Origin of the sequence: Simiduia aestuariiviva (assembly GCF_014192475.1) — a bacterium.
GTDB lineage: Bacteria > Pseudomonadota > Gammaproteobacteria > Pseudomonadales > Cellvibrionaceae > Simiduia > Simiduia aestuariiviva.
The window spans coordinates 403701-461371 of sequence record NZ_JACHXZ010000003.1 but is presented as its reverse complement, the minus strand read 5'-3'; the positions used below and the strand labels follow the sequence as shown (position 1 = coordinate 461371).

The window sequence follows — 57671 nt, the reverse complement described above, 5'->3', positions numbered from 1 at the left end:
GGCTTTAGGCGATACGGTTGCTCTTTCCATCACGCCTTCCTATCTCGTCAGTCTTGGCCTGTTAAAAGAAGAACCTCCGGTGTCTGAGGATTTGGGCTACTTGATGCAAATGGCGCTCGATAAAATCGCCTTTCTTCCCTTTGGTCTGATGGTGGACAAGTGGCGCTGGCAGGTCTTTAACGGCGAAATTAAACCCGCTGATTACAACAAGGGCTGGTGGCAGTTGCGCGAGCAGTACCAAGGCATCAGCGCGCCCGTTGCGCGCACAGAAGATCACTTCGATCCCGGCGCTAAATACCACATTCCCGGTAACACGCCTTACACCCGTTACTTCTTGGCATTTATTCAGCAGTTCCAGTTCCATCGCGCACTGTGTGAAACCGCCAACTATCAAGGCCCTTTACACCGCTGCTCTATTTACAACAACAAAGCCGCCGGTGAAAAGCTGCAAGCCATGATGGCCATGGGCAGCAGCCAGCCTTGGCAAAACGCCATGGAAGCACTCACAGGTCAGCCCAACCTCGATGCATCGGCAATCGCCGATTACTTCGCCCCGCTTAAAGTTTGGCTTGATGAGCAAAACGAAGGTCGCCAGTGTGGGTGGTGAGCATGTCTTAGTTCAAGAAGCACATAAGGGTAGCGCCGCTGCCCTTCGGAAACTTATTCAAGCAGCATTGAAGGTGCAGGCGTTTAATGACCTTGATAAGTGGTTGAATGTTGCTCTTGACTATGAGCTTTCGGAATTTTATGACCTTAGAATCAGGCTTTGGCTAGCGGATATGTGGGGCCCTTGGCCTTGGGAAAAGATAGACGCATTGCTAGATACCCTAGGTGAAAGCCACACCGATTATTTTTGGCTTAAATCTAAAGTTGCTTTGTTTTTGGGGGGCGACTGTAGAGACCCTCTTATTCGTGGTGAGATGGCGGATGATTTACGGTGCGCAATCGTTATGGCCCTGTTTGGTTTTTTAGATGGTAACCATGAGCAGGGCCGGCAGCGTATGTTTGAACTTAGCAAGCAAGGACAAAATTTCGCTAGGTTGGCAGTGTCGAGTGGCCTTGTGGACTATGAGGCAACCTCTGAGGATTATCTTATTGATCAATCCATTGGCCTTAAAGGTTTAGATCACTTTGTTCATCCGCTAGTGTGTAAATGGGTTGTTGCGCAGTATGGGGGCTATTGCAAGCGCTCTATGATCGTTGATCCTGTTTCTGGGGAAAGAAAAATAGACCCCTACCGTGTTAGTAGCTCTTGCACAATTCTGCCGCCGATAGAAGATCCAATTGTATTTGAACTAAAAAAACGTATGGCATCTCAACAGGGTATCAGTCTTGAGTGTGTTGAGCCGTTTTCCATGATTCATTACCGAGAGGGAGACGAATATAAGTTGCATTTTGATGCGCTGCCACAAGAAGCGTTAAAAAATGGTGAGGCGCAGCGAACCCGCACTTCAATCTTGTATTTGAATGATGAGTTTCGTGGCGGTGAGACCAGATTCCCTAGGATTGCTAAAACCGTTACGCCGAAAACCGGTCGTTTAATAACGTTTAACAATACCGTTACGCACGATCAAACCCCAATGCCTAATAGCCTGCATGCAGGCTCTCCAATAGCACAGGGGAATAAATTTATTTTGACCCTGTGGGGGAGAGGGGCTCCACCAGAGTAGTGGCCGCTTGAATTGGTATTAGTTTGATGCTCTGTGTTTTCCGGAAAAATAAAAAAGCCCAGCATATGCTGGGCTTTTTTATTGATGGGATAGAAGGCTCAGTGAATTCCCCTCATGCCTTTCTTTAGGATCGGTGAAATCACAATCATGAACACGCCGATACCTATGCCAGTCCACATCAGGAACTCGTAGAGCTCTGTATAGGTAGTGAGTAGCTGTATGGCATCCGCTGATTCAGCGCCACCGGTGTCGATAGCGGCCATTTTACCGATGCGGGTAGCAACGGTTTCAGACAGTGCAGTGGCCAAGAACCAGGTGCCCATAGACACGCCCACAACCTTGCCAATTGAAAGCTTGGTTACCGCAGAAAGCCCAACGGGCGACAAACACAGCTCGCCAGTGGTGTGCAGCAAATAGGCCAGCACCAACCAGATCATAGCCACTTTGCCTGCGTCGTCAGCAAACTCGGCACCCAATACCAGTGCGCCGAAGCCTAGGCCCGCCTGCATAATACCAAGGCCGAATTTCACGGGTGTGGAAGGCTCCCAACCACGCTTCGCCAGCCATACCCACAGGGCTGCAAATGGAATTGCCAGCAACATAATGAAGCCCGCATTCAAAGAGCCGAACATAGAGGCGCGGATTTCGGTGTCGCCCAGGTTGCGGTCCAGCACTCGGTCGGCATAGAGAGTCATGCTACCGGCGGATTGCTCAAAAAGCGCCCAGAAAACGATGGTAGAAACAATCAACACCATCAGTACCACGGTGCGGCTGTACTCAGCGCTGTTGTGGGATTTAAAGCCGTAACCAATAAATACCACAAGGCCCAAGAGCATCATGCCAAGCCAGGTGTCGTCACCGGTAAAGGCCCAAGCCAGGCCTACTACCATGGTTACCGCGGCCATGGCGATGGCTACCCAGTCTTGCCCTTTGTCGGGCTGGTAGAGCATGGAGTACAGAATAATGCCCACCACCGCAATGATCAGCATGCTGTTCTGGGCAAGGTGCACTACCGGCTCATTCTGGATGAGCAGCCAAACCACAGAAAGCGACAACAAACCACCCAGGTAAATTGCCCATTCTTTGTTGATAGGGCCCAAAAAGGTCTCTTTCAGGCGGGCAGGCTCTGCAGGTTCGGCGTGGCCTTCTAAGGTGTCTTGGAACTTCAGGAAGGTGATGAGGCCAAGTAGCATGCCAATACCCGCGGCGCCGAAGCCATAGCTCCAGCCGTAGGTTTCACCCAGCCAGCCACACAAAATAGTGGCGGTGAATGAGCCGATATTGATACCCATATAAAAGATGGTGAAACCGGAGTCGCGGCGTGGGTCATCTTTACCGTAGAGTTTGCCCACAATGGTGGAGATATTGGGCTTCAGGAAGCCTACCCCCACGGTGATCAAGGCAAGGGCAAAGAAGAATACCTTCAATGCCACCACGTCTTGGATGATCACATCCTCGGTGAGCAGGGTACCGGCGGCGATGACTGTGCCATCATTGAGGGTAATTGCCTCAACCAGCGTGGTGCCCGCCGCAAATTTCATGGCCTGAAAGCCTTCGTATGCCATAGTGGCATGACCGGCGGTAAGTAGCAGTGCCCCAAATATCACGGCCTTGCGCATGCCGAGGTAACGGTCGGCCAGCAGGCCACCAATTAGGGGTAGGGCATATACCAAACCGGCATAAGCGCCAAGTACGTCATATCCGGCTGAATCTGTAAATAGGTGATATTTTGTGACATAAAGAAGCAGTAGATACTTCATGCCGTAAAAAGAGAAGCGTTCCCACAGTTCAGTGGCGAAGCATACGTATAGCCCTTTGGGGTGCCCTAGGAACTCCCCAGGAGCAGAAACAGTGGCAGTGGTCATGCCTTATCCTCGTTATGGTTATTACACATCCAATGTAGGACGAAGTGTCAGGTACCAACCTCAATTCGGTTAATGAGGGGCAAGGTGTATTTACTTTGCCGCGCATCATAAACTCTCAATCTCCGGGGGCTTCACATGCAAACGAACATTTTTAGCCAGCAATTAAAGGTTTGCTTAATCTTATTTGTGGCTTCAATAGTGTTGCCGGCGTGTCAGGGGGTGAATCTTGACTCCAGCAATAGATTAAGTGATCGCGTGCTTTTGGCTGGAGATGTTTTTGGTGGCTCTGGCGCGGAGCTGCTACTTCCTGAGGATGATTTTCTAGAGCTTTCTCCGGAGATGAAGCGCTTTGTGGATTTTTATGTGCCTAGCCGTGGCAGTAACGAACTACGCCTTTCGCGGTTGTTGATGGCCATCAGTTCTGTGGGCACCTTGGGGGTAACCTACACGCCAGATAAAACCTTTACAGCTCGAAAGGCCTTTGAAATGAGGGAGGCTAACTGTTTGAGCTACACCGCAATGTTTGTGGCTATGGCAAGATACGCGGGTATTCCTGCCTATTTTAATGAGGTAGACGTACCGCCTGTATGGGGACTGCAGGGCAAAGCGACATTTGTTTTTTATCGCCATGTAAACGCACTGGTTCCTGTAGCCGCAAGTGTAAATAAAATAGTAGATATAAACATAGAAAACTATCGCAATGACTATGACCAAAAAAAGCTTTCTGATCAGTCAGCAAGGGCGCTCTACTACAATAATGTAGGCGTGGAGCTCCTAGAGCAGAAGCTCTATATGCAAGCCTTCACCTACTTTAAGAAAAGCATAAGTATTGATAGTAGGCAGGCGTTCGTTTGGAGTAATTTGGGTGTGCTTTACCGCCGCATTGGTGCTGTGAGCTATGCGGAAGGTGCTTTTATCAAGGCCGCTACATTGGATGATGCCGATTTGGTAGCCTTAAGCAACTTGGCTCGAGTAAAGCGCGCGAAGGGTGAGGTGGCAGAGGCTGAAGCACTGGAGCGGCGCGTTAGATATTTTCGCGATCACAATCCATTCTACCAATACGGCCTGGCTCAAATGGCAATGGCTGACAATGAATTAGAGCTTGCTTTGGATTATGTGAACAAAGCGCTGCAAAAAAGAGGCCGAGACCCAAGATTTCATCACTTGCAGGGAGTCCTATCCTACAAGTTGGGTGATTTTGAGTCAGCAAAGCGTAGCTTATCGTATTCTGTGAAATTCTCCAGTAACCCGGGTGAGCAAAAAATGTATAGCAATAAACTGACTGCAATGCAATAAGTCGTTGATTTTTATCGATATTTTAGTTTTTGAGTGGCTGGCGGCCTTAGAAATCTTGTAGTTTGAAAAAAATGACCTTGTTGATTTAGATCTAAAAATAATTGAGGGGGCTGTATTAGAGCTCGTCTTTAGGTGAGTACGCGAATTCACGTACCAACATCAGTATAAAAAGATCCAAACAATGAGGATAAATTGATGAAGAAGAGCGCATTATCAGCCGCCATTAAAGGCGCGCTAGGCGTTACATCGCTAGCTATGATGCTGCCAGCCGTTTCTATGGCGCAGCAAGGTCTAGATTCAATCGAGGAAGTAGTGGTAACTGGTTCACGTATTAAGCGTGCAGACTTGGAATCAGTTAGTCCTCTGACATCCATCGGCGCCGAAGAGTTCAAAATCTCCGGTAACTTAAACGTCGAACAAAAGCTTGCTGAGCTTCCTTCTACGCTGCCTTCTTTTGGCCCAAGCTCGAACAACCCAGGTGATGGTACTGCCCGTGTTGACCTGCGTGGTCTGGGAACTTCCCGCACTTTGGTGCTGGTAAATGGCCGTCGTTACATTCCAGCTACTCAGGCTGGTGTGGTTGATTTGAACACCATTCCCGGTACTCTTATTAAGAATGTGGATGTTGTGACTGGCGGTGCCTCAGCGGTATATGGCTCTGATGCATTGGCTGGTGTTGTTAACTTCACAATGATCGATGATTTCGAAGGTGTTGAAGTCACCGGTCTTTGGGATCAGACTTCAGAAGCCGATGGCCAGAAGTACAATTTCGACATTACCATGGGCGGCAACTTTGCAGATGGCAAAGGTAACGCTACTGTATATGCCTCATACTCAGGCCGTGATGCGGTATTCCAAGGTGATCGTGAGTTTTCCAAATTCGCATTAACCGAAAGTGGTGGTGAGCTGGTGCCAGGTGGCTCTTCAGGTGTCCCTGGAACACGTGTGTTTGGCGGCCCTACCATCGACCCTGATGGCATCCCCAATAGTGGTGACGAGTTTGGTCTGGGTACCTTTGGTTCGGACGGTTCTGCACAGCCTTGGGTGGAGCCGGATTCGCGCTTCAACTACGCCCCGGATAACTACCTGCAGCTGCCTCAAGAGCGCTATCTTGTAAACAGCTTTGCGCACTATGAAATCGCTGAAGGTCACGAAGTTTATTCAGAGTTTGCGTTTGCTCACAACAAAGTACCGCAGCAATTGGCTCCAACTCCGGCATTTACTACTGTAGAAATTAATCCAAACAGCGCATTTTTGGATCAGGCAACTCGCGATGCACTTGCAGGCGAAACCTTGAATGCTAATGGGAACTACGAGGCCTTTATTGGTCGTCGTATGGTAGAGAATGGCCCTCGTCAAGCTGTTGATACTCGTGATGCATTTCGCCTCTTGGTAGGTCTGCGTGGTGATATCAGTGACGCTTGGTCATACGATGTTTACTATAGCCGTGCAAACCTTGATCAGTCTAACTTGCTGAATAACGATGTTGCGGCTTCTCGCTTTAAGCAAGCTGTTGCCACCAATGATGCGGGTACCGCGTGTCAGGATACTTCTGGCGGTTGTGTGCCAATGAATATCTTTGGTGCAGGCAATATCTCTTCTGAGGCTGTTGACTTCGTGAACGTTGGCGCGGCTAATGTGACCAGCATCACGCAGGAGGTTTTCCAGGCTAGTGCTAATGGTACGCTTGTTACTTTGCCCGCTGCATCTAACCCAGTTGGTTTAGTGGTAGGTGTTGAAAGCCGTGCTGATGAATCCACCTATCGTCCTGATTCATTCCTCTCTGCTGGTGACGTGCTTGGTTTTAATGCCGGTGAAGCGACAGTAGGTTCTTACAGCTCGCGTGAGTTATTCGGTGAGATCGACATTCCTTTAGTAGAGGGTGCACCTTTCGCTGACAGCTTGAGCCTTTGGGGCGCATACCGTTATTCAGACTACTCGAATATTGGCGGTGTAAGCTCTTACGCAACTACCTTGAGCTGGGCGCCAGTTGAGATGGTTAAACTGCGCACTGGTTACCAGCGTGCTGTTCGTGCACCAAACGTATCTGAACTGTTCTTAGGTTCTTCTAATGGCTTCCCGGGCGCAGTTGATCCGTGTTCAGCTGGTGGTTACTCTGCAGCAGTTGATGATGCAACTTGTATCGCTACTGGTGTGGCTCCAGGCCAAGTTGGCGTTTTTGCTCAAGCTAACACCCAAATTGAAAGTACTTTCGGCGGTAACGCTGAGCTGGAAGAAGAAACTTCCAACACCTTCACTTTCGGTGCTGTTATCCAGCCAATGGATAACTTGGACATCGCTATCGACTACTACAGCATTGAAATTGACGATGCTATTTCAGTATTCGGTGGCAACGCAAACAATGTGTTGAATATCTGCTACACAATGGAAAAGGATGTAAATTCTCCATATTGTAGCGCTATTACTCGTCGTGCAGATAACAACGTTGATAACATCAGCTTGTTGAATGCGAACATTGGTAAGATCGAAACTGCAGGTGTGGATTTCAACGTTAATTACAGTCAAGATCTGGATTTCGGTATTGACGGTGGTTCATACCTGACTGTTCAATTCTTGAGCACATACTTGCAGAAGTTCGATGTGACGCCCGTACAGGATCTGCCGAACGAAGTGAATGAGTGCGCTGGTACTTTCGGTAATACTTGTGGTTCACCCTTGGCCGAATGGCAGTGGAATACACGTGTTACTTGGGCATCTGGTCCTCTGACTCTGTCTAGTTTGGTTCGTTACATCGGTGAAACAGACGACGACACTATCGCTAACGAAGGTGTAGATCCATCAACTCTGGTTGTACCAAAGCAGGATGCCAAAGTGTATTTGGATCTGAGTGCTGGCTACGCAATCTCTGATAACTTCAATGTTAACTTTGGTATCAAGAACATTCTTGACACCGAGCCAACATACACTGGTGATCAGCAGGAGCAGGCGAATACTTTCCCATCAACTTATGATGTGTTAGGTCCTCGTTACTTCGTAAGTGCTAGCTACAAGTTTCAGTAATTGAGACTTGTTGTATAAAATGGCGGGCCTAGTGCCCGCCTTTTTTTTGTGAAGAGAAATGCCTAAAGAATTAACAGCGCTGCTTCAGCAAGCAGTAGCCAAACTACATAGTCTTGGTCCTCAGCATGCCCTAGGTGTATTGACTCCGTTTGAGCAGAGTTTTTCCAACAATGCCGATTACCTTCACCTTTGGGCGGTATGTGAATCCGAGCTTCGGAATTTTGAAGGTGCTGAAAGCCGCTATTTAGCGTCACTTGCATTAAATTCTAAGCAGCCTGAGGTATTAAAGAATTTAGCAAACTGCTTTTATAGTCAAGGAAAGCATCAGCTCGCACTGGAGCGATATATCGCAGCGCTAGATTTGGTGCCTAGTTTTATCGAGGCCATGAAAGGAGCTGCATTGTGCTGTGTAGCTTTGGGTCGTGCGAGCCTCGCACTTAAGTATGCCAAGATGCTTGTTAACTCGTCACCAGGTAATCATGTTTTTCAGTGTTTATTGGCTGATGCCCATCGTGTAAATGGTAACTATCAGGATTCCGTGGCGCACTACCGATCTATATTAGCAGGGCATCCTGGCTACACTAGAGCCATTTATGGATTGGCAATATCATCTCGTAAGCTTGGACGGCTAGATGAAGCGAGGGATTTGTTAGCAGGATTAGTCTTGCAGAAAAAAATAGGTCCTGAGGTGTACCAAACTCTTGCAGCAGTAAACCTCGAGCTGGGAGATCTAGCGTCAGCGAAATCCATTCTTGTGCAGCTGATTGAGCTCAAGCCAAGCTATGTTCCCGCTCACCAGAGTCTCAATGAGCTTTTGTGGCAGCTAGGTGATCTCACTGAGTTTTGCCAAAGTTTCAAGTGGGCGGTGGCTAACCGCCATGCGACATCAGATTTACTGGCTAGCTACATTGATATTGCCCGATTGTCCGGTGATCAAAATCTAATTTCGGATGCCATGAACTCTGTACCAAAAAACCACACTTCGCCTTTGATATATGGTGCTGAATCGAGAGTGGTTGAGAATAGTAATCGTCTGGACGCGATTTATCGCTTGGAGAAGGCATTATCCATTGAGTTTCACCTTCAGTTAGCTCAAGAGCTTATCCAGCTATATTTAAAAGAGTACCGTATTAAAGAAGCGAGTAATCTGGTTGCTCGCTGTCTGAAGGAGTCGCCCCTAAACCAGCTGAGTTGGGCTTTACAGGGATTGGTTTGGAGGCTAAATGGTGATGAGCGATATCAGTGGCTGAATAATTACAGTAATTTCATAAAGAAATTTAAATTTGTGTCTGCGGATGAAGAGGAGGTTCTTTTGAAGCTACGCAATGATATTAATGCAATGCATGGTCTGGAAAGGCGCCCTCTTGGGCAAACCCTAAAAGGGGGGACTCAGGTTTCTGGTGGTGTGCTCAATAGTAGCTATGAATCAGTGCAGTTATTGCGCACAAGGCTCGATGAAATATTGATGGAATATTGTGCATCCCTGCCTTCAGACGATAGCCATCCATTTTTGAAAAGGAATACCGGAAGTTGCTTTTATAGCGGGTCTTGGTCAGTGCGGCTCAAGCCCAATGGGTTTCATGTGAATCACGTCCATCCAGAAGGGTGGCTAAGTTCAAGTGTTTATATCGGGATGCCTGTATTAACACCGGAGCAAATTGAAAGGCACGAAGGTGCAATTAAATTCGGCGAGTCGTCACTGGGCTTGAAAGAGGATGTAGTTGAAAAGATGGTTCAGCCAAAATCCGGTGATGTAGTGTTGTTTCCTTCATTTATCTGGCATGGGACCGTCCCGTATGGTGGTGAAGATGTTCGTATAACGTGCCCCTTTGACGCTTTACCTAGAGACGGTTCTCATGAGTAGGATTGCTTGGGATTCATTCTGGGAGCTGGGCGGCACACAGGCTTTTGGTGTCGAAGGGCGTGCTGCTATAGAGCTAAATGAATATTGGCAGAAATTCTCACAAACGTTGAATGCCGAAAGCGTGTTGGATCTTTGTGCTGGCAGAGGTGCAGTAGGTACACAGATGCTCTTGGCGAACTCCCGTTTATCAATGTATGGGGTGGATTACGCCAAAGTAACCCCCGAATCTATTGATGGTAATGCTGCTTGGGAAGAGTTTTTTAGTGGATTTGATTTGTCGAAGGATCAATTGGAGCGCCTAGGTAGCTATGATATCTGTGTTAGCCAGTTTGGCATAGAATATTTACATCGAGAAAAAGCCTTTGAGCATTTTTCTTGCTTAATGAAACCCGGTGGTAGATTTAACTTTTTGGTACATCTAAAGGGTGGAGCGATCGATACAATGGCTTCTGAAAAAGTGAAGGAGCTTGAAGTGTTATTGCGAAGCGGGGGCGTACTAGATACTGCTGAAAGCTTCTTTATGGGTCGGGGGTCAGCGGGGGAGGTGGTGCATACTATTCAAGATTTTATTGCGTCTGCTGATAAGAAAACCAAGTCTGTTTCTGGTCAGGTAATTTCTGGTATTGAGAAATTGATATCGATGACCCGTGAAGGTCATTCATCCATTGATTTTTTTAGAGCTTTTAAACAGAGAGTTCAAAACGATTTTCAGCGAACGGAAAGTATGAGGCATTCAGCTATGAGTGAAGACGAAGCGTTATCATACTTTTCCTCAGAGCTTACCACCAGTGTAAGGGTTGAATATGTTTTTCTCAGAGATTGTATGGAGAAGGTTGCGCTTTCTGTACGCGGACAAAAAGTCTAGCTCTGTCTTAGCCAGCCAGTTATAGCGTAGCGCTTTAAATTCGAGTGGTCTTTAATTCTATTAACCTGATGATCTTGTGGCACACTGAAAATATTCAAGCTGTTGAAGGTCGGAGGGAGAGAGGAGATAATCTTCTTGCCAGACAGGGTTTTTTCAATTGATAAGTCCCCGCCGTCGTCAGGCTTCCAGTTTTTGGTGAGATTTATGACGTAGGCCGCTATTCTACCCTTATTTTTAACGTTGTCATCGTGCAAGTTAAGAAAGTTTCCGCTTTGATAAAAGGTCATTTGGCAGTCTGCAAAATCTATTTTGTTTTCGTTGGTTAACTCTCTAGCAAAATTCAAAAAATCTGACGAATTGACGAATTGATAGATCGAATTAAACAATGCAACGTGGCATTGTTTGTTGTGGCAAAGGTCGAAAATAGGTATGTTTTGATAGCAGTACTGAAATTCTCTTTTTGCGCTATCATCAAGATAGCTTTTTAGAGTCTTTTTGTGTGCTTCCGGCCATTGCAGGTATGATTGATAGCTTAGGTCTTGGTGTGCACCAAGTTTTCTGAATGCCATGTTCCATTCTTTTTGCCTGGCAAATTTTTCGTGCAGCTGTTGTGCGTCGGGGGAGGCTAGGATATTTTCTATTTGAATGTAGCCGTTGTTTTTATAGCGTTCCGCTAAGCTTAAGGGGGTTATTTTTTTGTTGAGTTTGAGCATATGAATAAGCGATTTGTTGGTTTGTCTGCGGAATCGAAGTTGGACAAAGCAAGAGCATACTTCCGTCAAGGGGAGTATGCAAATGTATTAACCCTATTTAACGTTACTGCTGGGCCCGATATTCTGATTTCCTTGGTCATACCAAGTGCACTACGTCTCGGTTTAAAGGAATTGGCACTGAGTTGTGGGCTGCGATACCTGGAGAGCTCGAATAACAAAGGCTTGAGGTTCATTGAGTTGCTCGGAGGCTTTGCGGGTGCAGGTAAATTGCGCTGGTTCTTCAAGGGCTTTACGGGTCAGGTTTCTCTAAGGCTTAGTTCCCAAGAGCTGGTGCCTCTTTGTCAGCATTTAGAGAGCTCCATTGGGCTTGTCTACCTGCCCGAAATAACATGTGAAATAGAAAATTTTTCTGTTTTAGATTTTAACGTTGTTGCAGGTTACTGCATGCAGCGCGGATTGTACTATACAGTAATTTCTATCGCAGATAAGAATTTTCAGCGGTGTCCTGAATTATCCAAGTCTCTTGTATTGCTCGAATCTTATTTAGCGCTGAATTCCTACAGTAAGGCGCTATCGCTGTTTTCAAGTATTGCAAAAAATTCCGAAAGTGACACGTTAATAGAGAAGGCTTTGGACCTTTCCTTGCTTGCCAGAAACGTGGCGAGCGCTGAGTACTACTTCAACAGGTTAAATCTCGAGCGGCCCAGTGCGAAGTCGCTCTACATTCGGTACCAGAGAGATGTGAAGGGTGTAGTGGAGGAGTTGTCGGAAATCCCAACTAGTGGAGAATTGTTTTATAAATGCATTGAGAGCGTTTCAGGCTCGGACTTTGACTCATTGAAAGAAAGAGTTTTTCATAAGGTTTCGGATTGCTCGGATTTGTACGAAATTTCGATGTATTACTACGGTTTGGCGAAGCTCGCGAGGACTTTGGGTTACGTTGGTCAGTATGAAGATATGATCTACCAGGCTAATAATGCCCAAGAGCAGTCAAACGCCAAAAATGGCGGGAGATACAGCTGGCCTGCATTGAAAGATTCGTTGGCCAAGCTTTTTTCATTATCAGGACAGGTGTTGGCGGGTACCTCGGTATTAGAGGTGGATGGGTCTGGGCCAATATTTGTAGTGGGTACTCCCAGATCTGGAACAACCATTATGGCATCATTGCTGGAAAAGTATGTAGGCTATAGAAACGTTGGTGAGTCCGAAGCGCTTGAATATACGATGCAAAAATATTTTCATGATCTACAGCGAGGATGGGCATCTTTTCCACCCTCTGCAGATGATGTCGAAGATTTTCGCGCTGAGTATGCGGAATTTTTTGAAGGCGACCTGAAAATTATTGATAAAATGCCGCATAATTTTCAGTATGTAGGTCTGTTGCAGTTGTTTTTCCCTGAGGCTAGGGTGATTTATATGAGGCGTAATCCGATTGATATTATGCTTTCGATTTTTGATAAGCCTTTTCCTTTGGGGCATAGCTACGCTGTCAGTTTGTCATCGCTAGGCGAGTTTGTTGGAGCGGTTGACGAATATATGAGTGCTCTCAATACTATTTTTCCAGGCCGATTTTTGGTTGTGGATTTGGAGCAGGTGATCGAGGACGAAGAAGCGTGGTTGAAAAGTGCAATGAGTTTTTTAAATATTGAGCTTTTAGAGCGCCAAAATAATACACCTGTGTATAAGCCGACTTTTACTTTCAGTTCCCAGCAGGTAAACAAGCCCTTGGGGCGAAAGGATGTAGATTGGACCAAGTTTGTAAGTTTGTATGGCAAAGCACAGGGTGCGTATCAGTGCAGAAAGAGGCTGGGTCTGCCACTATCCTAACGATGCAAGCTTGTCGTTTCGTTTTTTTAGCCACAATTTTCTTTTTTTAAATATAGATTGTAGATCTGCTATCTCTGTATTTTTTAGATCTGGATGCCAAACGCTGAATATTAGAACTACCCTGTCATCTTGGCTTTCATTTTCGGCGTGATGAATAAAGCTGTCGTCAAAGGCAAGAAGATCCCGTTGATTCCAATGTTTTTTTTCCTTGTTTACTGTTATCGAGCACCCGGAATCAGGGATTATTATGGGGCAGTGGATAGTTAGCGCATGGTTGCCAAGACCGTAGTGAGGAGGGATTTTTTGACCTGACTTTAGAATTGACAAAAATACTTCCTCAGGGTTTTCGTCAATGCAAAATAAAGGTGCTTGTTCTAGAGCTTTTTCTGTCTCTTCTAGATTTTTAAAAAAATCGCAACGCTTCCCTTCTAAATAAAGATCGAAGGATTCCCAGTTTTTGTTACTGCTGATTTCTACAAATTCTTTGTTGGGAGGCTGCTTCAGATATGGTCTTCCGAGCATCTGGTTATTGTGCCAGGTGGAGATGATTTCTTTTCGAATGGAGTCAATTTTTTCACAAAAATATTTGTGCCACTCTAAGCCGCTTGTGTCATGCCATCCGTTTGAGGGGAGGTCGGGTATGAAAAACAGGTGGGGCGACTGGTTTTCTTTGAGGTAGCCAGGTTTGGGTTTCTGATTTTTTGCCCAACAACTTTTTTGAATTCTTACCGTCGAATTTTTCGTGTGATCAACATGTTTTGAGGCTAAAAATTGGTTTAGTTTTTCAACGCTTATTTTGGATGCATGGCGTATGGGGTCGGGTACACCATTGCTGCTCCAAAGAAAAAGCGATGCGCCATTTAATTCATCAGCGATTGAAGCTGCGCATGCGGCCTCTTCGAGTTGGTGGTCATTGCAATACGTACTTAAGAATAATAGAGCAAGCGCGTTTTGGGGTGCTCTTTGGTACTCTTTGAATACAGTCGTCAGAGCGCCAGATCTATCGCCCTTAACATATTGTTGCCAAGAGTATTCAATTGCTGGAGTAATTTTGTTGGCGGTCATAGTTGAGAATTCAGTTTATAGCAGCAATCTCACTCGCCCATACCAATACCTGCCTTTGAGGTCGTGGGTTCTGCTGTCCATGCTGTCGTTGAAGGCAGAGGCGGCAAACGGGGCGGGGATATCGAGCAGATTGTCGGCGCCAAGGGTGAGTTTTAAGCCCTTTTGGAAGGGCAGGATGTAACTCAGTTGTAGGTCATGGGTGATCCAGCTTTTTATGTGCCGACTTTGCTGCGTTTTTGGGATTTCCTCTTTGAGGCTGCTAATGAAATTAATGGTGTAATGCAGGTCTAAGTTCTCTAGCTTCCAATTCAGGCCAGTGTTGGCCTTCCACTTTGGCAGGGAGCCATTGCCTTCGGAGGCCTCGTCAGAAAAAGTGCCGGCAATATCTTCGGCGGGGGCATTGGGTGTCAATTGGTCTTCAAAGTGGCGCAGGTGTGCGGCATTCACAGAAAAGGTGGCGACGCCATCTTCCAAAAGGTGCTGATACCTAAGTGTGAGGTCAATACCGCTCAGTTTCCGTCGGCCGATATTGAGGAAGCTAGCGTTGATGCGCTCGATGTCGCCATCTTCATTGCGCAGCACTCGGTCGCTGAATACCCCATTTTGCGCATTCTGATTCAGGATGTACTGGGCCGATGCATCCACAACGTTGGTTTGTTCAATCCAAAAAAAGTCGACGTTGGCGAATAGGCCCGGCAGGCTGCTGGGGGTTAAGACAACGCCTAAGGTTTTATTGGTGCTGCGCTCCGGTTCAAGCGTTTGCGAGCCGCCAAACTCCGTTAAATATTGGGTGCGCGTAGGGTCGCTTTGCTGTGGGCACCCTGGCAGTAAGTCTGCATTAATGGGGTCTGCACAGGGATCGTTCAGGAAGGCTTGGGTGGTATTGCCACCTTTGTGCAGCTCGTTGAGGCTGGGCGCCCGGAATCCTTTGGAGAAGGTGCTTCTTAGTAGCAGGCCCGATACCGGTTGATAGCGCAGTCCAACTTTGGGCGTGCTAGCCGAGCCGAAGTCGCTGTAGTGAGACAGGCGACCCGCCAGCTCCAGATCGAGCGAGTGCGCAAAGGGATGGCTCTTGACCAGCGGGATCTGCGCTTCCGCAAACATCTCGGCGATGCTTCGCGCGCCCTCCGTATTACTGGAATCTCCGCCTCCGATTAAAAAGCTTTCGTCGCTGGAGGGAGTGCGCCGTGTATCTTCTCGGCGCACTTCGAAGCCAGCTGCAGCGAGCAGTTCACCGGCGTCTAATTCCGCCACCGGCGCGTCCATGGTAAAACTGATGCCAGCAAGTTGGCTGTGGCCACTGGTGCGGCTATCAGTGGCGACATAGTTAATCATGTCGGGGGTTATTGAGCCGGTAGGGCCGAAAAGGTTCAGTGGCACGCACTCTGGTGTCGTTGGGCATTCTGCTGACAGTGCCGACTGTACGCGATCACCGTTTAGCAGGCGCGTGTATTCAACGCGGGCATCAGTTCTGCTCCAAAACTGATTGAGTTGCCACCGCAAAATGCTGTTGTCGCCCTCTAGGCCCCAGTTAACTCGGTAGCTTTGTGCTTCGTTGATTTGCTCACGGGCGCCGAGCTCAATAAAACGCTTGCGAATATCGGTTAGCGGTTCGCCGAATGGGTTGTAGTGTTGATTTTCAGTGACTGTAATGGGGTCGCGTTCAAATGCGGTAAACAGTGGCGTGGGCGCCAAGGTAATGGTGGCCTCGGTGGAGGTGAATGAGGCGTCCATGAACGCACTAATGGTGTGTCCGAGCTCTAATCGGCCTGAGCCAAATAGGCTGGCGCGGCTGGACGGCGAAATCGCAGAGGTGTAATCAGAATAATTAAAAAGATCTTCTTCGGTTGCGGCTCTATAGTGGGACGAATCGGTACCGTCCGTATCGGCTATCAGGGTATTGACGCCGTTTGCCAATGTGTAGCGGCCTTCGGGGGTTGCACTAGAGCGCAGGTCGGTGCCACCCAGTCCTCGGTTATCTGCTGAGGTGGAGATGGCTCTATTCCTGCTCTCAATGCCTCGTTGCTGAAAGTAGGAACCGGCAATCATCAGTGATCCGGCATCCGAGGTTTGGCCCCAAATGAGATTTGTTGTGCTTGTTTCAAGGTCGGCTCGGGATGTCTCCCCGTAGAATTGCTCAACCTGAAAGCCTTTAAAGCTCTGCCGCATGATGATGTTAACAACACCGGCAATGGCATCGGAGCCATAGAGTGCGGAAGCGCCATCTTTCAGTATCTCAATGCGCTCTACGGCAGCGGGGGGGATGGAATTCAAGTCGATGGCGTCGCCAGCCAGCCCCGCATAGGCAGTGCGCTGGCCATTGAGCAGTACCAATGTGTTATTTGCGGGCAGGCCTCGCAATGTCACTGTAGCCGTGCCGTCCCCGCCATTGCTCACGGCGGTTGATGTCGAGTTGCCTGCCACAGTGGGGATAAATTTAAGGAACTCCCCCAGTGACTGGGCTCCGCTGGCTGCTAGCTCTGGCTGTGAGATCACATCCACGGGCGATGCGCCGAGGACGTTGCTGTTTTTTATGCGGCTGCCGGTAAATTGCTGGCCAACCACGGCAATTTCTTCGAGATAGTAATTTAACGGTTGTGCTTGCGGTGTCACTGCATCTTTGGGCAGGGCAGTGATAGCGATCACCTGATCGTTAATAATCTTATAGGTGAGCCCCGATCCTTCCAGCAGCAGTGTCAGCGCCTCTATGGTGCCGATCGCCTGAGTTTGAGGTAGCAGTTTGGGCGCCAATTTACCGGTAAGGAGCCTGCTGGGAAACACGATGCTGACGTCGCTTTTGCGGCCAAGTTCGATGAGGTGGTCCGCGAGCAACGGGCTGGTGTCCAGCGCTTGTGCGGCGGGCAGGACTTTGCCGTCCAGTGCAGCATGCGCGGTCTGGAGGGGCAGGCTAATGCCTGCGGCAATCCATGCCAACAGCTTGAGGGTTGTATGGGCTCTCTGCATCTCTCTCGCATTGACGGCGCCGCAGTTCTTAGTGTGCGGTCACATGTCTAAAGTTCAGTGTTTATATAACTGAAGCTTATAAAAAGGCGAAGCCTCACCTGAAGTTATCTTCAAATAGTGAGGGTCGAAAGAATGGTTATATCTTATTCGTCGCGAGCGTACAAGCGGGGGCGGTCACCGCTGTCGTCTTGAGAGAGGTTGAAGGTTGTAACCAGTGCCGCCAAGGTTGACTCGGGAGTCTGAAGGCTGAATGTACCTGACACTTTTAAGCGTGCAAGTGACGGGTGGGTGGCGTCTACGGGTGTATCGAGATAGCGATTGAGTTCGGCCAGTGCGGTGGGCAGCGGCTGATTTTCGAGTACGAGCAGGCTGTCTTTCCAGGCGAGGTATTGCGTCGCGTTAGCTGAGCGAACTTCGGATAATCCTTGTTTATCCAAGGTTAGGCGTTCATCCGCTTTTACCAGACGGGATTCGGGTTTGATTTGCGGTTGCGTCTCTTTTTCTTTGACGCTCACGATACCCTCTAGCACGGTGACTTCGATATTGCCGGCTGTGCGATTGATGCCAAAAGCCGTACCTACCGCGGTCACGGTGCCGTCGCCGACGTTGACGACAAATGGCCGGGCGCGATTCGAAGCTACTTTAAAGAAGGCCTCACCTTTATCGAGAACTAGGAAGCGCTTGGCCTCAGAGTACTCGACGTGAATGGACGAGTCTGTGTTGAGCTTGATTTCGGAACCGTCTTCTAGCTTTATCAGGCGTTGCTCACCGCGGGCGGTGGCGAAGTGTTGGCTAGCGGTTGCGGCTGAGTCGCTCATCTGCTGGAAGTAACCTGCGGTTAATACCGCCACTAGCGCAAATGATGCGATGGCTGCACCTTGCCAATGCCACAACCAGGAAGTAGTGGTTTGGGTGTCTGGTCTGCGAAGGCTGGCCTGAGCAATTGCGCTATATTGCAGCGCCGCAACTGTCTGCCAGTCTGTAAGGGCTGCGTCAAAGGCTTGTTCGTGTTCTGGGCTGCGGTTTAACCAGCGTGAAAAACTGGCTTTGTCTAGACCGTCGGCTCCATCAGAGCGCAGGCGTGCGATCCAGCGGGTCGCTTCCTCGGATAATTTGTGTTGCTCTGATGGTTTCACGTTGTTTCCAAAATACAATTGATTGTTAGCTTAACGGTGTTCGTATTGACATCTAGACCTGTTTAACCCTAGTCGGGTTCCCCAATTGTTGGCCAATATTTCACCGAAGTGAAGTTCAACTGGGCATCTAAAAGATGTAATTCATCGAAAAGGTGCGCCTTTTTGATGACTTGTTGCGACAGTTTGCCGCTTTCTGTTTTTTCGTGCTCCGTTCGCGGCGCGCGATACTAGCACAGACAACAGCTAAAAAGCACAATTGTTGTGCTGGTTATGTCTTTTAGACGAACCGTTGAAAATAAAACGCAATGGGAAAGGTGAAAAAAGTCGATTAGCGCTAAATTTCGCTTGCGCCAACCCTTTCAAGGGCCTTTCTGCACGCTTTTAGTGCCTGAAGGATGTACTTTTCGACACTGGATACGGATATACCCATGTCTTGCGCAATTTCTGCATAGGAGAGCCCCTTGAGCCGGTGCAGTAAAAACGCCTGCCGGCACTTCAACGGTAGCTTGCCGATGGCGCGCTCCATTTCATTGAGCTGCTGCTTGGCCGCGAGCAGGCGCTCGGGAGTGCAATAGTCGGGCATGGCGCCAGGTACTTCATAATCGGCAAGTTGACGGGTCACTTCGCCTTGAAGATAGTTGCTGTGGAGTTTTTCACGGCGAATTTGATCGATGGCAAGGTTAGACGCCGTTTGGTAAAGGTAGGCTTTGGGGTTTTCGAGTTCGCCGGCCTCAGCCAGCTTTTGAATGCGTATAAAGGCATTCTGGGCGATGTCTTCGGCATCTTCGGCGCTCTTCATCTTGCGGGTCAGGTAGCGCACCAGACCTGTCGCATGACTGTCAAAGAGCTTTTCTAGCATTGATTTCTTAGATAATGCCATGTACCGAAGTTGTCTTTAGTTGGAATATGGTGGTTATGTGTGCAGTTTCCCCTGAAGGAGCACGTTTGGGCGGGCAGTGCATTACATCACGGCGGCAGTTTATAGGACAGCAGTTGCCGAGCGCAACCTAGGAATTTGGACCCAACCGACGATGCCGGTAACATGTCGGCCTTCGCAATCAATACAGGTCACTCAATGTGATTCATGCCGCTTTTCATACCTTAGCTTGGGGTCTTATTGTCGTTCTGATTTGGGCCAGTTTTAATGAAGCGCCGCCGGCGCCCCGCGGACCTTTGGCGGCTATCGCAAGCCTCGACGAGTCGACCTATCTGGCAGTTCATAAAAGCGACGGCGTGCCAGTGCTCGGGCTTCTGCGCGCCCACTCTGATGCGGTTCACTATCGTTCGCTATCTTTCAATGATTGGGAGGGGGCCCTGTCAGGAGGGGTTTTGGCGGCTTGCGGTGTGCCGCGCTACCACGGGGAGGTGCTCGCGCTGGTGGCCAATGGGCGCGAGCGGCGCTTGGTCCATGTGCAGCTGCGGAATTGGGGCAAGACACCGAAGTTTGCCGTTCTGGGTGCCACCGAGGTCGCAGAGCCTTGGTTGTCCATGGCCTGTGGCGTGGCGAGTGATCACTCGATGGCAGTCTGGGGCCTGCATGCGGATACCGGTGAATTGCGCAGCGCCCATTGGGCGGTTCCAAGTTACCAGCTGGATATTGACGAGGGTAGTGTGGGTGTCCCGAAAGATTGGCTCGCAGCGCTTAACGCTGGGCGTCAGGCAGCTCTATATGCCTCTGAAGATGCGTTTTGGTTGGCGCTTGTGGATGATGCAGGTTCTGAGATCTTGGGGTGGAAAGCGTCTGAGCCCCAGTGGCGACCGGTTTATAGGATCGATGGCTACTCTGTGACGGGGCTCGCTGCAGGACCAGAAGGCAAGGGGGTGAGTATTGTGACTGGCGATACGGGCATGGGGTCTACCTGGCGCCCTTTGCCGTGGCCGGCTAACTCAGAAGCGCGTCAAATCGGCCCTTGGCGGACTCAAGCTCTACCAGTTTTGCCATGAGTGCATCCTGTGAAATGTGCAATTTCGCTAGCGCCAGTTCGGGCATGTTTTGCGCGACGGCCTCAGGGCTACTGCAGTAGGTGGCTTCTATATAGTTGGCTAAAAATAACAGGTAGGCCAGGGGTTCTTGTATTGCAGCCTGGCCGGGTGCGAGTTGGTGGCGAATGGCGTGGCAAATACTGCCAGGGAAGTGCCAGCGCTCGGCCAATGCGGACCCCAGTTCAGTAAATAGCCAGGGATCTGCCGTTCCGATAGTGTCTAGGTCCTCGGCCTCTTCGGGCGCAATAATGTGAATAATTAATCCACCGATATTGTGCATCATGCCGCACGTAAACGCGGTTTCTCGATTCAGTGCGGTGAACGAGGCAAGCCACTTGCAGACGGCTGCCATGTCAAAGCTGTTGCGCCAAAACTGCTTAATATCAAATCCCTCTGGCGCCGTCAGTGTGCTAGTGAGGCCTGAGGCCAGTACCAAGGTGCGCAAGGCATCAAACCCCAAAAGAACAACGGCGTCGTTGACGGAGGCGATCTTGCGCTGCGCACCATAGTGCACAGAATTAGCCATGCGCAGCACTTTGGCAGTCAACACCTGATCGCTGGCGAGTTTTCGAGTGATGTCATCGGTATTTACGTCTGCCTCGCCGAAGGAGGCAATAAGAGATTGGACTACCTGCGGCATAGGGGGCAGTTGATGAACTTTGTCCAGCAGCCTTTGATCCACCCGCTTGTCCTATTGTTGAGCCCTGCATTAAGCATAGTGCAGGACCCTCGCGGTCGCTATTGCAAATTGCGGCTACACTTTAGGTCGATCACTGAGGGGAACAGCGGCTTGTCGGCACCTTATAACTCTGTATTTAGTCTACGGCGGCAGGCCGGTTACCTGTTGCGAACTCGCGCGATATTATTGGGGGTGGTCGCCTTCCTATTCCTGTTTTCGGCGCAATTGGCCGTTCGGTACTTTATCGATTTGCCGACATTATTCACGATTGTTAATCAGTCGGATCGCAAAGATGTGTTGCGCGTGAACAATGCGCTCTCTCAGCGACTTGCGGTGTATGAAAATCGGGTCGCAGACAATGCCCTCTGGGACGATGCCTATGAATTCGTCCAGTCGCCCCACGAGCAATTTTTGGCCAGCAACTTTGATAGCCGTACTTTGCAGGACAATGAAATAGACGGCGTGATATTTCTTGATGCGGCTGGCGACGTCGTCTGGCAATTTGGATTGGAATTTGGTCAGGGCGATACCAAGCCCATGCTGGAGCAGCCACCAATGGGTGAGGAGATGATGCGCAAGCTTATGCACGTGGCGCCCCATCTGCCTCAGCAGGGGGAGATAGCAAAGCGTGTTGGCTACGTGCGCACGCCAAAAAGCCCGGTTGTTTTTGTGGCCTACCCAATCTTTCCCACGAGTTATGGTGATGGCACGCAACTTAATGCCGGCACATTGATCATGTGGACGTGGTTGGATCGTCGCTATATCAACAGTGTTGCAGAGCAGACCGACCTTGATCTTGCGGGGCAGTTTTTACCGGATGGCACTGCATCGTTGGCGCCCATGTGGCGGTATTTACTTACGGAGGATATTCGCCCGAGGGACAAAGACAACCGCATTTACTGGTTGTTGCGCGACGTCAATGATGAGCCGCTAATGATGCTCTGGATTACGTTAGATAGCCTTGGTTTTGAGACAGAGCTATTCTCCGACGCGATTGTTGCAGGCTTGTTTGCAGCCACCGTGTTGCTTTTGGGGTTGGCGTGGGTGGTGCGCCGTTGGTTGGTGTTGCCATTAAATGGGTTGGAGCAGCAAATGGAGCGCATAACCACCAGCGCTCGCTATGATCTGCGCTTAGAGGTTGATAGCTACGAAGAGCTAAATCGCATGGCGGGTCAATTCAACTTGTTGCTTGAAGAGGTGTGTGAGCGCGAAAAGCAATCTAGGCGCAAGCAAGAGGAGTTGCGCCTTGCCTCAATTTCTGACGCGCTAACAGGGTTGGCAAATCGTCGCTATTTGGATCAATTCATGGATGACTCTTGGTTAAAGTGTTTGGCTAAGGCGTCTACCTATAGCTTGGTGCTTATCGATATTGATCACTTTAAAAAGTTTAACGATTATTACGGCCATGCCGCTGGAGATCGGATATTAAAAGAGGTCGCCAAGTTATTGCGAGACCAGCAGCCCGCGCACGAGGCGCTGACGGCCCGTTACGGAGGAGAGGAATTCTGTATGGTATTGCTCGGCGCGTCACAGAGCGTTTTGGAAAGCTTATGCGAGCGCATTTGCAAGGTCATTGCTGGTCAGGGGATGGAGCATCAGGCGTCGGAACTGGGGATCGTGACCGTCAGTGTCGGCGCTGTCATTGCTGACGCGAGCCAACCCGATGTGCGGCAGTTGGCGCACAAGAATGCATTGCGCACGATTTTTAAAGCTGCTGATCAAGCGCTGTATGACGCCAAGCGAACGGGGCGCAACCAAGTGTGCATGGGGCACTTGTTCTAGCCGGCGCTGGTTAAAATACACTCAGCAAGCTGAGCCGTGTTATACTCCCGCGCCTAAAACAGGTGAGTATTAAACATTGATCGTTAAATTAATTAAAAATTTGGTTGGGGGGGCAGGGTCTAAGTCTGCGCCACAACAAGCCGGTGGCGATGTAAAGCGGGCAAATAAAAGTACCTCAAGCGGTAAAAGAGCCACTGAAAAAAACAAGATCACTGCCGAGCGCAGTCGTTCAGAATCTGCAGAGAGCAAGTCTGGTCGAGGCCGGAATCCCAGAGCCAGTGGCCGCAAGCGCGGCGAGCGCGGCTCTCGGGGGCCAAAAGTTGCAGAGCGGCAGGCGGCAGAAGCCTGGGATGTTTCTCAGTTTAAAGTCCCCAAAATGGCGGGTAAAACGCGGTTTCACGATTTTGATATTCCCGTACCCTTAATGCATGCCATTGCTGACCTTGGGTTTGAATATGCATCACCCATTCAGGCTCAGTCTCTACCTTACGCACTCAACGGAGATGATCTCGTTGGCAAGGCGCAGACGGGCACGGGAAAAACCGCCGCGTTTCTCATTGGTATTATCGATGAGTTGCTCAACAACCCCATTGAGGGGGAGCGCTTTGCCGGTGAGGCCCGCGCGCTAATTATTGCCCCCACTCGCGAGCTGGTTATCCAGATTGCGGATGACGCCAAATTGTTAACCAAGTATACCGATCTGACTGTCCATACATTGGTGGGCGGCATGGATTACGGTAAGCAGCAGCAGCGCCTGCACTCTGAATTTGTGGATATCCTGGTGGCGACACCCGGTCGGTTGATTGACTTTACCGGCAACCGCGATGTGTATCTCGATCACGTGGAAATATTGGTGTTGGACGAAGCTGATCGCATGCTGGATATGGGCTTTATTCCTCAGGTGCGACGCATCATTCGCCAGACGCCGCAAAAATCTCTGCGCCAAACCATGCTCTTTTCCGCCACGTTCACTGAAGATGTACTCAATCTAGCGAGCCAGTGGACCATCGACCCGGTAAGAATTGAGATTGAGCCCGAGTCCGTGGCGACCGACTCAGTAGATCAGCATGTCTATCTGGTCAGCACTGAAGAAAAATACACCTTGCTATATAACCTGCTCAAACACGAAGACGTTGAGAGTCTAATCGTGTTTGCCAATCGCCGCGATCAGTGTCGGCGTTTGCACGAGCAATTGGAGGCGCACGGGTTTAAGGCAGGCTTATTATCTGGTGAAGTGGCCCAAAATAAGCGTGTACGCACCTTGGATGATTTCAAGTCTGGGGCGATTAAGGTGCTCGTCGCGACCGACGTGGCCGGCCGAGGCATTCACATCAGCGGCATCAGCCATGTGGTCAATTTCACCTTGCCTGAAGAGCCTGAAGATTACGTGCACCGCATTGGGCGCACTGGGCGCGCGGGCAGTAAGGGCACATCTATTAGCTTTGCCTGTGAGGATGATGCACTTAGATTGATGCCCATTGGTGAATTGTTGGGTGCCCAACTAAAGTGTGAGCAACCCCCTGAGGAGCTGTTGGCGCCGACACCAGATTTGCTGCCGCCGGCACGCCGTAGCCGCGGGCCACGCCCCACTGGCAATCGCAGCCAACGCTCTAGCGGGCCTCGTGGTAGGCGTTAGAATCAGAATTTATCTCAACCCGGCGTCTGCCGGGTTTTTGTTTTTTGACTAGACTGATTTCTGGATGCCTTGGTTGGAAGCGCCATGAAGCGGATTTTAGTTGTAGAAGACAGTCAGTTGGTCACGAAAATCGTCAAACACGTGGTCAAGCAGCACAGTGATGTTGAGGCGGTATTTGCAACCAACTTTGCCGATGCCAAGGTGGTGCTGGATACCCAAAAAGATCGAATCTTTGCTGCGTTGACCGATTTAAACTTGCCCGATGCGCCCGACGGCGAGATTGTTGATCTGGTCCTTGGCGAGGGGGTCCCCGTTATCGTGCTCACAGGGAGCTATGACGAAGAGCGGCGGGACAAGATCCTAAGCAAGGGCATTGTTGATTATGTGGTTAAGGAAGGGCGCTACTCCTATGAGTACGCGGTGGGGATGGTGCAACGCTTGGAGCGCAACCAGTCGCTCTCGGTGTTAGTGGTAGACGACTCCGCCACGTCGCGCCGCTATATCTCGGAGCTGTTGCTGCGCCAAGGGTTTAACGTGTTTAGCGCCGCCGATGGCAAAGAGGCGATAAAGGTCATTCTCGCGCAAGAGGATATCAGTCTAGTGATCACCGACTATCACATGCCTGAAATGGATGGGGTGGAGCTGGTTAAGAATTTGCGCCATAAATATGGCAAGAGTGATTTGGTGATCATCGGCCTATCGGGGCAAGGCGATAAATCTTTGTCGGCTAAGTTTATTAAAAATGGTGCCAACGACTTCCTGTTAAAGCCCTTCAACTACGAAGAGTTCAATTGCCGCGTTCGCCACAACGTCGAATCGCTCGAGCTGATTCGCCAGATTCGCGACGCAACCTTCAAGGATTATCTCACTGGCATTTGGAGTCGCCGCTATTTCTACGAGCGCGGTGAGCTGCTCTACCAAGATGCGGTTGCCAGCGCTAAACCCATTGCCGCAGCGGTGATAGATCTCGATCACTTTCGCCAACTCAACGACACCTACGGGCACGAAATTGGCGATTGCCTGCTAGTGCAAGTGGCCGAATTGTTGCAGAGCGCATTGCAGCGTTTTTTGGTGGCGAGAGCCGGTGGTGAAGAGTTTTTTGCGCTGCTGCCAGGTCTGGATAACGATCAGGCGCAGTCATTGATTTCTCAGGTGCGGCAAATGGTAGCGACGCGGCCGTTGGCGTTGGATGACGGCACTGAGCTCTATTGCACTTTCAGCGCCGGTGTCACCAATTTAGTGGGCGGGTCATTGGACGAGCAAATTGCCAAAGCCGACGAATATCTGGTGCGCGCTAAAGAGGCTGGGCGCAATTTAGTGGTGGGCGACGACGATGACTATTGAGGGTGTAACTACCGGTTGTGGGTCAGTAGCGCCTCTGGGTTGAGCGCTCGACCGTGAATGTCTCTCAACCAAAAAACGGTGGCACCAGCCACGGCGATGGGCATCACAAAAATATTAAGTACTGGAATCATCGCGCCCAACATGATTAATCCCCCTAAGCTGTAGCTACCCAATGATTGAGTCATTAGCTGGTGCCGCAATTCCTTGAAGGGCGTTTTGTGGTTGTCGGCGGGGTAGTCAGTGTATTGAATGGTCATGCACCATGCGCCCCACAGCGCGGCAATGATGGGCGTCAAGAGTTGCAGTAAAGGAATAAACGATAGCAGCAGCAAGCCCAGCATGACCAACAGTCCGCGCGATAAAAAATACCAAAGTTTAAGCAGTTCGCGCAGTAGCGTGCGCGGGATCATGGTGCTGAGTGGTTCGGGTGGAGGCGCAATCCCGGTAAGCTTCGTTTCGATTTTCTCTGCTAATAGACCGTTAAAGGGGGCCGCGATCAAATTGGCAATAATGCTAAAGCTATAGCCGTATACAAAGATAAGAAAAAAGGCGGCTATCAGCCACAAGATCCCACCAAGAAAGCTGAGCCAGCCCGGTAGAAAGTCCAATAACCAATCCATAAGTAGGCCAAATTCGTGCATCAGCCAGGCGGTTAAAACAAAAAACAAAGCCAAATTGATCAGCAGCGGCACCAAAATAAAGATCCGCAAATCGGGGTGCAAAATCAATCTGAGGCCCAAGCTCAGCGCTGCCGGTGCGGAGGTGGGGGAACCGTTTACTTTGATCATTGTGCAAAATCCCTATTGCCGTTACCCGCGCTTAAATGGCGCCGGCCTGCTTGAGTATATTGGCGTAATCCGCACCCTGACGGTGCTGGGTAGCAATCTCCAGCAGCGTTTGGCCCTGTGCGTTGCGCGCGTTCAGGTCGCGTCCATCGGCCAAGAAAAATTGAACAAAGGTGGCGAAATTTTCCGCCACCATGCCGCGGTAGGCTTTCTCTAGGCAGTGAAAGTCGGCGTTCATACCTTCCGGTGCTTCATAGGTTAAAAATGTGCGTACTTGTTCGTCAGTAAACACCTGACCTAATACTTTTTGTTTGTCTTTCTTCAGTGACATATTTGATCCATTGCCGCCGTCATTGTTTGAGACGAAATATGAGAAGTTGGGCAGTGAGTGGCACCCATAATTCCAGATGCCACTCGCAAGCTTACAGCAGAGCGTTGAGCTTCTTCAGCAAAATATCGTTGATGGCCTGAGGGTTAGCTTGTCCCTTGGAGGCCTTCATGATTTGACCCACGAAATAGCCGAGCATTTTGGGGCGTTTATCGGCATCGGCATTTTTATAATTTTCCACCTGCTTGGGGCTGGCGGCAATAATTTCATCGGCCATGGCCTCGAGTGCGCCGGTGTCCGAAACTTGCTTTAGGCCGCGCTGTTCAATGATGGTGTCGGCATCGCCCTCGCCGGCCCACATGGCGTCAAACACTTCTTTCGCTTGCTTGCTCGATATTGTGCCGTCTTTAATGCGGCCAATCATGCCACCCAGTTGTTGCGCGGACACGGGGCTTGCGTTCAACGTTAGCTCCGCTGCGTTTAAGCGCGCTGCCAGCTCGCCCATGATCCAGTTGGCGGACAATTTGGCATCCTTGGCAGCTGCGACTGTGGCCTCGAAGTACAATGCGGTATGCAAATCTTCGCTCAGCTGGCTGGCATCGTAGTCAGACAGTTGATAGGTGTCTTTAAAACGCGCGTGGCGTGCATCGGGTAGCTCTGGCAAGCTGGCGCGAACAGCTTCGATATAGTCGTCATCGATATCAACTGGCAGCAGATCGGGGCAGGGGAAGTAGCGATAGTCGTTGGCTTCTTCTTTTGAGCGCATTGAGCGCGATTCTTTGCGTTCACCGTTGTAGAGTCGCGTTTCTTGAGTCACGGTGCCGCCGTCTTCGATGAGATCGATTTGACGCTCTACTTCTAACTTAATGGCGTCCTCCATAAAGCGGAAGGAGTTTAAGTTTTTGGTTTCCGTGCGCGTGCCGAGCTTTTCTTCACCCAGTGGGCGCACAGAGATGTTGACGTCAAATCGCATGGATCCCTGCGACATGTCGCCATCGCAAATGCCCAGCGAGGTCACGATGGAGTGCAGCTTCTTGGCGAACGCCACCGCCTCTTCAGCGGTGCGCATGTCGGGTTCTGAAACAATTTCAATGAGCGGCGTGCCGGCGCGATTGAGATCGATACCGCTCATGCCGTGGTAGTCTTCGTGCAGCGATTTACCCGCGTCTTCCTCAAGGTGAGCGTGATGGATGCGCACGCGTTTGGTGCGACCATCGGCCAATGCGATGTCGACGTGGCCAGCACCGACAATGGGCGATTCCAACTGAGTGGTTTGATAGCCTTTCGGTAGGTCGGGATAAAAATAATTTTTGCGTTCGAAAAATGAGCGCTTACCGATTTCGGCGTCGATGGCTAGACCAAACATAGTGGCGTAGCGGTAGGCCTGCTCGTTGACCACGGGCAGCGTGCCGGGCATGGCTAAGTCGATTGCGCAAGCTTGGGTGTTGGGCGCAGCACCAAAGGCAGTGCTGGCACCAGAAAAGATCTTGGATTTAGTGGCCAGTTGAACGTGAACTTCCAGGCCGATTACCGTTTCCCATTGCATGGGGTTACTCCTTAATAAAGTCCGTTGGCCTAAGCGATATCTTGCGGCGCTTGTTGGTGGAAGTCGGTCACTTGTTGAAATTGGTGAGCCGCGTTTAGCATGCGCGCTTCATCAAAGTAATTACCGATAATTTGTAGGCCCACAGGTTTGTTATCCACCAGCCCGCAGGGCAGAGACATGCCCGGCAGCCCCGCTAAATTAGTGGCGATGGTGTAGATGTCCTCGAGGTACATGGCGATGGGATCTGCACCTTTGGCACCGAAGGCAAAGGCGGGTGATGGTGACGTTGGCCCGATGATTAAATCCACTTCGCTAAAAGCGTCTACAAAATCCTGCTTGATTAAGCGGCGAACTTTTTGCGCTTTGCGGTAGTAGGCGTCGTAGTAGCCCGCCGACAAGCAGTAGGTTCCCACTAAGATGCGGCGTTGGACTTCTTCGCCAAAGGCTTCACCGCGCGAACGCTTGTACAGGTCTGCAAGGTCAGCGGGATTTTCACAGCGATAGCCGTAGCGCACGCCATCGAAGCGCGACAGGTTGGCGGAGCATTCCGCCGGTGCAATCACGTAGTATGCGGGCACCGCTAAATGCGAGTGCGGCAGGCTGATGGATTTGATGGTGGCGCCCATGGCCTCGTATTGTTTGATGGCTGCTTCGACGGCCGCTTGCGTGCCGGGATGCAGGCCTTCACCAAAATATTCTTTGGGCACGCCGAGCGTGAGACCCGCCAGCGAATCGTTTAGCTGTGCGGTGTAGTCGGGCACTGCGCGGTCGATGTTGGTGGAGTCCTTCGGGTCGTAAGAGGCCATGGTGTTGAGCATCAGTGCGGCGTCTTCGGCGGTGCGCGTCATCGGGCCGGCCTGATCGAGGCTGGAGGCGAAGGCGATCATGCCCCAGCGCGAGACGCGCCCGTAGGTGGGCTTGAGGCCCGTTAATCCACACAGCGCCGCTGGTTGGCGTATGGAGCCGCCGGTGTCAGTGGCGGTGGCGCCGGGCGCCAAGCGCGCCGCAACGGCCGCCGCTGAACCGCCGGATGAGCCGCCGGGTACACAGCCGATATCCCACGGGTTTTTCACGGGGCCGTAAAAGCTGGTTTCATTGGATGACCCCATGGCGAATTCGTCCATGTTGGTCTTGCCCAACATCACAGCGCCTGCGGCTTGAAAGTTGGCGACCACAGTGGCGTCGTAGGGCGAAATAAAATTGTCCAACATCTTGCTGCCGCAGGTGGTCTTAACGCCTTGCGTGCAAAAAATATCTTTATGGGCGATAGGTACGCCACACAGCGGATTGGTGTCGCCCTGGGCCAAGCGCGCATCGGCGGCTTTGGCCTGTGCCAGTGCCACGTCTTCGGTGAGCGTAATAAAGCTGTTGTAGTTGGGATCTAGGCGCTTGATGCGATCTAGAAAGTGCTGGGTCAATTCTACGCTCGACCAAGTTTTTGCTTGCAGGCCAGCGCTCAATTCGGCCAGTGTTTTGTTGTGCATTGTAAAAATCCTTGTGCGGCCTTAATCGATGACCTTGGGTACCAGATACAGACCATCTTCGGTGGCCGGGGCTATGGCTTGGAAGGTGTCGCGTTGATTGGGTTCGGTCACTTCATCGGCGCGCAGACGCTGCACCGCATCCATGGGGTGTGCCATGGGGCTCACGGCGTCGGTGTCTGCCGCTTGCAACTGATCCACCAGTGCCAAAACATCACCCAATCGACGCGTTACTTCGTCGATGGTTTCTTCGCTAATTTGTAACCGGGCAAGCTCACCCAGTTTGACGATATCGGAGCGATCCACGGCCATTGATTTGTCTCCACTGTGTTGGATCATTCAGTCTGTGTTGTCCCGTAAAAGGCGCTATACCCTAACGCACTGTCAGCGTTAACGTGTCGTTCTACACAGGAATGTGAAAAAGGGCGCTAAAGTTACCATATTTGCGCCTTGCTCAAAATCCCCGCCGTTGTTAGAGTGCGTGGATTATGGACGAAGTGGCCATTAACTTGCGCTAATCCTGTCTGGTTGGTCTCGCTTAGCGATAGAACTGGCCCGTTGTCGGAGTGACAAGCGCGAATACGGCACGATAAAAAGGCCCGAATCCCAATAATTATTCAGACTATTAGCAGTAAGGTGCGTCCCACCCATGTTTAAACGCCTGCGCGGAGTGTTTTCTAACGACCTGTCCATCGATTTGGGCACGGCCAATACCCTAATTTATGTGCGTGAACGCGGCATTGTCCTAGATGAGCCATCCGTGGTGGCGATTCGACAGCACAACGGTTCGAAAATTGTTGAAGCCGTGGGCGTCGAAGCCAAGCGCATGCTGGGCCGAACGCCCGGCAATATCACCGCTATTCGACCGCTGAAGGACGGCGTGATTGCCGACTTTCAGGTGACCGAAAAAATGCTGCAGCACTTCATTCGCAAGGTGCACGAAAACAGCTGGTTTCAGCCATCTCCGCGGGTATTGATCTGCGTGCCCTGCCTGTCTACGGAAGTAGAGAAACGCGCCATTCGTGAATCGGCGCTCGGCGCTGGCGCGCGGGAAGTGCGCTTAATAGAAGAGCCTATGGCAGCGGCGATCGGCGCTGGCCTGCGGGTTGAAGAGGCCACCGGTTCTATGGTGGTGGATATCGGCGGCGGCACCACGGAAATCGCGATTATCTCCCTCAACGGCGTGGTGTATTCAGACTCAGTGCGCATTGGCGGCGACCGCTTTGACGAAGCGATCGTCAATTATGTGCGCCGCAACTACGGATCCGTCATTGGCGATGCCACCGCCGAGCGCATTAAGCAGGAAATTGGCTGTGCTTTCCCCGGCAGCGAAGTGCGCGAAATTGACGTGCGCGGTCGCAACTTGGCCGAGGGTGTACCCCGCAGCTTTACCCTGAACTCCGATGAGATTTTAGAGGCCCTGCAAGAGCCATTGGCGGGAATCGTACAAGCTGTTAAAAGTGCCCTTGAGCAGTCGCCCCCAGAATTGGCGTCTGATATCGCTGAAAGTGGCATTGTGTTGACCGGTGGCGGCGCCTTGTTGCGCGATATCGATCAACTGCTGTCCGAGGAAACGGGGCTGCCCGTCATTGTCGCCGACGACCCGCTGACTTGTGTGGCTCGCGGCGGCGGCAAAGCCATGGACTTGATGGACAAGCGCAACATCGATTTACTCTCCTCTTAATTGCGCTAAGCAGGAGGTTTGGCGATCAAACCGCTTTTTACTAAAGGCCCTTCCCCCGCGTCTCGCGCCGGCGTGCTGCTTGCAGCTATGCTGGCGCTGTTGCTCATCAATCGCTATACCCCTTGGTTAGACCCGCTGCGCGCGCAAGCGGGGCAGCTGGCGGTTCCTTTTTATTGGCTCACCCACGTGCCGAGCCGCATTGGTGAATGGCTAGAGGGCAATGCCCGTTCCCGCGACGAGCTTGAGAATGAAAACGCCGCATTGCAAAGCGAAATGTTGGTGCTCAAGCGCAAAGTGCAACAAATGGCGTCTTTGGCCGCGGAAAATGTGCGCTTGAGGCAACTGCTCAATTCCGCTGATCTCATTGAAGATCGGGTATTAGTGGCCGAATTAATTGGAGTGTCGCCCGACCCACAGTCTCATGTGGTGGTGGTCAATAAGGGCAGTAATGACGGCGTCTATGTTGGGCAACCGCTGTTGGATGCCCACGGCTTGATGGGGCAGGTGATAGATTTGACGCCTATAAGCAGTCGCGTAATGCTGATCACCGATCCCACCCACGCGCTGCCGGTACAGGTGAATCGCAACGGGGTGCGGGCCATCGCCGAAGGCATTGGCGATCTCTACACGCTAAAGTTGCGACACGTATCTAGCACTGTTGATATTCGCGTGGGGGATGTATTGGTGTCCTCGGGATTAGGGCAGCGTTTTCCCGTGGGCTATCCCGTGGCAGAGGTGGTGTCGGTAACCATGTCGCCGGGCAAGCCCTTTGCGGATGTGCTCGCCAAACCGCGTGCTCAGCTCAACCGCAGTCGGCATGTATTGCTGGTATTTGATAACGAGGCCTTAGATGCAGGCGCCGAAAGCCAATAATCTGTGGGTGATTGGTATCCTGCTGCTGGCGGCGTTACTTTTGGCCGTGTGGCCAATGGGCGCGTGGAGCCAATATCGACCTGCTTGGGTGGTATTGATTTGTGTCTATTGGATTTTGGCATTGCCCTATCGCGTGGGCTTGGGCGCGCTCTGCTGCGTTGGCCTCGTGCAGGATCTGGTGGCGGGAAGCTTGCTGGGTTATCACGCGATGTCTTTGGTGCTCATTGGGTACGTGTGTCTATTGTCCTATCAGCGCTTGCGCAATTACGCGCCTTGGCAGCAGGCGGGTTGGCTGTTCATCTTAGTGGGAATGCATCAAGTCATCGGCAATTGGGTGAATTCGCTCTCAGGTCATGAATATCGCGGCTTGGGTTTTTTATGGCCGGCCTTTACGAGCGCTTTGTGCTGGCCGTTGTTTTATAAACTTCAGCAGGCCATTCGCCGCCGCTATCGCGTCACCTAGCGATATTTCCCCATCTGGGCTCGCCACGCTAATATAATCCCAAGTCTTTGATCGCTAAGCATAATTTAAAGGTGTGCCATGGTTACTCCCGCCCTGATTTTGGCTTCCCAATCGCCCCGTCGTCGGGAGTTGTTGCAACAGATTGGCGTGCCCTTTCGCCCCTTATCAGTTGCGGTCGACGAAGTGCCAATGGTGGGTGAGGCGCCCGCGCAATATGTGACCCGCTTAGCGTTCACGAAAGCGCAGGCCGGCCGAGCATCGGTAGGTGAGAAGGATTTACCGGTATTGGGCGCGGATACTGTCGTGGTGTGCGATGATCAAATACTTGAAAAACCGGAAAATGAAGCGGCAGCCTACGCCATGTGGCGCCGGTTGTCGGGCCGCACGCACGAAGTGATGACGGCAGTCTGCCTGCTGAAAGGCGAGCAATGTCGGCAGGAGTTATCTATCACGGAGGTGCAGTTTTGGCCGCTCACTGAGGCGCAAATGGCGGCGTATTGGGCCACGGGCGAGTGTCGAGACAAAGCTGGCGGTTATGCTATTCAGGGCTTGGGTGCCGTGTTTGTTAAGCGCATTTCCGGTAGCTATTCCGGCGTTGTGGGTCTCCCCATCGAAAAACTGGTGCCCATGTTAGACGCCTTGCACCTGCCCTATTGGCAAACTACGGACTGAGCGGACGTTATGAGCGAAGAACTGTTGATCAATGTTGCACCTACCGAAACCCGCGTGGCACTCGTGGAAAATGGTGTATTGCAGGAGGTGTATATCGAGCGGCCCCAGCGGCGCGGGCTGGTCGGTAATATCTATAAGGGCAAAGTGGTGCGCGTGCTACCTGGCATGCAGGCGGCCTTCGTCAACATCGGGCTCGAGCGCGCCGGTTTTATTCATGCGGCGGACATTGCGCCACTGGACGAAAATGGCATGGAGTCCCGTCAGCTGGAAGTGCCGGATATTCGCAATTTGGTGCATGAAGGGCAGACCTTGGTGGTACAGGTCACCAAAGATTCAATCGGCACTAAAGGCGCTCGGCTCACCACGCACTTGTCTATCTCCTCACGCTATTTGGTGTACATGCCAAAGACGGAGCACATCGGTATTTCCACGCGCATTGAAGAGGAAACCGAGCGCGACCGCTTGAAGCAATTAGTGGAGCGTGCCATTGCGGAAAACAACGGCGAAGGTAAGGGCGGTTTTATTGTGCGCACGGTGGCAGAAGTGGCCACCGAAGCAGAAATTTTGGCAGACGTTCCCTTTCTATATCACCTTTGGAACAACCTGAACGCATCCATTGCTCAGGCCGCCGTGCCCTCGGTATTGCATGAAGACTTGCCGTTGTTTCTACGCACCTTGCGCGACCTAGTGAAGCCGAATTTAGAGAAGATACGCGTCGATTCCCGTGAAGTGTTTGGCCGTATGGTCGAATTTGCCACGCAGTATTCACCCGAGATCGCTAATTTATTGGAGCATTACCCCGGAGAGCGGCCGCTGTTTGATTTGTACGGCGTCGAAGATGAATTACAGCGCGCGCTTGAAACCAAAGTGCCACTAAAATCCGGTGGCTATTTAGTGATTGAGCAAACCGAGGCAATGACCACTATTGATGTCAATACCGGCGCCTTTGTGGGGCACCGCAACCTCGAAGAAACCATTTTCAAAACCAATTTGGAAGCAGCCACCATGATTGCGCGGCAACTGCGTTTGCGCAATTTGGGGGGCATTATCATATTGGACTTCATCGACATGAAAGACAGTGAGCATCAGCGTCAGGTGCTGCGCACACTGGAGAAAATGATGGAGCGCGATCACGCGAAAACCAGTATCACTGGCGTCTCTGAGTTGGGACTGGTGGAGATGACCCGAAAGCGTACCCGCGAATCGCTGGGTCAAGTCATGTGCGAGCCCTGTCCCGTGTGCCAAGGGCGCGGAAAACTGAAATCGGTGGAGACTGTTTGCTACGAATTGTTCAGAGAGATTTTGCGCGAGGCGCGCTCCTATGAAAATGAAAGTTTTCTGGTATTGGGTGCGCAATCTGTCATCGATCGATTGTTGGATGAAGAGTCAGCCAATGTGGCCGATCTGGAGGAGTTTATCGGGCGACCGGTGAAGTTCCAGGTGGAGACGCTCTACAGCCAAGAACAATACGACATCATTCTGGTGTAGCCTCATTACTATGCGACCCTTAGCCCACCTCTTTGCCCGTTTGTGGCGCTACTTTTGGCAACTGACAGCGTTGTTGCTAATCCTGTGCGCGCTGCTGGTACAGCTTGGACGCATGGCCATGCCCATGGTGGCAGACTATCGCGAACCCTTGGTGCGCTACCTTTCGGCCCAGTTGGCATTAAAGGTAGAGATCCGCACGTTGGCGGGTCAGTGGGATAGCTTGATGCCGGTACTCGCTTTGGAGGGCCTCTCGGTTGCGACGCCGGCGGGTAAGCCCGTGTTGACAGTGGAAAGTGCGCTGGCTGAGGTAGACCTGCTGTCCACACTTTGGGAGCGCCAATTGCGTTTTTCCGACGTCGAATTTTTGGGGGTGCGCAGCAATTTGGTGCAAGCCAGCGACGGTCGTTTGCGGTTGGAAGGCTTGCGCGTTGCCGATGAAATATCGGCGGCCACCAACTACACCTTAGATGACCTGCGCGGTATTTTTTTGGTGGGGCAAAAGGTTAACTTAATTGACCTGCAAACCCACGTGACACTGCAGAGTGGTCATGAGTGGGCGGTGGTGGTCAATCGCTTGTTGCTTGAACATGGCAATGATCAACATCGACTCAGCGCCAGCTTGCAGTTGGAAGATCGCCCCGAAGCGGTGCAGATCACCATGGAGGGCAGTGGGGATCCATTTGATATTGATGAATTTGGCTCGCGCGCCCACGTACGCATTGTCGATTTTCCCACCGAGCGTTTACTGGCCATGGTGGCGCGTGATTTTTGGACCGGATTGCCCGAGGGAGAGTGGCGACCTGGTGGCAAGGCGACTCTTGAAGCTTGGGTGAATGTGGCGCCGGGAGAGGGCTTGGAGGGCGTCGGAAATATTCGTTTAGCGGGCCTGCCTTTTGAGTTGGCGGATCGGGAAATTGCGTTTCAATCCTTGGCTGGCGAATTGGTTGGGAACTGGCGTTTCGATGGCAGCTGGCAATTGCAATTGCAAAATACTGAGTTGCAATGGGGTAGCGAGCAGCACCCCCCGTTTGCGCTCAATGCCAGTGTTGATACTCAGCAACACATGACGTTCAAAGCCGATCGTCTGGTGTTGCCCATTTGGCATCGCTGGCTCACCGATAGCGAAATACTGAGCGAACCCTTGCAGTCGGTGTTAGACACACTGTCGCCCGAGGGCGAGCTACACCAGGTGAGCGTCCGTTGGCCCTTGGCGCAGTTACAGGACTTTGAGTTGGCGGCCAACCTCAGCGGCGTGTCCGCGCAGGCATGGGAGGGGGCGCCAGCGGTAACGGGTGTCGATGGCTATCTACGCGTGAACAAGCAAGGTGGTTCGGTTGATCTAAATAGCACGGAGGGTTTTAGCATGCACTACACCTCCGTGTACGACGCGCCGATGGTTTACCAGAGCGCGCGCGGACAGGTGGCCTGGTGGTTGGACCGAGAGCGGCAGTCCGTCTATATCAATAGTGGCCCAGTGAAATTTGTTGGGGATGATGGGCAAGCCACGGGGTTTGTCTATATTGATGCACCCATGGGGCGGGCCGATAAAACACTCGAATTATTGCTGCAGATTGGCATTGAGGATTCGGCTGCGCAATACCACAAGAAATACGTCCCGCAAGTGGTGTCTGAAAATTTGCGCAACTGGTTGGATTCCGCTGTCGACGTAGGCCAGGTGGCCCAGGGTGGCTTTTTACTGCACGGATTTTTAAGCCAGGAGCACTCGAAGCCTCCGACTATCCAATTGTGGTTGGATATCAAGCAAGCGCGGCTCGATTACCAGCCACCCTGGCCCGCTGTAAAAGGCGTGGATGCCAAGTTACTTTTAGACAACACAAGGCTTAAGGTCACCGCCGATCGAGGACAAATTTACAATTCGCAGTTGGGGCGTGCTGAGGTGTCGTTAGCGCCGGATGCCCAAGGAGAAGCACGCCTAAACATTGACGCGGACCTGATGGGCGGACTCGTCGATACCCAACAGCTTTTACGCGACTCGCCACTGGCAGACATCACTAACCATGTTTTTGCGCAGTGGGCAATGGCCGGAGACTATGATGCCGCTGTACAGCTGGGCATTCCGATAGGGAGTGGTGGCGAAGGCGTTCAGTTTGATGTGAAAGTTGCGCTAAAACAGGGGCAAGTGCATCTTGCGCCGGTAAATATTTCCGTTGAACAGCTATCCGGTGATCTGCGCATCGCGAGCGATGCGGGGGTTGAAATCAAGCAATTGAGTGGGCAGCTGTGGGGTGAGCCCATTAGCTTTAGTGCCGGACTTAATGGCCAAAAGGTGCAAATAAAGGCGCAGACGCGCGCGGATATTCAATCGCTCATGGGGTGGGCCGGTGCTCCTGCACAGCCGCAATTTACTGGAGTCAGCCCCTATCAGGTCTTGGTGTCGGCGCCTTGGCGGGGCGGTGCGAGTGCAGATGGCTCTGTTAGGGTGCAGGTCACCAGCGCACTGACAGGCCTGTCAATCAAGTTGCCCGCGCCATTTGGCAAAGCCCCAACAGCATCACTACCGCTAGTGATCGATGTACCCATTGCGGGTGATGAGCTGATCGTAGCCGGCAGTGTGGGGGAGTTGGTTGACGCGAAATTGCGTTGGCAGCGCAGCGACAGCGGCACTTTTTTTGAGCGGGGAGACGTGCACCTTCTGGGGCAGGCGCGTTTGCCTAAACAGTCGATGCTGCGGGTGCGCGGTCAATTGCCGAGCATTGACGCTAGCCAATGGCATAAGGCGTTTGAAGGGCAGTGGGCAGACCTGCGTGAATCGGAAACTGTCTCAAGTTTGACGGCAGCCTCTGATGGTAGTGCGCGCACTCCTGCTGCAGTGCCTATTTATGTGACCTTAACAACGCCAGCGCTGTCATTGAAAGCGGGTCGACCGCTAGGTGAATCCAACATTGAGGCCATTAAAACCGAGCGTGCATGGCGCATCAATTTACGTAATGAACGCGTGGCTGGCGATTTGGAGCTGCCCTACAGTGCGGCCAGCCCATTGGATTTGAGTTTGACCTATTTGCGGTTGCCGCTATGGGCACCCGATGCGCCGCCTATCGCTGATGCTTCGCTATCAGCGATAGAGGCCGAACAGCGGCAGCTCGCCATGGAAGCCGACAAAGTCTGGGCGGCCGTGGAACCGCTGCCTGATATGCGCGTTGCCATCGCAAGTTTGTATCAGGATGAAGAAAATATTGGTCAAATTCGCTTTGACGCCGCCGTGCGCGATGCAACGCTCACCCTATCTGATATCAAAGGCAGCCTGTTCGGGTTGCGTTTTGTTGAGGCCGAGCAAGGCGCCCAGGGCGGGTTGCTGGTGTGGAATCACGGCCAGCAGCAAAGTGCCTTCACGGGAAGCTTGTCAGCCGTAGACCTGGGCGAGGTCATGACGGGATTGGCCATGGAAAAATTAATTGAAAGCCGCCGTGCCGATTTTGCTATGGACGTACGCTGGGCCGGTGCACCCACACAGATTCAGCTAGTTGGGCTTGAAGGTGAGGTAGGCTTTACCATCGAACAAGGCCGTTTTCTGCGGGCAAACGCTTCTGCAAGTAATGCGTTGATGCGGCTGATGGGCATCTTTAACTTTGACACCTGGATTCGTCGATTAAAGTTGGACTTCTCTGATGTCTATGCCAGTGGTATGGCCTACGATCGGCTTTGGGGTGAGCTGGTTTTTGAGCGCGGTTTATTGACCATGCCGAGTCCCGTTTCTGTGCGCACACCGTCGAGCAAAATGCAGATGGCCGGGCGTGTAAACCTGATCGAAAACACCCTAGACACGGATTTGACCGTCAATCTCCCGGTATTGGATAACCTCACCTTTATTGCGGCGATCTCGGCGGGGCTGCCGGTGGCAGCCGGGGTATTCGTGGCCAGCCGGCTGTTTGAAAAACAGTTTGAACAGATGACCAGTGTCAACTACCGCGTCACAGGATCACTGGACGATCCCAAAATGCAATTTATGCAAATTTCTGATACCCGAAATCGGCAAAATAGTGCTAAGAAGCCCAGCGACGCATCCCAAAATACGTCGAACCCAACTTCCGGCGATGCCTCTGCGCCTAATTCCTCTTCGATAGAAGCCGAGCAAGAGACGGGTGAGCCTCAAACGCCTCGCTAGGGATGCCGTAACAAAATCCCATTCTCAGCCTCCAATTAACAACTGGAGGAGGTTTGTATGCGAAATAGTGTGTGGCTAATGTGCTTGCTGGGCGTAATCGTGGGGTGCGCATCGGACTCAGTGGGCGACGACGCTGCGATGCCCGTTGAGCAGGCTAAACAATTGCTGGCAGAACGGCGACAGGTGGCGTCAATTCCGAAATCCACTTGGCGAAAAATGCTGTCAGAACAACAGTATGCAGTTCTGTGGGAGGGTGCTACGGAGCGCCCTTTTACAGGCCCGCTGTTGGCTGAAAAGCGCGATGGGATCTACGTCACCGCTGGGTGCAAACTGCCCGTGTTTCACGCACAACACAAATATGAATCCGGCTCGGGGTGGCCCAGTTTTTGGGCGCTCTACGACGCTGAAAATGTGGTGCTGAAAAAGGACTATAGCTGGGGCATGAAGCGCATCGAAGTGTTAAGTAAGTGCGGCGAGCATCTGGGGCATTTATTTGAGGACGGGCCTGAACCGACGGGGTTGCGCTATTGCATTAACTCTGCCGCGCTAGAGTTCGTACCCACTGAAAGCACTGTATCCAAGCCCCGGTTTAGCGATTAAACGACAGGGCGAGGAAGCCAATTTAGTCCCGGTATTTTGGCAGTCGCAGGTCCCAAATTATTGCCGCACCGCGCAGGCTAAACGCCGCAATAGTGCCGAGTCCGATAGCCCAGGGTGTTGGCAGTGGGAAGGCGTGGGCAATTAAGTAAACCAGTGCGCCCAGCAAGCTTGCCGACACATAGATTTCTGGCTCTAGTATCACGGGCATCTGGTCGAGCAGAACGTCGCGCATAATGCCGCCGAACGATGCGGTTATCATCGCCATCGCCATAGCCACCAGCCAAGCATCGTGCCACTGCAAGGTAGTGTGGGTCGCGGTGACACTAAAAAGCGCCATACCGGCGGCATCCATCCACACCAGTGTTTTATATTTTGACGCCAACACTGGCGCCAAAAAGTAGGTGAGTGCGGCGGCGCCTACACAGACGTAAAGATAGAGCGGGTCGGCGAGCCAGAAAATACTGGGTTTGTTGAGCACTAGATCGCGTACCGTGCCGCCACCTAATCCCGTCACTACGCCCAATAAAATAAAACTCATGATATCTTGCTGTCGCTGGGCAGCGGCGAGGCCGCCAGAAATAGCAAATACGGCGCAGCCAATTAGGCCCGCGATAAACAGAACTCCATCAAACACCGGTATCAACTCACTATGCAGTCGCGCAGGGCGCGGAATAGCTTGCGTGCGCTGCTGGGCGGTTTGCCTTTGCTGGCTTCCTGCCCCGCACTGCGTGCCAATTGACGCAGTTGTTGGCGGTCGCCACTGGGATAATCCAATAAAAATGCATTAATGGCCGCATCGCCTTCACTGAGTATCTGGTCGCGCCAGCGCTCCGCTAAATGCTGCTGTTGCACGTGCTGCTCTGATACTTGCGTAAGCTGCGCATAGGCGTCGGCAATCGCCTCGTGATCCGCTTCACGCATCAAGCGCCCAATGAATTGCATGTGGCGACGCTTCGCGTTGTGGGTCTTAATCCGGCCCATTTCAACAATGGCGTTGCGCAGTAAATCGGGCAGAGGAATTTTAGCTAGTCGCTCGTTGTTGAGTTCGCACAATTTACCGCCGAGCTCTTGCAGCGCGAGCATTTCTTTTTTGATCTGTGTGCGACTTTTGGGAGTGTCTTCTTCAGACTCGTCATAGGGGTGGTTGTCGTGCGCCATGGGTATTCCGCATTTGGTGGAGTGCCCGGAAGTTCCGGGATAGTTCAGGCCGCGCATGGTACCGAAGTTGCGCGCAGAGCGACAGCGGCCTATTCGCCTTCGCCGAAGCGATCGTCTATCAGGGCTACCAGTGCCGTCATTGCTTCCTCGGCATCGTCGCCCTCTGTGATTAGCGTCATGTGAGTCCCTTTGCCGGCAGCCAATAGCATCAACGACATGACACTTTTCGCGTCCACTTGCTTGCCCTCGACAACGGCTTGTATTTTACAGCCAAAGCGCGCAGCCAGGGTTGCCATTTTGGCGGCCGCGCGGGCGTGTAGCCCCAATTTGTTGATGATTTCGACTTGCCTCTCCATAGTCACTGCTCAGTGTTGACCGCCAGTTCTCGGTGGCGAAGCTGGGCGTTGGGGTAGTCGCTCAGCAGTTGTTGGTGCAGTCGCTCGGCAATGTAGACAGAGCGGTGTTGGCCGCCGGTACAACCGATGGCTACGGTCATGTAGCTGCGGTTGCTGGCCTCGAACTTTGGAAGCCATTTTTGGATGTGGTTAAAAATATCGGCCAGCATCACGCCGGTGTCTTCCTGCTCTTCCAAAAAATCAGCTACCCCTTTGTCTTTTCCCGTCTGCGCCCGTAGTTGGGGTTTCCAGTAGGGATTTGGCAGGCAGCGCACATCGAACACGAAGTCGGCATCCACGGGTACGCCCCGCTTAAAACCAAAGGACATAAGTTGCAGCGCCATGGTGGTTTCACCTGACAGGCGCACGCGGGTTTTCACCAAATCTCGCAACTGGTGCAGGGTGAGGTTGGTGCTATCGATCACCAAATCAGCGAGATCCACTACCGGTTGAAGCAGCTCCCGCTCTTTGACTAGCGCATCGCGCAACGCAACCCCTTCACCGCTCAGCGGGTGTTTGCGGCGGTTTTCGCTGAAGCGCTGGATCAGCGCCGGCGAGCGGGCATCGAGGAACATCACTTCAATGTGAATCCCGCTGTTGCGAGCGGAGGCAATGATTTGTGGAAAGCGAGTGAGCTCGCGCCAGGCATTGCGCGCGTCAACGCTGATAGCAAAGGTTTGTTGGTCTGTAGGGTCGGTCTCCAGTTGTTTCACCAGTTCTGGCAAAAGTCTCAGCGGGAGATTATCGATGCAGTTGAAACCCAAGTCTTCAAGCACGTGGAGCGCGGTACTCTTGCCTGCGCCCGACCGCCCACTGACGACGATTAACCTAGGATGGGTTGGCTCAGTGGTCATGGACAGTCGTTCCTTAAACGGCGGTTAGGTGTTGCACTACCCTACTATAGAGCAGTTGATCCGAGTCAGCACTGCGCAATTGTGCGCGAAAATCTTCTTGCTGAAACAGCTCAGCCAACTTGGCCAGCATTTGTAAGTGTTCACCGTTGGCCTCTTCGGGCACCATCAGTGAAAAAATAACGTCGACGGGCTCGCCATCAATGGCATCAAAATCAATGGGCTTCGATAAAATAATCAACGCACCAATGGTGGCCTCGCATTTGGCGACGCGGCAATGGGGTATCGCAATGCCGTGACCTAAACCCGTACTGCCCAACCGCTCACGCGCTACTAGGCTGCGAAAAAGGTCATCGGCGGAAAGGGAGGGGATGTCGTTGGAGATTAGGTCGGCCAAAATTTCCAGCGCGCGCTTTTTGCTGACGCCATCCACGCCGTGTTGAACACGGCGTGGGGCTAGAAGGTTTTCAAACTGCATAGATTCAACGGTGGCTTCGAAGCTTTTCTTTGTGCTTGATAAGTTGGCGATCCAGCTTATCGGTGAGTGTGTCGATGGCAGCATACAGGTCTTCTGACTCTGAGTCAGCGAAAAACTCGCCGCCGCTCACGTGGACGGTTGCCTCTGCCTTTTGCTGTAGTTTATCAACGCTGAGAATGGCATTAATACTGGTTATTCGGTCGTGGTGGCGTTCGAGCTTTTCGAGCTTGGTGTTGACATAGCTCTTGATGGCGTCAGTCAGGTCGAGATGGTGTCCACTGATGTTAATTTGCATTTGCTGCTCCTATGTCGCTGCGTTTGCGTGTCATCCGCCCCGTTTTGGTGCAATACCAGCCCGGGGCACCAATACTCGTGTGCTAAATTAGTCGTTTGCGCTCATTAGAGGCGGCAATTCCAAGAGATTCCCGGTATTTGGCGATCGTGCGCCGGGCAACCTGAATGCCTTGCTCTTCAAGTAGCTTGGTAATTTTGCTGTCGCTCAGGGGCTTTTTGGGGTTTTCCGCGGCCACCAATTTTTTGATGATGGCGCGAATTGCCGTTGACGAGCACTCGCCACCTGAGTCTGTGCTCACATGGCTGGAAAAGAAATATTTGAGTTCAAATATACCCTGCGGGGTGTGCATGTACTTTTGCGTAGTCACTCGCGAGATAGTGGATTCGTGCATCCCCACTTCTTCCGCAATATCGTGCAGCACCATGGGCTTCATGGCTTCGGGCCCGTGCTCAAAGAAGCCCACCTGCTTTTCGACGATACAGGTAGCGACTTTCAACAGGGTTTCGTTACGGCTCTGTAAGCTTTTGAGAAACCAGCGCGCCTCTTGCAGATTGTCGCGCAGAAAATTGTTGTCTCGGCTGGTGTCGGCGCGCTTGACTAGTGATGCGTAGCCAGAATTGATACGGATTTTAGGCGCGATGTCGGGGTTGAGTTCCACTAGCCACCGATCCTGTTTTTTGCTGACAAAGACATCCGGGATGACATACTCAGTATCGGCCCGGCTGATGGTCTCGCCTGGGCGCGGGTTAAGGGTTTGGATCAGCCCAATAACCTGGGCGAGTTCGGCTTCCTTGAGTTTGCAGCGGCGCATTAATTGTTTGTAATCGCGACTGCCGAGCAGGGCCAAGTGATCCTTTACAATGAGTTTAGCAGCATCTAGGAGAGGCGTAGTGGCAGGTAGCGCGCGCAGTTGAATTAACAGGCATTCCGAGAGGTCTTGGCCCGCAACACCGGGTGGATCAAACTGCTGAAGACGATGCAGTACTGCTAAAACCTCGTCCATTTCGAGTGGATCGTCCTGCAATTCTGTCTCTTGGTGCAATCCGTCAGCAATTTCTTCAAGTGGGGAGGCGAGCAGCCCGCTGGGTTCAATGGCGTCAATGATGGACATGGCGATCACGCGATCACGGTCGGACATGGGGGTCAAATTGAGTTGCCAAAGCAAGTGTTCTTGAAGTGTTTCACCGCCGCTGTCATCGCGTTCATAGTCGCGGTCGTCGTCGGTGCCACCGCCACTGCCGCTTGCGGGGCCAGAGGTGTAGATGTCGTCCCAATTGGTGTCCACTGGGAGGTCGTCGGGGATATCGTTGCTCCAGTCCGCGTCCATGGCACTCTCGCCATTGGCGTCGGCGCTGGTGGAGGTTTCGATGGTATTGTCTTTGCCGCTTTCAGATTGTGACGATTGCGGGGTATCAAATTCACTTTTATCGCCACTACCCTCTGCATTGGCACCGGGTTCATCGCCTTCCGCCATTTCCAGCATGGGGTTGGACTCTAGGGCCTCTTGAATTTCGGCCTGAAGATCCAGCGTCGACAGTTGCAATAGGCGGATAGCCTGTTGCAATTGGGGGGTCATGGTCAGCGATTGACCGAGCTTGAGCTGTAGAGATGGCTTCATAAGTTGATGACTTACATCCTCTTGGTGGCGGCCTGTTACAACGGTAGGCGCCACCCAAGTGTAGTCATCCGGTTAGGGACAGGCAATATTGACAAGCAAGCTCCATGCCTTTATGGCCTGAGCTCGCTTTAGTCGGAAAGGTCAGTCGATAGTTTAGGTTTTACAGGGTGAATTGATCGCCCAGATAGACTTCGCGCACGCGCTGGTTTGCCAGCACGGTATTCGCATCGCCTTCGGCAATAATGTGCCCTTCGCTGACGATGTAGGCCTTTTCACAAATACTCAGTGTCTCGCGGACATTGTGGTCGGTAATAAGCACGCCGATGCCGCGCGCTTTCAGGTGCTGAATAATTTGTTTGATATCGCCCACTGAAATGGGGTCTACGCCCGCGAAGGGTTCATCCAGCAGGATAAAGCGTGGCTCTGTGGCCAGTGCTCGAGCGATTTCCACGCGCCGCCGTTCGCCACCAGACAATGCCATGCCCAAGCTGTCTCTGATGTGGGTGATATTGAACTCCTCGAGCAGCGCTTCCATGCGGGCGAGTCGCTGTTCACGGCTGAGCTCTTTACGCGTTTCCAATATAGCGAGAATGTTGTTGGCCACGGTCAGTTTGCGAAATACTGAGGCCTCCTGCGGCAAGTACCCAATGCCCGCGCGCGCGCGCCCGTGAATTGGCAGGGGCGTCAAGTCTTGATCGTCGATGCGCACGGTGCCCGCGTCACTCTCAACCAGACCTGCGATCATATAAAAACAAGTGGTTTTACCAGCGCCATTGGGACCTAGTAGACCGACAATTTGGCCGCTTTTTACTTCCATAGAAACGTCTATGACTACTCGCCGGCCTTTGTAACTCTTGGCCAAATTCAGTGCGCACAGTTGGCTCATTCGGCATCTTGCTCCACTGGTTTTTTGTTCTGCGGTTGTAAAATAACTTTTACCCGCTCACTGTTTTCCGTGCGTCGCCCAGCTTCTACGGTTGCCAGATGAATGTCGTAGTTAATCACGTCGCCGGTAATGACGGAGCCGTTTTGCTCTACTCTCGCGTGCTCAGTAATGGTGAGTTTTTCACTCGAAACATCGTACACCAGAGAATTGCCCTGAGCCTTAACCAGCGGTTTGTTGAGTTCGGGTTGTTGCTGAAAGTGGGCGGGTCCGCCCGTCGCGACCACGCGATATACCTCACTGTTTTTACTGTAGATAACCGCCTTCGCCGCTTCAATGTGAATACTGCCCTGGTCGATCACCACATTGCCTATGTAGGTAAGGATACCCGCTTTTTGGTCTAGGTCTGCAGTGTCAGCGTCAATGTGAATGGGCTGGTCGCGATCGGTGGGCAGCGCCTGTGCAAGAGGTATGAGGCACACACTGCACAGTAGCGCCAGTGCGGCAGTTCTAATCCGGTTCATAAATACCTTTGACCTTTTTCGTTAAGGTGAATTGTTCGGTTTTGATGTTTGCCTTCAAACCTTTGGCCGTGGTGACGCCTTGAGGTGTCACAATTTTTACGGGTGCGTTAGTTTGGGCAACTTGACGCTTAGTAAAGTAGATTAATTTATTGGTAAAGAGTTCCGTTACGCCCTTCACTGGGTCCTTTTGAAAAAGGTGGACGTTGCCGGTTAGCTCTATACGATCGCCGCGATGGGTGGCTCGCCCTTTGTCGGCGACAATATGCCACGGCGCTTGGTCTGGATTGTAGATGTCCGCCTTCAACTGTTGGACCAGCGTGTAGTCCTTTGCGCTTGCCTTGCCCTTTGGTTGAAAGTGGTCTGCTCGCAAGCCTCGCAATTGCTGGCTTAGTCGCCCATTTTCGTCATATTGGCTGCTGACAAAGTCCGTCATAAAAAAAGCGGGCGCTTTCTGTGTGGCCTGATCAGATGGCTTGTCGAATAGCCTTGTGGAGGGCGTCTCAAATATGAACAGGTAGGCGATCACAATGAGCGCGACAATGGCGGGCAGAATCTTTTTAACTAGCGCCAAAGGTGATATTCCTTTCTGTTTGAGAGGGTGGCTGCTGCACGGTAAGCCGCGTTGTTTATTGTAGTTGCTGCATATGTAGCTGCTGCACAGTCTTAAGGCGGTTCAACGGATATAGGTGTCGAGCAGAGCCTGATGTGTGCCCTGCGCCTGCATTAAAAAATCACACGCCTCGCGGACAGCCCCCTCGCCACCGTTGCGCCGGCTTTGCCAGTGCGCTTGCGCCACGACGTCGGGATGGGCGTTGGCCGTGGTCATGGCCAGTCCCACTTTGACCATGCAGGTGAGATCTGGATGGTCATCACCCATAAAGGCGATGTGTTCCAATGGCATGGGGTCATTGCGCAAGATTTCTTGGAGCGCGATAAATTTGTCCTCGCGGCCCTGTACTAAAATGGTAATGCCAAGATCTCCAGCGCGGCGCGCCACAAGATCGCTCTTGCGACCGGTGATGATGCCCACTTTCACCCCGGATTTTTGCAGCAGTTTGATACCGTGCCCATCTTGGGTGTTGAAGGCCTTCATTTCATTGCCTTGATTGTCGAAATAAAGTTTGCCATCAGTTAGTACACCGTCGACGTCAAGCAGTAGCAGCTTGATGCGTTTGGCTTGGTCTTGTACAGAAGTCATGGTGTGTTCCATAAATTAAACGATGCCGGCGCGAAGTATGTCGTGCATGTGCAACAATCCCACGGGGTGGTTTTCGTCATCTTCGACCACCAATGCGGTAATTTTGCGCTGCTCCATTAGCGTTAATGCCTCAGCCGCAAGCAGTTGCGTTTTTACCGTCAGTGGGTTGCGCGTCATGACTTCGGCCATGGTGGCCGTCGCGAGGTTGGCCCCTTGATCCACACAGCGGCGCAGATCGCCGTCGGTGAATACGCCGATCAACTGATCCGAGGCATCCACAATGGTTGTCATACCAAAACCTTTGCGGGTCATTTCCACCAGTGCCACCGACAAGGGTGAATCCGGTGTCACCTTGGGTAGCTCTGTACCCGCGTGCATCAAATCGCTGGCGCGGATGAGCAGTCTGCGCCCCAGTGCGCCACCTGGGTGTGAAAACGCAAACTCCTCTTTGGTGAAACCCCGGGCTTCCAGCAGTGCCACTGCCAGCGCATCACCCATGACCAGCGTCACCGTGGTGGATGATGTGGGCGCTAAATCCAATGGGCAGGCTTCGGCCTCAATGCTGATATCGAGGTTGACATCAGCGGCCTGTGCCAGTGGTGAGTTGGGGTTGCCGGTCATGCTGATAATGGGAATTTGCATGCGCTTAAAGAGCGGGATCAGCGTCAGAACTTCGGAAGATGAGCCGGAGTTGGAAATTGCAATCACCACGTCTTGACGGGTTACCATGCCCAAATCGCCGTGACTTGCCTCACCCGGGTGTACAAAAAATGCGGGCGTGCCAGTGCTGGCAAGGGTGGCCGCAATTTTGCCGCCGATGTGCCCAGATTTACCCATGCCGGTGACTATGGTGCGACCTTGGCACGCGAGAATTAATTCACAGGCCTGAGCAAACTCGTCATTTAACCGCCCATGCAATGCATCTATGGCGTCTAGCTCGATCTTGACGGTGCGCTTTCCTGAGTCAATAAAAGCTTGGTGTTGAGTCATGACATTGCTCGCTCGGCGGTAAGGTGATTCAGTTTCCGTTCAGGGGCGTAATGGTATAGTGCCCACTCATGATTGTCAGCACACCTGTGCGACGGGGCGCAAGTGCGTCGCCATCGGTGTTTGCGGCTCTCGAATGGTGGTGTATGTCGCAATCTATTGTGAAAATCTGCACGGGCCTTTGTGGCAATAAGGTAGAATAGCGGCCCGATGCTGGGCAGTGGCTGCCGAGCTATTAATCGAATTTGATGGAGAGTTATGGGTATGGGTTCTCGGATTTTAGGTGCTCTATTGGGTGTCAGCGTCATGTTTTCAGCAGCGGCCTATTCAGCTGCCGAGGTAGGGCCGCGCGAGGTAGTGGTGCAGGTGGTCAGCTCGTTAAAGACGGCAGTCAATAAGCACGACGCCGAAAAAGACCCTGAAGCGGTTCAGCTGCTAACCGATATGCGCGCTATTTTAGAGCCGGTGGTGGACTTTGGATTTATCGCTCGCGTGGTTATGGGGCCCGCAGCCAAAACAGCAACGCCGCAACAGATCGCCCGCTTCGGAGATGTGTTTCGCGACAGTTTGGTGTCTACCTATGCGAAAGGCATGACGGGTTATGTCGAGGCGGAAATGAATATCCCCCCTTTGGGGCCAGAAGCTGCCGGTCAAAATCGAGTGGCGGTGCGGCAGGAAGTGACCACGGCCTCGGGTGTGCAAATTATCGATTACACCATGGCCAAGAATCGCACCACCGGCGAATGGAAGCTGATTAATGTGGTGCTCAACGGCATTAATCTTGGCAAGACCTTTCGCAGCCAATTTGCTCAGGCCCATAAACAGCATGGCGGCGACATCGATAAAGTGATCGCCAGCTGGGCGCAAGTGCCGCCCGCCAAGCCTTGATCAGCCATTTTCGTGCAAAAAAGCCTGTAAACCAGTAGACTTAGCACCCCCTGAAATGGGGGTGTTTTGTTATGGTGGCGACCTAGTATTGCACGGTCGGTACACCCAATTTTTGAGAGGCAATGCATGCAACCGCAAGAAATTCAGGCGCTGATTGAAGCCGCTATCGCCGATAGTAAGGTAGAAGTATCCATCGAGGGCAGTCATGTCAATGTGGTGGTGGTTAGCTCTGCCTTTGAAGGTATGCGACCAGTACAAAAGCAGCAGCTGGTTTACAAGGCGTTGGCTGAACAAATCGCCAGCGGCGTGATTCATGCCGTTAACATGCAAACCTTGACGCCAGCCGAGGCGGGTTAACGCCGTTAGTTGCCCTCCGAGTGTGTATTCAAAATACCTGTAAGAGAATGATATGGACAAATTGCTAATCCAAGGCGGCGCTCGCCTCGATGGAGAAATTCGTATATCGGGGGCTAAGAATTCCGGGCTGCCCATTCTTGCCGCGACCTTGCTGGCAGAAGGCCCCATGCATATCTGCAATTTGCCTCACCTCAATGACATCACCACTATGTTGGCGCTGCTGCGCTGCATGGGGGTAGATATCACCATTGACGAGAAAATGTGCGTCGAGACCAATACTGAGCCAATGCGCGAATTTACGGCGCCCTACGAGCTCGTAAAGACGATGCGCGCATCAATTTTAGTACTTGGGCCCATGTTGGCCCGATTTGGCGAGGCCAATGTGTCCTTTCCCGGCGGCTGCGCTATCGGTAGTCGTCCTGTGGACATTCACTTGCGCGGTTTAGAGGCCATGGGCGCCACGGTCGAGGTGGATCAGGGCTATATTCGCGCCCGATGCGATGGTCGCCTGAAGGGTGCGCACTTCTTTATGGATACGGTTACCGTCGGTGGCACGGAAAACCTCGTTATGGCCGCCGCGCTCGCTGAGGGTCGCACCGTCTTGGAAAATGCTGCCCGCGAGCCAGAGGTAGTGGATTTGTGCCTGTGCCTAGAAGCCATGGGCGCCAAGATCAGCGGTATCGGCACGGCGACTTTGACCATTGATGGCGTCGAAACGCTAAAGGGTTGTACCTATAAAGTCATGCCTGATCGCATCGAAACCGGCACCTACTTGGTGGCTGCCGCGGCCACCGGTGGCCGGGTGAAGTTAAAAGATACGCGTGCGGATATTTTAGAGTCGGTCATCTTAAAGCTGGAAGAGGCGGGCGCCGAGATTACCTGTGGCGATGATTGGATCGCGCTGGATATGAAAGGCAAGCGGCCCAAGTCAGTGAATTTAAAAACGGCACCGTACCCCGCTTTCCCCACGGATATGCAGGCGCAATTCACCGCAATGAATGCAATCGCCGAAGGGGTAGGGACGGTGACGGAAACCATCTTTGAGAACCGCCTGATCCAAGTGCACGAGCTCAATCGCATGGGCGCCAATATCGCATTGGAAGGCAATACCGCCATGATCACCGGTGTTAAGCAGCTCAAGGCGGCGCCAGTTATGGCCACCGACTTGCGCGCCTCGGCAAGCTTGGTAATTGCAGGTTTGGTAGCAGAGGGCGACACCTTAGTCGATCGCATCTATCACATCGATCGCGGTTACGAGTGCATTGAAGAAAAGCTGCAGTTGCTGGGCGCCAACATTCGGAGGGTGCCAGGTTGACAAATAAATTGACCATTGCGCTAACCAAGGGCCGTATTCTTCAGGAGACCCTGCCATTGTTGGCCGCTGCAGGGATTGAACCTGAAGAAGACATCAGCAAATCTCGCAAGTTAATTTTTGGCACGAGCCAGCCAGGTGTGAGCTTGGTGGTATTGCGCGGTTCTGATGTGCCCACCTACGTGCAGTTCGGTGCCGCCGATATGGGGGTGTCCGGCAAAGATACGCTGTTGGAAAACGGCGCCGCGGGATTGTATGAACCGCTCGACCTCAATATTGCCAAATGCCGGTTGATGACGGCTGCCATCAAGGGCGCGAAGGCGCCAAATGGGCGCCTAAAAGTTGCTACTAAATACGTCAATGTGGCCAAACGCTATTATGCTGCGCAGGGTCGACAAGCTGACATTATCAAGCTTTACGGCGGGATGGAGTTGGCGCCGCTGATGGATTTGGCCGATGAAATTGTAGATATCGTCGACACCGGCAATACCTTAAAGGCCAATGGCCTTGAGGCGCGTGATCATATCGCCGATATCAGTTCACGCTTAATCGTTAACAAAGCCTCAATGAAAATGAAGCATGCGCAAATTCAGCGCATTATTGACGATATCGCGGCAGCGGTATCAGCCTAGCCCCACGACTACTGAAGTGACCATCATGATTGCCGAGCTCTCAACCCGAGACGCCAGCTTCGACGCACAGCTCGACGCGCTGCTTGCTTTTGAATCTATCAGCGACACGCGAGTGGCGCAGGTGGTAAGCGAGATTATTGACGCTGTGCGCGTGCGTGGTGACGCCGCTGTATTGGCATATACCAACCAATTCGATGCGCGCGCCGCCGCCAGTGTTGGCGAGTTGGAAATACCTCCCGCACAGTGGCGGGCGGCCTTCGACAGCCTGCCTACCGATCAGCGCGAGGCCCTTGAACTCGCCGCGCAACGAGTGCGGGATTATCACCAGCATCAACTCCAGTCATCGTGGCAGTACCAAGAGCCCGACGGAACCGTATTGGGCCAGCAGGTGACGGCCATGGAGCGCGTTGGCATCTATGTGCCAGGGGGCAAGGCGTCCTATCCATCCTCAGTGTTAATGAACGCCATTCCGGCCAAGGTGGCGGGTGTGGACGAGATCGTGATGGTGGTGCCGGCGCCGCAAGGCGAGCTCAATCCCATGGTGCTTGCCGCCGCGCATCTGGCGGGCGTCGATCGCTTGTTTACCGTTGGCGGCGCACAGGCGGTTGCGGCACTGGCCTATGGCACTGATTGCATTCCTAAAGTCGATAAGATTGTTGGTCCGGGCAACATTTATGTGGCCACCGCGAAGCGCGCGGTTTTTGGCCGAGTTGCCATCGATATGATTGCCGGGCCGTCAGAAATACTGGTGGTGTGCGATGGCAAGACATCGCCCGACTGGGTCGCCATGGATTTGTTCAGTCAAGCCGAGCACGATGAGCAGGCGCAGGCAATTTTGATCAGTCCCGATGCGGCATTTTTGGCGGCGGTGAAAGCATCCATGGCGCGTTTACTGCCCACGCTTGAGCGCGCAGAGATAGCGCGCCAGTCGCTGGCATCGCGCGGTGCGCTGATTCAGGTTGAGACTTTGGCTGAGGCCATAGCATTGGCCAACCGCATAGCTCCTGAACACCTCGAGTTATCCGTTGATCAGCCTGAGCAGTGGTTGCCCCATATTCGCCATGCGGGCGCCATTTTCATGGGGCGCTATACGGCGGAAGCGCTGGGCGACTACTGTGCTGGTCCGAATCACGTGCTACCCACCTCAGGGACTTCGCGTTTTTCTTCCCCGCTTGGGGTGTACGATTTCCAAAAGCGCTCGTCGATTATTCACTGCTCACCTGCGGGGGCAAGTCAGTTGGGGCGTTGCGCGAGTGTATTAGCGCGCGGTGAAGCTTTGGAAGCGCACGCGCGATCGGCAGAGTATCGCATCAACCCAAACGATTAATTGCTGGGCTGGGCCGCCATGGTCAGCTGGACCTCCGCGACTTGCAGGCCTCGTTGAATGCGCAGCGTAATGCTGTCGCCAGGGCGGCTCTGCTCGATGAACTGTACCCCCTTGCGTCCATCGCCAAGGGCGATGCCATTGAGGTGGGTGATGATGTCGCCCGCCCGAATGCCCACTTGGTGTGCGGGGCTGTCTTTGTACACGCCCGTCACAATCACACCGATATCTGCACTGACCCCTAAATTTCTCGCCAACTGGGGGCTAACAGCCTGAGCTTCTACTCCGATCCAGCCGCGCACCACATGGCCGTGCTCGGCAATGTCTTTGAGTGTGCGCAGCGCCATGTCGATGGGGACAGCAAAGCTGATGCCTACGGAAAAGCCGGTTTTATCGAGGATCGCTGTATTAATGCCGATGAGGTTGCCGTCGGCATCCACCAGTGCGCCTCCCGAATTGCCGGGGTTGATGGCTGCGTCAGTTTGTAAATAGTTTTCAAAGGTGTTGATGCCAAGGCCATAGCGGCCCACGGCGCTAATAATGCCTTGAGTCACCGTCTGGCCGACGCCGAAAGGATTGCCAATGGCCAAGACTACATCACCGACGCGCGCAGCGCTGGGGTCGCCCAGCGCAATGGCGTGCAAGTTGTCTAAATTGATCTTGAGAACGGCTAGATCAGTGTCCGGGTCGGTGCCTATTACCCGCGCTTGGGCCTCCCGACCATCGTTAAGTAACACCACAATTTGGTCGGCGCCATTGATGACATGGTGGTTCGTGAGCACGTAGCCGTCGGGGTTCATGATGACCCCCGAGCCAAGCGAGCTTTGCAGGCGCTCCTGTTGGGGCACGTTGGCATTGTTAAAAAAGTGTCGGAACAGGGGGTCGTCTATCAGGGGGTGCCGTTGTTTGGGTACCTTGCGCTGGGTGAAAATGTTGACTACCGCAGGCGCCGCGCGACTGACGGCCTCTGCATAGGAGTGCCGCGCGTTTTGTCCGTAGCTGGCACCTGCGGACTGGGCGTTCAGCAGGGGTCGCACGCTGGGTGAAAACAGCAAAAAAGCGAGCGCGGCCATCAGGCCAAAGGCCACGGGCCATGCGAGAAAATCGAATATTTTTTTCACCTAACTCGCCTTTTGTTATCCGAAAAGTCGATCGTCGACGCCAGCGGCGGACATTGAGGGCGAATTATATGCCATTGTGGCGCGCTTGGGGGGTGGGCGTTATGTGCGCCCCGGCGATCTGCCGGGGCTGGGGTATTAGGCTTGATGGCGCTGGATAACGAGGGTCTCGTCCTCTTCGGTAGGGTCTTCTTCTAACCCATAGGATTCGCTCAGCGTGCCCTGTTTTCCCGGTACCTTGGGGGCCCAGTCGGTGGGCGGTTTGATGTCTTCAGGGGCCGGCTCTTTGGGCTGTTCGAGCAATTTACCATCGCCAGCTTGGGCAATTTGGCGGCTCAAATCAGCATTGCCGAGCTTCATGGCTGAGGCGGCCAAGTGCTCGTGAACGTCGCGATAGCTGCGCGTTAAATTGTTGATTAGCTGGGAAGTGTCAACAAAGTGTTGTGTAACCTCTTGCTGGTATTCACGCAATCGAGATTCTGCCTCCATCAATTGAGATTCCAATTCGCGATTGATTTTTTCCTGAGGGCGCAATGCAAACATCATAAAGGCGCCGATCACACCGCCGAGCAGCAGGCAGGTTAATACGGTCAACATCAAAGTACTCATCGAAAACACAGGGCTCTCCTTCGTGGGGCCAAATAGACTACGGGTGGCTTAAAGCGCGCTGTGCTCCATGCCATAATGCGCGCCCCGAGCTGGCGCGACAGCCAGTTCTAGTTTCTATTATATGCTGTAATCCGGAGTAATGGATCACAATCTTATTGCAAAAGGTTTTTAGTGACGTGAGGTTCATTGGCCTATGGATGCGTTTAGCGATCGAGAGCAGCAACATTTGATTGATGGCCCTGCGGGGCGTATTGAGCTGCTCACACAACTGGGAAATCCAGAGGGGCTGCTGTCGCAGGACGCGCGCCTTGTGGTCATCGCACACCCGCATCCGCAACACGGTGGCACTATGTCCAACAAGGTGGTGGCGACCCTTGCGCGCGCTTATCACCAGCTTGGGGTCGCGACGGTGCGCTTTAATTTCCGCGGCGTTGGCGCCAGTGAGGGAGTGTATGGCCACGGGCGAGGCGAGGTGGATGATGTGTTGTGCGTCGCCGGTTGGGCGGCGCTGCATTTACCTCGGGCGCAGATGCTGTTAGCGGGGTTTTCCTTTGGATCGGCGATGGTTGCTGCGGCCAGCTGGTCATTGAAGCCTGTTCATTTGGCGTTAGTTGCGCCACCGGTGGAGCGCTACGATTACGACCGCGAGCGGCGATTTCCCTGTCCTACCGACATGGTTATCGGTGCGAGCGATGAATTGGTGGATGTGTCAGGATTCGAGCGTTGGGCCGGTGCGCTGCAGGGGCAAGTGCGATGGCGCACCATGCCCGAAACGGGGCATTTTTTTCACGGGCAGCTGCACGCTTTGCGGGAGTGGCTGCAGCGGGCTTTGATCGATTGTGCCGACGCGGCACAGAATAATTTGTGAGTTGAGAGTGCATGACTGAAAATCCGTTGACCCCGATGGCGCGCTATCAAAAGGATGTAGCGCACGGCTTTAAGCAGGATGACGCCCAGCTGAAGGCCATCGAATTGCTGCAGGATTTGTATGAGCGGTTGTTGCGTGAGCAGCCCGTTGGCGGTGCCTGGGCTACTGTATTGGGGTTCTTTGGGCGATCAAAGCCCGCGGCACCTGAGCGCGGTCTGTATTTCTGGGGGGGTGTCGGGCGCGGCAAAACCTATTTGATGGATGTGTTTTTTGATTCGCTGCCGTTTGAGCGAAAAATGCGCGTGCATTTCCATCGGTTTATGAAGCGCGTCCATCAAGAGTTAAAGCAGCTGGATGGCCAGAAAAATCCGCTGGAGAAAGTGGCGGACCGGCTGGCAGGGGAGACTCGCGTAATTTGTTTCGACGAATTCTTCGTCAGCGATATTACCGATGCCATGATTTTGGCCACATTGCTGCAAGCGCTGTTCGCGCGAGGTGTGACACTGGTGGCGACCTCAAATATTGTGCCCGATGGCTTGTATCGAGATGGCTTGCAGCGCGCGCGATTCCTGCCTGCTATTGCGTTGCTCAACCAGCACACATTGGTTGTCAATGTGGATGGCGGTGTCGATTACCGGTTGCGCGCGCTTGAGCAGGCCGAGTTATACCACTCGCCCTTAGGGCCAGAGGCGGAAGTTGCCATGCGCCACAGTTTTGAGGCGTTGGTGCCCGACCACGAAGAAATCGAGGCCGATGTCGACCTTGAGGTGGAAGGGCGCACGATGCACGCGCGCTTTGAGGGTGAGGACGTCGTGTGGTTTGACTTCAAAACGCTGTGTGATGGGCCTCGGTCTCAGAATGACTATATTGAGCTCGCCAAGATCTACCACGCCGTATTGGTGACGGATGTGCCGGTGATGGGGGGGCAGAAAGATGACCAAGCGCGCCGCTTCATTAATATGGTGGATGAGTTCTATGACCGAAACGTCAAACTGGTCATTTCGGCGGAAGTGCCACTGACTGAGCTGTACGGCGGTGGCCGGCTAAACTTTGAGTTTGAGCGCACGAGTAGCCGTTTGTTGGAGATGCAGAGTAAAGACTATCTGGCCAAGCCCCATAAACCCTGATTTCAGAGCAAAAAGCGCTTGAAAAGGCCATGCCGAATCTGTAGTATGCGCGCTCTTTTTGTGGGAAGACCCTCGTTAAAGGCTATATAACATGAAGACTTACAGTGCTAAACCCGAAACAGTCCAGCGTGACTGGTTCATTGTCGATGCTGATGGCAAGACTCTAGGCCGTATGGCTACAGAGATCGCTAGTCGTCTGCGTGGCAAGCACAAGCCTGAGTACACTCCGCATGTGGACACTGGCGACTACATCGTTGTAGTCAACGCAGAAAAAGTGCGTGTTACTGGAAACAAAGAGACGGATAAGCTGTATCACCGTCACACTGAGTTTCCTGGTGGCTTGAAGACCATGAGCTTTGAAAAGCTTCGTGATCATGCCCCCGAGCGCATTATTCAGAGTGCTGTTAAGGGCATGTTGCCCAAAGGCCCTCTGGGACGCGCCATGTTCCGCAAGCTGAAAGTGTACGCTGGTAGTGCTCACCCGCACACTGCACAGCAACCTAAAGAACTGAATATCTAAGGAAGCTGAAAATGGCAGATACTCAATACTACGGTACGGGTCGCCGCAAGACCTCAACTGCGCGTGTATTTATCAAGCCGGGCAGTGGCAACATCACTATCAACGAGCGTTCCTTGGAGGCCTATTTTGGTCGCGAAGTTGCCCGTATGATCGTTCGTCAGCCACTTGAGCTGACCGACAATGTTGAAAAGTTCGACGTTACTGTCACCGTTAAAGGTGGTGGTAGCTTCGGTCAGGCCGGTGCAATCCGTCACGGTTTAACCCGTGCATTGATGGCTTATGACGAAGCGTTGCGTCCTTCACTGCGCGAAGCGGGTTATGTAACTCGTGACTCTCGTGAAGTTGAACGTAAGAAAGTGGGCTTGCGCAAAGCGCGTAAGAAGCCACAGTTCTCCAAGCGTTAATTCGCACCCTGCACTGCAGGTGGACTCGAAAGGCGTGCCGATTGGCGCGCCTTTTTTGTTTCCAACCTACCCATTTGCCCCGAAACACGGCACGATCCGTGGTTATCCTTGTCAGTTGTGGTCATTTTCATTAAGATTGTGCGACTTTTTGGGGTGCATAAATTAAGCTTTTTCTTTTTTTATTTCAGTCATTTACTGGCTCTTGTAGCTGTGATGGGAGAGAAACGTCATGAGCAATGACGGTGTAAACGAGGGGCGTCGTCGTTTTTTGACAGCAGCCACCTCCGTGGTAGGCGCTGTGGGCGCTGTAGGTGTAGCGGTACCTTTTGTTGGTTCCTGGAATCCAAGTGCTAAGGCGAAAGCCGCTGGCGC

54 protein-coding genes (2 of these 54 cut by a window edge) are annotated in these 57671 nt (G+C 52.5%); 28 read left to right on the top strand and 26 right to left on the bottom strand.

Annotation, left to right across the window (positions count from 1 at the left end):
• Together FHS30_RS11785 and FHS30_RS11780 are read left to right on the top strand one after the other, a co-directional pair.
• On the top strand, window positions 1-607 hold the 3' end of the coding sequence (locus tag FHS30_RS11785) for a M2 family metallopeptidase (RefSeq protein ID WP_183910675.1). Its footprint begins 1229 nt before the window's first position; only the last 607 of its 1836 coding nucleotides appear in the window; its start codon lies beyond the left edge, outside the window; the stop codon is at window positions 605-607.
• Window positions 573-1670, top strand: a complete 1098-nt coding sequence (locus FHS30_RS11780) for a prolyl hydroxylase family protein (protein ID WP_183910674.1) — start codon at window positions 573-575, stop codon at window positions 1668-1670. The genes FHS30_RS11785 and FHS30_RS11780 overlap by 35 nt, the downstream gene beginning before the upstream one ends.
• Window positions 1671-1768: 98 nt before the next feature.
• Here FHS30_RS11780 and FHS30_RS11775 read toward each other — a convergent pair whose 3' ends face one another.
• Window positions 1769-3535 carry a peptide MFS transporter gene (locus FHS30_RS11775; protein ID WP_183910673.1) on the bottom strand — a complete coding sequence of 589 codons (1767 nt, stop codon included), beginning with the start codon at window positions 3533-3535 and terminating at the stop codon, window positions 1769-1771.
• A 135-nt stretch (window positions 3536-3670) separates the two neighbouring features.
• On the opposite strand from FHS30_RS11775, the gene FHS30_RS11770 reads away from it, so the two are divergent.
• The 4 genes from FHS30_RS11770 (at window position 3671) to FHS30_RS11755 (ending at window position 10581) form a co-directional block, all read left to right on the top strand.
• Window positions 3671-4831 (top strand): transglutaminase domain-containing protein, encoded by a 1161-nt coding sequence (locus FHS30_RS11770; RefSeq protein ID WP_183910672.1) that lies wholly within the window; start codon window positions 3671-3673, stop codon window positions 4829-4831.
• 195 nt (window positions 4832-5026) lie between these two features.
• Complete coding sequence (locus FHS30_RS11765) at window positions 5027-7852, top strand: TonB-dependent receptor plug domain-containing protein (protein WP_183910671.1); 2826 nt, start codon at window positions 5027-5029, stop codon at window positions 7850-7852.
• Window positions 7853-7910: 58 nt separating this feature from the next.
• Window positions 7911-9716: a 2OG-Fe(II) oxygenase family protein gene (locus tag FHS30_RS11760; protein ID WP_183910670.1), complete on the top strand. Its 1806-nt coding sequence runs from the start codon at window positions 7911-7913 to the stop codon at window positions 9714-9716.
• Window positions 9709-10581: a class I SAM-dependent methyltransferase gene (locus FHS30_RS11755; protein WP_183910669.1), complete on the top strand. Its 873-nt coding sequence runs from the start codon at window positions 9709-9711 to the stop codon at window positions 10579-10581. The genes FHS30_RS11760 and FHS30_RS11755 overlap by 8 nt, the downstream gene beginning before the upstream one ends.
• On the opposite strand, the gene FHS30_RS11750 is transcribed toward FHS30_RS11755, so the two are convergent.
• Window positions 10578-11294 (bottom strand): 2OG-Fe(II) oxygenase, encoded by a 717-nt coding sequence (locus tag FHS30_RS11750; protein WP_183910668.1) that lies wholly within the window; start codon window positions 11292-11294, stop codon window positions 10578-10580. The genes FHS30_RS11755 and FHS30_RS11750 overlap by 4 nt on opposite strands.
• Between FHS30_RS11750 and FHS30_RS11745 the strand changes: the two genes are divergently transcribed.
• Entirely contained in the window at window positions 11295-13121 is a 1827-nt protein-coding gene (locus FHS30_RS11745; RefSeq protein WP_183910667.1) for a sulfotransferase family protein, read from the top strand. It begins immediately after the preceding gene.
• Here the strand turns inward: FHS30_RS11745 and FHS30_RS11740 are convergent.
• From FHS30_RS11740 to FHS30_RS11725, 4 genes are all read right to left on the bottom strand, one after another.
• Window positions 13113-14186 carry an aspartyl/asparaginyl beta-hydroxylase domain-containing protein gene (locus FHS30_RS11740; RefSeq protein ID WP_183910666.1) on the bottom strand — a complete coding sequence of 358 codons (1074 nt, stop codon included), beginning with the start codon at window positions 14184-14186 and terminating at the stop codon, window positions 13113-13115. The two genes, FHS30_RS11745 and FHS30_RS11740, sit on opposite strands and share 9 nt — an antisense overlap.
• A 15-nt stretch (window positions 14187-14201) precedes the next feature.
• Window positions 14202-17150, bottom strand: a complete 2949-nt coding sequence (locus FHS30_RS11735; protein WP_183910665.1) for a TonB-dependent receptor — start codon at window positions 17148-17150, stop codon at window positions 14202-14204.
• Window positions 17151-17293: 143 nt separating this feature from the next.
• Window positions 17294-18286 (bottom strand): FecR domain-containing protein, encoded by a 993-nt coding sequence (locus tag FHS30_RS11730; RefSeq protein WP_183910664.1) that lies wholly within the window; start codon window positions 18284-18286, stop codon window positions 17294-17296.
• Window positions 18287-18620: 334 nt separating this feature from the next.
• Complete coding sequence (locus FHS30_RS11725) at window positions 18621-19166, bottom strand: RNA polymerase sigma factor (RefSeq protein ID WP_183910663.1); 546 nt, start codon at window positions 19164-19166, stop codon at window positions 18621-18623.
• A 197-nt stretch (window positions 19167-19363) separates the two neighbouring features.
• Between FHS30_RS11725 and FHS30_RS11720 the strand changes: the two genes are divergently transcribed.
• Window positions 19364-20230 carry a hypothetical protein gene (locus FHS30_RS11720; protein ID WP_183910662.1) on the top strand — a complete coding sequence of 289 codons (867 nt, stop codon included), beginning with the start codon at window positions 19364-19366 and terminating at the stop codon, window positions 20228-20230.
• On the opposite strand, the gene FHS30_RS11715 is transcribed toward FHS30_RS11720, so the two are convergent.
• Window positions 20169-20951: an HDOD domain-containing protein gene (locus FHS30_RS11715; RefSeq protein WP_183910661.1), complete on the bottom strand. Its 783-nt coding sequence runs from the start codon at window positions 20949-20951 to the stop codon at window positions 20169-20171. The two genes, FHS30_RS11720 and FHS30_RS11715, sit on opposite strands and share 62 nt — an antisense overlap.
• Before the next feature lie 108 nt (window positions 20952-21059).
• Here FHS30_RS11715 and FHS30_RS11710 point away from each other — a divergent pair, with 108 nt between their 5' ends.
• The 3 genes from FHS30_RS11710 (at window position 21060) to FHS30_RS11700 (ending at window position 25710) form a co-directional block, all read left to right on the top strand.
• Window positions 21060-22730 carry a sensor domain-containing diguanylate cyclase gene (locus tag FHS30_RS11710; RefSeq protein ID WP_183910660.1) on the top strand — a complete coding sequence of 557 codons (1671 nt, stop codon included), beginning with the start codon at window positions 21060-21062 and terminating at the stop codon, window positions 22728-22730.
• A 376-nt stretch (window positions 22731-23106) separates the two neighbouring features.
• On the top strand, window positions 23107-24366 hold the full coding sequence (rhlB, locus tag FHS30_RS11705; protein ID WP_281368267.1) for an ATP-dependent RNA helicase RhlB: 1260 nt from the start codon (window positions 23107-23109) through the stop codon (window positions 24364-24366).
• 84 nt (window positions 24367-24450) lie between these two features.
• The gene (locus FHS30_RS11700; protein ID WP_183910659.1) at window positions 24451-25710 is read left to right on the top strand and encodes a response regulator; all 1260 of its coding nucleotides are present in this window, start codon (window positions 24451-24453) and stop codon (window positions 25708-25710) included.
• An 8-nt stretch (window positions 25711-25718) separates the two neighbouring features.
• On the opposite strand, the gene cysZ is transcribed toward FHS30_RS11700, so the two are convergent.
• From cysZ to gatC, 5 genes are all read right to left on the bottom strand, one after another.
• Window positions 25719-26498, bottom strand: a complete 780-nt coding sequence (gene cysZ, locus FHS30_RS11695; protein WP_183910658.1) for a sulfate transporter CysZ — start codon at window positions 26496-26498, stop codon at window positions 25719-25721.
• 31 nt (window positions 26499-26529) lie between these two features.
• Complete coding sequence (locus tag FHS30_RS11690) at window positions 26530-26826, bottom strand: PA4642 family protein (RefSeq protein ID WP_183910657.1); 297 nt, start codon at window positions 26824-26826, stop codon at window positions 26530-26532.
• Between the two features lie 91 nt (window positions 26827-26917).
• The gene (gene gatB, locus FHS30_RS11685) at window positions 26918-28450 is read right to left on the bottom strand and encodes an Asp-tRNA(Asn)/Glu-tRNA(Gln) amidotransferase subunit GatB (protein ID WP_343049136.1); all 1533 of its coding nucleotides are present in this window, start codon (window positions 28448-28450) and stop codon (window positions 26918-26920) included.
• A complete protein-coding gene (gatA, locus tag FHS30_RS11680; protein WP_183910655.1) occupies window positions 28399-29853 on the bottom strand; it encodes an Asp-tRNA(Asn)/Glu-tRNA(Gln) amidotransferase subunit GatA in 1455 nt (484 codons plus the stop codon). The genes gatB and gatA overlap by 52 nt, the downstream gene beginning before the upstream one ends.
• A 21-nt stretch (window positions 29854-29874) precedes the next feature.
• Window positions 29875-30162, bottom strand: a complete 288-nt coding sequence (gene gatC / locus FHS30_RS11675) for an Asp-tRNA(Asn)/Glu-tRNA(Gln) amidotransferase subunit GatC (protein ID WP_183910964.1) — start codon at window positions 30160-30162, stop codon at window positions 29875-29877.
• Window positions 30163-30499: 337 nt separating this feature from the next.
• Between gatC and FHS30_RS11670 the strand changes: the two genes are divergently transcribed.
• The 7 genes from FHS30_RS11670 (at window position 30500) to msrB (ending at window position 39753) form a co-directional block, all read left to right on the top strand.
• Entirely contained in the window at window positions 30500-31534 is a 1035-nt protein-coding gene (locus FHS30_RS11670; RefSeq protein WP_183910654.1) for a rod shape-determining protein, read from the top strand.
• Between the two features lie 18 nt (window positions 31535-31552).
• Entirely contained in the window at window positions 31553-32407 is an 855-nt protein-coding gene (gene mreC, locus FHS30_RS11665) for a rod shape-determining protein MreC (protein WP_221197265.1), read from the top strand.
• Window positions 32385-32870 (top strand): rod shape-determining protein MreD, encoded by a 486-nt coding sequence (gene mreD, locus FHS30_RS11660; protein WP_183910653.1) that lies wholly within the window; start codon window positions 32385-32387, stop codon window positions 32868-32870. Before mreC ends, mreD begins: the two co-directional genes overlap by 23 nt.
• 78 nt (window positions 32871-32948) lie before the next feature.
• A complete protein-coding gene (locus FHS30_RS11655; RefSeq protein WP_183910652.1) occupies window positions 32949-33542 on the top strand; it encodes a Maf family protein in 594 nt (197 codons plus the stop codon).
• A gap of 9 nt (window positions 33543-33551) precedes the next feature.
• On the top strand, window positions 33552-35030 hold the full coding sequence (gene rng / locus FHS30_RS11650) for a ribonuclease G (protein WP_183910651.1): 1479 nt from the start codon (window positions 33552-33554) through the stop codon (window positions 35028-35030).
• 10 nt (window positions 35031-35040) lie between these two features.
• Window positions 35041-39153, top strand: coding sequence for a YhdP family protein (locus tag FHS30_RS11645; protein WP_183910650.1), 4113 nt, complete (start codon window positions 35041-35043; stop codon window positions 39151-39153).
• A 57-nt stretch (window positions 39154-39210) separates the two neighbouring features.
• On the top strand, window positions 39211-39753 hold the full coding sequence (gene msrB, locus FHS30_RS11640; protein WP_183910649.1) for a peptide-methionine (R)-S-oxide reductase MsrB: 543 nt from the start codon (window positions 39211-39213) through the stop codon (window positions 39751-39753).
• 22 nt (window positions 39754-39775) lie between these two features.
• On the opposite strand, the gene FHS30_RS11635 is transcribed toward msrB, so the two are convergent.
• From FHS30_RS11635 to FHS30_RS11580, 12 genes are all read right to left on the bottom strand, one after another.
• Window positions 39776-40387 carry a trimeric intracellular cation channel family protein gene (locus FHS30_RS11635; RefSeq protein WP_343049086.1) on the bottom strand — a complete coding sequence of 204 codons (612 nt, stop codon included), beginning with the start codon at window positions 40385-40387 and terminating at the stop codon, window positions 39776-39778.
• Between the two features lie 5 nt (window positions 40388-40392).
• Entirely contained in the window at window positions 40393-40911 is a 519-nt protein-coding gene (yjgA, locus tag FHS30_RS11630) for a ribosome biogenesis factor YjgA (RefSeq protein WP_183910648.1), read from the bottom strand.
• A gap of 89 nt (window positions 40912-41000) precedes the next feature.
• Complete coding sequence (locus tag FHS30_RS11625) at window positions 41001-41267, bottom strand: HPr family phosphocarrier protein (protein ID WP_183910647.1); 267 nt, start codon at window positions 41265-41267, stop codon at window positions 41001-41003.
• A gap of 2 nt (window positions 41268-41269) precedes the next feature.
• A complete protein-coding gene (gene rapZ / locus FHS30_RS11620) occupies window positions 41270-42160 on the bottom strand; it encodes an RNase adapter RapZ (protein ID WP_183910646.1) in 891 nt (296 codons plus the stop codon).
• A 13-nt stretch (window positions 42161-42173) separates the two neighbouring features.
• Entirely contained in the window at window positions 42174-42635 is a 462-nt protein-coding gene (locus FHS30_RS11615; RefSeq protein WP_183910645.1) for a PTS sugar transporter subunit IIA, read from the bottom strand.
• Between the two features lie 4 nt (window positions 42636-42639).
• Window positions 42640-42930 carry a ribosome hibernation-promoting factor, HPF/YfiA family gene (gene hpf / locus FHS30_RS11610; RefSeq protein ID WP_183910644.1) on the bottom strand — a complete coding sequence of 97 codons (291 nt, stop codon included), beginning with the start codon at window positions 42928-42930 and terminating at the stop codon, window positions 42640-42642.
• Window positions 42931-43012: 82 nt separating this feature from the next.
• Window positions 43013-44548, bottom strand: a complete 1536-nt coding sequence (locus FHS30_RS11605; protein WP_183910643.1) for an RNA polymerase factor sigma-54 — start codon at window positions 44546-44548, stop codon at window positions 43013-43015.
• A 160-nt stretch (window positions 44549-44708) separates the two neighbouring features.
• Window positions 44709-45434 carry an LPS export ABC transporter ATP-binding protein gene (lptB, locus tag FHS30_RS11600; protein WP_183910642.1) on the bottom strand — a complete coding sequence of 242 codons (726 nt, stop codon included), beginning with the start codon at window positions 45432-45434 and terminating at the stop codon, window positions 44709-44711.
• On the bottom strand, window positions 45431-45955 hold the full coding sequence (gene lptA / locus FHS30_RS11595; protein ID WP_183910641.1) for a lipopolysaccharide transport periplasmic protein LptA: 525 nt from the start codon (window positions 45953-45955) through the stop codon (window positions 45431-45433). The genes lptB and lptA overlap by 4 nt, the downstream gene beginning before the upstream one ends.
• On the bottom strand, window positions 45942-46526 hold the full coding sequence (lptC, locus tag FHS30_RS11590; protein ID WP_183910640.1) for an LPS export ABC transporter periplasmic protein LptC: 585 nt from the start codon (window positions 46524-46526) through the stop codon (window positions 45942-45944). The genes lptA and lptC overlap by 14 nt, the downstream gene beginning before the upstream one ends.
• A gap of 102 nt (window positions 46527-46628) precedes the next feature.
• Complete coding sequence (locus FHS30_RS11585; RefSeq protein WP_425502373.1) at window positions 46629-47153, bottom strand: KdsC family phosphatase; 525 nt, start codon at window positions 47151-47153, stop codon at window positions 46629-46631.
• 15 nt (window positions 47154-47168) lie between these two features.
• Entirely contained in the window at window positions 47169-48143 is a 975-nt protein-coding gene (locus FHS30_RS11580) for a KpsF/GutQ family sugar-phosphate isomerase (RefSeq protein WP_183910638.1), read from the bottom strand.
• A gap of 261 nt (window positions 48144-48404) precedes the next feature.
• Here FHS30_RS11580 and FHS30_RS11575 point away from each other — a divergent pair, with 261 nt between their 5' ends.
• From FHS30_RS11575 to hisD, 5 genes are all read left to right on the top strand, one after another.
• A complete protein-coding gene (locus tag FHS30_RS11575) occupies window positions 48405-49028 on the top strand; it encodes an MlaC/ttg2D family ABC transporter substrate-binding protein (RefSeq protein ID WP_183910637.1) in 624 nt (207 codons plus the stop codon).
• Window positions 49029-49154: 126 nt separating this feature from the next.
• Entirely contained in the window at window positions 49155-49385 is a 231-nt protein-coding gene (locus FHS30_RS11570; protein WP_183910636.1) for a BolA/IbaG family iron-sulfur metabolism protein, read from the top strand.
• A 52-nt stretch (window positions 49386-49437) separates the two neighbouring features.
• A complete protein-coding gene (murA, locus tag FHS30_RS11565) occupies window positions 49438-50700 on the top strand; it encodes a UDP-N-acetylglucosamine 1-carboxyvinyltransferase (RefSeq protein ID WP_183910635.1) in 1263 nt (420 codons plus the stop codon).
• Window positions 50697-51329 (top strand): ATP phosphoribosyltransferase, encoded by a 633-nt coding sequence (hisG, locus tag FHS30_RS11560; RefSeq protein ID WP_183910634.1) that lies wholly within the window; start codon window positions 50697-50699, stop codon window positions 51327-51329. The genes murA and hisG overlap by 4 nt, the downstream gene beginning before the upstream one ends.
• Before the next feature lie 25 nt (window positions 51330-51354).
• Window positions 51355-52656 (top strand): histidinol dehydrogenase, encoded by a 1302-nt coding sequence (gene hisD, locus FHS30_RS11555; RefSeq protein WP_183910633.1) that lies wholly within the window; start codon window positions 51355-51357, stop codon window positions 52654-52656.
• On the opposite strand, the gene FHS30_RS11550 is transcribed toward hisD, so the two are convergent.
• Both FHS30_RS11550 and FHS30_RS11545 read right to left on the bottom strand, forming a co-directional pair.
• On the bottom strand, window positions 52653-53774 hold the full coding sequence (locus tag FHS30_RS11550; RefSeq protein WP_343049083.1) for a trypsin-like peptidase domain-containing protein: 1122 nt from the start codon (window positions 53772-53774) through the stop codon (window positions 52653-52655). The genes hisD and FHS30_RS11550 overlap by 4 nt on opposite strands.
• Window positions 53775-53909: 135 nt before the next feature.
• Window positions 53910-54368, bottom strand: coding sequence for a Z-ring associated ZapG family protein (locus tag FHS30_RS11545; protein WP_183910632.1), 459 nt, complete (start codon window positions 54366-54368; stop codon window positions 53910-53912).
• A gap of 205 nt (window positions 54369-54573) precedes the next feature.
• On the opposite strand from FHS30_RS11545, the gene FHS30_RS11540 reads away from it, so the two are divergent.
• From FHS30_RS11540 to petA, 5 genes are all read left to right on the top strand, one after another.
• Window positions 54574-55248 (top strand): alpha/beta hydrolase, encoded by a 675-nt coding sequence (locus FHS30_RS11540; protein WP_183910631.1) that lies wholly within the window; start codon window positions 54574-54576, stop codon window positions 55246-55248.
• An 11-nt stretch (window positions 55249-55259) separates the two neighbouring features.
• Entirely contained in the window at window positions 55260-56375 is a 1116-nt protein-coding gene (gene zapE, locus FHS30_RS11535) for a cell division protein ZapE (RefSeq protein WP_183910630.1), read from the top strand.
• Between the two features lie 91 nt (window positions 56376-56466).
• Window positions 56467-56895 carry a 50S ribosomal protein L13 gene (gene rplM, locus FHS30_RS11530; RefSeq protein ID WP_183910629.1) on the top strand — a complete coding sequence of 143 codons (429 nt, stop codon included), beginning with the start codon at window positions 56467-56469 and terminating at the stop codon, window positions 56893-56895.
• An 11-nt stretch (window positions 56896-56906) separates the two neighbouring features.
• Entirely contained in the window at window positions 56907-57299 is a 393-nt protein-coding gene (gene rpsI / locus FHS30_RS11525; protein ID WP_183910628.1) for a 30S ribosomal protein S9, read from the top strand.
• A 229-nt stretch (window positions 57300-57528) separates the two neighbouring features.
• On the top strand, window positions 57529-57671 hold the 5' end (the start) of the coding sequence (gene petA, locus FHS30_RS11520) for a ubiquinol-cytochrome c reductase iron-sulfur subunit (protein WP_183910627.1). Its footprint extends 451 nt past the window's final position; 143 of the gene's 594 nt are visible here — the first part of the coding sequence; its start codon is at window positions 57529-57531; the stop codon falls past the right edge of the window.

Coding starts and splice junctions, on each gene's coding strand:
- rng (WP_183910651.1), top strand. CDS start 33,552: ATGAGCGAAGAACTGTTGATCAATGTTGCACCTACCGAAACCCGCGTG.
- FHS30_RS11570 (WP_183910636.1), top strand. CDS start 49,155: ATGCAACCGCAAGAAATTCAGGCGCTGATTGAAGCCGCTATCGCCGAT.
- hpf (WP_183910644.1), bottom strand. CDS start 42,930: ATGCAAATTAACATCAGTGGACACCATCTCGACCTGACTGACGCCATC.
- FHS30_RS11690 (WP_183910657.1), bottom strand. CDS start 26,826: ATGTCACTGAAGAAAGACAAACAAAAAGTATTAGGTCAGGTGTTTACT.
- FHS30_RS11770 (WP_183910672.1), top strand. CDS start 3,671: ATGCAAACGAACATTTTTAGCCAGCAATTAAAGGTTTGCTTAATCTTA.
- FHS30_RS11725 (WP_183910663.1), bottom strand. CDS start 19,166: ATGGCATTATCTAAGAAATCAATGCTAGAAAAGCTCTTTGACAGTCAT.
- FHS30_RS11775 (WP_183910673.1), bottom strand. CDS start 3,535: ATGACCACTGCCACTGTTTCTGCTCCTGGGGAGTTCCTAGGGCACCCC.
- lptA (WP_183910641.1), bottom strand. CDS start 45,955: ATGAACCGGATTAGAACTGCCGCACTGGCGCTACTGTGCAGTGTGTGC.
- FHS30_RS11765 (WP_183910671.1), top strand. CDS start 5,027: ATGAAGAAGAGCGCATTATCAGCCGCCATTAAAGGCGCGCTAGGCGTT.
- msrB (WP_183910649.1), top strand. CDS start 39,211: ATGCGAAATAGTGTGTGGCTAATGTGCTTGCTGGGCGTAATCGTGGGG.
- rplM (WP_183910629.1), top strand. CDS start 56,467: ATGAAGACTTACAGTGCTAAACCCGAAACAGTCCAGCGTGACTGGTTC.
- FHS30_RS11780 (WP_183910674.1), top strand. CDS start 573: ATGAGCAAAACGAAGGTCGCCAGTGTGGGTGGTGAGCATGTCTTAGTT.
- gatA (WP_183910655.1), bottom strand. CDS start 29,853: ATGCACAACAAAACACTGGCCGAATTGAGCGCTGGCCTGCAAGCAAAA.
- FHS30_RS11545 (WP_183910632.1), bottom strand. CDS start 54,368: ATGTTGACCGTATTAACCTGCCTGCTGCTCGGCGGTGTGATCGGCGCC.
- FHS30_RS11645 (WP_183910650.1), top strand. CDS start 35,041: ATGCGACCCTTAGCCCACCTCTTTGCCCGTTTGTGGCGCTACTTTTGG.
- FHS30_RS11580 (WP_183910638.1), bottom strand. CDS start 48,143: ATGACTCAACACCAAGCTTTTATTGACTCAGGAAAGCGCACCGTCAAG.
- FHS30_RS11735 (WP_183910665.1), bottom strand. CDS start 17,150: ATGCAGAGAGCCCATACAACCCTCAAGCTGTTGGCATGGATTGCCGCA.
- FHS30_RS11615 (WP_183910645.1), bottom strand. CDS start 42,635: ATGCAGTTTGAAAACCTTCTAGCCCCACGCCGTGTTCAACACGGCGTG.
- FHS30_RS11745 (WP_183910667.1), top strand. CDS start 11,295: ATGAATAAGCGATTTGTTGGTTTGTCTGCGGAATCGAAGTTGGACAAA.
- FHS30_RS11740 (WP_183910666.1), bottom strand. CDS start 14,186: ATGACCGCCAACAAAATTACTCCAGCAATTGAATACTCTTGGCAACAA.
- FHS30_RS11755 (WP_183910669.1), top strand. CDS start 9,709: ATGAGTAGGATTGCTTGGGATTCATTCTGGGAGCTGGGCGGCACACAG.
- FHS30_RS11585 (WP_425502373.1), bottom strand. CDS start 47,153: ATGACTTCTGTACAAGACCAAGCCAAACGCATCAAGCTGCTACTGCTT.
- FHS30_RS11625 (WP_183910647.1), bottom strand. CDS start 41,267: ATGGAGAGGCAAGTCGAAATCATCAACAAATTGGGGCTACACGCCCGC.
- FHS30_RS11575 (WP_183910637.1), top strand. CDS start 48,405: ATGGGTTCTCGGATTTTAGGTGCTCTATTGGGTGTCAGCGTCATGTTT.
- mreD (WP_183910653.1), top strand. CDS start 32,385: ATGCAGGCGCCGAAAGCCAATAATCTGTGGGTGATTGGTATCCTGCTG.
- rhlB (WP_281368267.1), top strand. CDS start 23,107: ATGGCGGGTAAAACGCGGTTTCACGATTTTGATATTCCCGTACCCTTA.
- FHS30_RS11670 (WP_183910654.1), top strand. CDS start 30,500: ATGTTTAAACGCCTGCGCGGAGTGTTTTCTAACGACCTGTCCATCGAT.
- FHS30_RS11540 (WP_183910631.1), top strand. CDS start 54,574: ATGGATGCGTTTAGCGATCGAGAGCAGCAACATTTGATTGATGGCCCT.
- zapE (WP_183910630.1), top strand. CDS start 55,260: ATGACTGAAAATCCGTTGACCCCGATGGCGCGCTATCAAAAGGATGTA.
- FHS30_RS11750 (WP_183910668.1), bottom strand. CDS start 11,294: ATGCTCAAACTCAACAAAAAAATAACCCCCTTAAGCTTAGCGGAACGC.
- FHS30_RS11760 (WP_183910670.1), top strand. CDS start 7,911: ATGCCTAAAGAATTAACAGCGCTGCTTCAGCAAGCAGTAGCCAAACTA.
- cysZ (WP_183910658.1), bottom strand. CDS start 26,498: ATGATCAAAGTAAACGGTTCCCCCACCTCCGCACCGGCAGCGCTGAGC.
- gatC (WP_183910964.1), bottom strand. CDS start 30,162: ATGGCCGTGGATCGCTCCGATATCGTCAAACTGGGTGAGCTTGCCCGG.
- hisD (WP_183910633.1), top strand. CDS start 51,355: ATGATTGCCGAGCTCTCAACCCGAGACGCCAGCTTCGACGCACAGCTC.
- FHS30_RS11700 (WP_183910659.1), top strand. CDS start 24,451: ATGAAGCGGATTTTAGTTGTAGAAGACAGTCAGTTGGTCACGAAAATC.
- yjgA (WP_183910648.1), bottom strand. CDS start 40,911: ATGGCGCACGACAACCACCCCTATGACGAGTCTGAAGAAGACACTCCC.
- rapZ (WP_183910646.1), bottom strand. CDS start 42,160: ATGACCACTGAGCCAACCCATCCTAGGTTAATCGTCGTCAGTGGGCGG.
- lptB (WP_183910642.1), bottom strand. CDS start 45,434: ATGAGCCAACTGTGCGCACTGAATTTGGCCAAGAGTTACAAAGGCCGG.
- rpsI (WP_183910628.1), top strand. CDS start 56,907: ATGGCAGATACTCAATACTACGGTACGGGTCGCCGCAAGACCTCAACT.
- FHS30_RS11655 (WP_183910652.1), top strand. CDS start 32,949: ATGGTTACTCCCGCCCTGATTTTGGCTTCCCAATCGCCCCGTCGTCGG.
- murA (WP_183910635.1), top strand. CDS start 49,438: ATGGACAAATTGCTAATCCAAGGCGGCGCTCGCCTCGATGGAGAAATT.
- FHS30_RS11605 (WP_183910643.1), bottom strand. CDS start 44,548: ATGAAGCCATCTCTACAGCTCAAGCTCGGTCAATCGCTGACCATGACC.